The following is a 56835-nucleotide window of genomic DNA, read 5'->3' on the forward strand; positions in this document are numbered from 1 at the left end:
CACCGAACTCGTCGCCGGCTGTCCCTGGCTACCCACCGGCGCAGCGACCACCTGACCAGTCACCACCGGACAATGTCGATGCCGGTCGGATAACTGACTACTAATTGACAGGCAACTATTGCTTGGAATAATTGTCGGGGCCGGTGGGTCGGAAGTGCGAAACGACCGCCCGAGGCTGCCCACCATGCTCCTCCCGACCGCCCCCTGGAGGCCCGGTGTCGCCTGCGCAGCCCGCCGTGCCCGGGCCCACCGGCCGGTTCTCCCGCCGACAGGTGCTCGCCTGGTCCGTCCTGGCCGCCGCCGTACCGATCGGTGTCGCCGCCCGACCCCGTCCGGCCGGCGCCGAGTCGGCAGACGACGCCTACGCCCGGGCCTTCTCCGAGCTGCTCGCCGCCCATCCGGCGGTACGCCGGCACACCGTCGCCGGGCGGGAGTTCCTCTACCGGCCCCGGCAACTGCTGGTCGCCCCGGCCGACACCGCGCGGGTGATCACCAAACTGCGGTCGTACGGGCACGTCGTCAGCGAGGGCAACGGCTTCGGCGGGGTCCGCCGACTCGTCTTCGCCTACGAGACCGACATTCCCGCGGTGGTGGCCAGGCTGCGGGACCCGCAGCAGTGGAACGGCCAGCCGGTCCCGCTGGTGCAGCCGCACCACGTCGTGGTCGGCTTCGGCAACATCATGGGCAACCCGGGCAGCCCGCCCCGGGTCGCCTCCGCGCTGGCGCCACCGGACCCGGCCCGCGCCGGTGAGGGCGCCGGGGTCACCGTCGGGATCTGCGACACCGGCATCTGGCGGTCGGCCGGCGGCTTCCACCCGCAGTGGCTCGGTGGCTACTACCTGCCGCAGACCGACGACGAGGACCCGCTCTACACCGGGGCGGACATCCTGGCCCTCCAGGGCGGGCACGGCACGTTCGTCGCCGGGGTGGTCCGCCAGGCGGCTCCCGGGGTCCGCTTCGACCCGGAGCAGGCGCTCGACGCCAGCGGCATCGGCGACGAGGAGACGCTGGTCGGCGCGCTGGGCCGGCTCAGCTCGGGGACGTCCATCGTCAACCTCTCCCTGGGCTACTTCACCCAGGGCGACCAGCCGCCGCTGCCCCTGGTAAACGTCGTGACCGGGCTGCCGCCCCAGATGGCCGTGGTGGCCGCTGCCGGCAACGCCGGCACCAGCCGCCCGGCCTGGCCGGCCGCCCTGGACCGGGTGGTCGCCGTGGCCGCGCTGAGCCCCGGCTCCCCGGGCCCTGTCGCCGCCCCGTACAGCAGCTACGGCAGCTGGGTGGACGCCTGCGCGATCGGCGAGCGCACCAGCACGTACGTCCCGGGCCAACTGGTCCTCTCCGGTCAGCCGACCCGGGTCTTCCACGGCTTCGCCGCCTGGGCCGGCACCTCGTTCGCCACCGCCCACGTCTCCGGACGGCTCGCCGCCCTGATGACCGCCACCGGGGTGGACGCCGACACCGCCCGGCTCGCCCTGCTCGACGGTACCGCGTGGCACCCCGACTACGGCGTCCTCGTCGGGTGAACGCCCGGACCCTGCACCGGGTGGTGCACCGATGACCGACCCCGCCGTGGGCAGCCTGGTCGCCGCCGCCGCAGCTGGCGACGAAACGGCCTGGTCCGCACTGGTCCGCCGGTACACCCCGCTGGTGCTGGCGGTGATCCGCCGGTACGGGCTGGACCACACCGACGCGCTCGACGTCAACCAGACCGTCTGGTTGCGGCTGGTGGAGCAACTGCCCCGGTTGCGGGAGTCCGACGCCCTGGCCGCCTGGCTGGCCACCACGACCCGCCGCGAATGTTACCGACTGCTCCGCGTCGGCCGGCGTACCCAGCCCTTCGACCCGTACGACGAGTCGGTCGACGGGCACGTCGGGGTGCACCTGCTGGTGGACTCCGCGGCACCGGACGAGGACCTGCTGCGGGCGGAGCGGCAGCAGGCGCTGCGGGACGCCTTCGCGCAACTGCCGCCGCGCTGCCGCGAACTGCTGGCGCTGCTCGCCGCCGACCCGCCTGCCAGTTACCGGGAGGTGGGGGAACGGATGGGCATGCCGATCGGCAGCATCGGCCCCACGCAGGCCCGCTGTCTGCACAAACTGCGCAGATGTCCGGCGCTGGTCGCGTTCGGAGGCCGGGCGGCGGATACCGGGGCGAGCGGAGGTGAACGGGATGGAGCCGTGGCCGCCGGCCGCTGACGACGCCCTGCTGGCGGAGTTGGGTGCGGCACTACGGGATTCGGGTCCGGTCGGGGAGGAGTTCCTGACCGCGGCGCTGGCCGCGTTCAGTTGGCGCACCATCGACGCGGAACTGGCGATCGCCGAACTCACCTTCGACTCGGCGTGCGACGTGGAGCCGGCCGGTGCCGTCCGCTCCGGTGGTGGATCGCGCACCCTCTCCTTCCGTACCGGACCGGTGGTCGTCGAGATCGAGGTGACCGGAACCGGCATCGTCGGCCAGCTCTCCCCGGCCCGGGGTGGCCGGGTGGTGGCGCGCAGCGCCACCGGCCGCTACGAGGAGGCTCCGGTGGATCCAGTCGGCTTCTTCACGCTCGGCGTACCGCCGGCCGGCCCGGTCCAGCTCTGCGCGCGGACCACCGGGTACGCGGTGGCGACCGCCTGGGTCAGCCTCCGCTGACCCGGCCGGCCGGCACCGGCCGACGCCCTGCGGGTACGGCGAAACGGCCGTGGAGGCCGCGGGACGAGCCCGCGACCTCCACCCCCCACCGGTCCTGTCTGGTTACTGCCGACCCACCGTGATGTCGTACTGCACACCACCGAGGTCCGCGCGCTCCTCGCCGGTCACGTCCGGACCAACCTGGATCACGTCGATGCTGGCCCTCTCGGTGGTCAGTGCCGCCGCCGTGAAGTTCAGCCCGAACTCGATCCGCTCACCGCCGTTGAGCAGCAGGTTGTCGATGCTGGCCGTGGCCGGGTCGACGATCTCGATCTGGGTCTGGTTGACCCGCCGGATGCTCTTGCCGACCGCGCCGCCGGCCAGCCAGCGTTCGGTCAGGGTCGGGCCGAGGTCCACCACGAGCCGGCCACCGGCGTTCTGGAAACCGGTACCGGTCTGCCGGAACGTCAGGCTGCTGCGGGCCGCAGTGGTCAGCGGGTTGCCGATGGCGAACGGCCGCCAGACGATCGGGCCACCCACGAAGACATAGACCGAGTCGACGTTACGCCAGGCGATGTTGTTGTTGTAGCGGACGTTGGCGCTGATGCTCGGGCCCTCGAAGGTCATCGGATCGGTGGGGGAGACCCACCGGGCCAGCAGGCAGAAGTGACCCGGGCCGGGGACGCCGGTCCACGGGATGGTGACCGTGGTGACCCCGGCGAAGACCGGCACGCTGACCGCCCCGATCTGGGTCCAGGCGCCCGGCCAGTTGGCCCCGCCACCCGGAGTGGTGCGGTAGACCCGGAGGGTGCCGTTGTCGGTACCGGTGCCGTACGGGCCGGCGTTCCGGAGCTTGACGAAGAGGTAGTTCGTCACCCCGACCCGCGGGTTCTGGCTCACCGCGCACTCGACGGCGGTCGGGCAGACCTTGATGTCCGGGCTCGCCCAGAGCGGGTTGTAGCTGTGCGGCTGGTAGCCGAGGTCGGCGCTGACGTCCTTGATGTAGACGTCGGTGCGGGCGTTGACCCCGACCTCGGACCGGTCCTGCACCGGCGCGGCGCCGGCAGAGCTGACGGAGAGCAGCGCCGCCAGTGCCGTGCCGGTGAGCAGGGCCAGTGTGGAGCGGCGGGCGCGTCGCCCGGTGATACTCCGGAACACGTTTCCTCCCGTTGCTGGGGACTGCCGGCCCGGCTGTGGCGGGTGGGTCGGCGGGTGGATATCCCTACAGAGCGCGGGGTAGCGCGGGAAATACCGGCCGGTGCCTCGGGTGGTTGTCAGATGACGCCAGAAGGAATCAATCACCGTCAATTGCATTCGGGGGTTGGTCGGGTGCCCGGTCAGATCCAGCCCCGCCGGACCGCCCGTACGCCGGACGAGAGTCGCCGATGCCACACCCACCGTGCGTTGACAGCACGTGGACGCTACGGCAAGACTGGCCGGCACAACCGAATAGACGCGTGTGCGTGTGGGGGAAGTCCGGTCGAAGCCCGGCGCTGGCCCGCAACGGTAGGTCGTCGAGATGTCCGCATCCGACGACAAGCCCGAATACCCGCCGTACGCGTGACCCGCTCCCTCACCCGTCGTGGCCCACGGGTCGGAGTCCCGGCCGACCCGTGCGTACCTGCGCGGCCGGCCCGGTTCTGACGACCACCGGGCCGGAAAGGCGCTCCTGATGGTTGTCCGCCTGAGCCGGCACCGCCTGCTCACCCTGTTCTGCGGCGTCCTCGCCGCACTCACCCTGACCGGCCCCGCGGTGGCCGCCCCGGTCAACACCCCCAGCTCCACCACCGCCGACCGTCCGGCGGCCGCCGCCGGCTGGCTGGCCCGCCAACTCGTCGACGGGGAACGCTTCGAGGCCGTCTTCGACGGCGTCGCCTACCCGGATCAGGGGCTCACCCTGGACGCGGTCCTCGCGTTCGCCGCCGCCGGGGTGGCCGACGACTCCGGCGCCCGTGCCCTGGCCTGGGTCTCCCGGCCGGACGTCCGGGACGGCTACCTCGGTGACGGGGTGACCGAGGCGTACGCGGGCGCGACCGCGAAACTCGCCCTCGCCGTCCAGGTACGTGGCGCGGACCCGACAGCGGTCGGCGGCGTCGACCTGATCGCCCGGCTGCGCGGGCTCCAGGCCCCGTCCGGCCGGTTCACCGACCGCTCCGCGTGGGGCGACTACAGCAACACCTTCAGCCAGTCCTTCGCGCTGCTCACGCTGGCCCGTACCACGTCGGGCGTACCGGCGGACGCGGCCGGTTACCTGGCCGGCATCCGGTGCGCCGACGGTGGCTTCCCGGTGGTCCCCGAGCAGCCGGTCTGTGCCTCCGACGTGGACGCCACCGCGCTGGCGGTGCAGGCGCTGCGGGCCGCCGGCCGGTCGACCGAGGCCACCGCCGGACTGCGCTGGCTGGTCTCGGTGCAGGGCACCGACGGCGGGTTCCGCAACTCCGGCGGCGTGGCCAACGCCAACAGCACCGGGCTGGCGGCCCAGGCGCTCGCCGCAGGGGGCCGGACGCTGGCCTGGGCGCGGGCCCGGGGATTCCTGGCCGGACTCCAGGTCTGCTGCACCGGGGCGCCGGCTGACCGGGGCGCGGTCGACTACGACGGTGGCACCTTCGACCCGGCCACCGCCACCCGGGCCACCGCCCAGGCCGTCCTCGGTCTGGCCGGGGTCGGGTACGCGCAGCTGACCGCCGCCGGTGCTGCGTCGGGCGAACCCGAGCTGGTCTGCCCGTGACGGCCCGGGAAGCACAACCGACCCGCCAGCCGGCCGCAGCCCCCGTACCCCGGTCCCGAGGAGCCCTGATGTCCATCTCCGTCATCCGGCGGCTGGCCGCCCTGCTCGCCGCAGTCGTCGTCGCCGCCGGCCTGGTGGTCGTCGAACCGGCCCCGCCCGCCGCGCGGGCCGCCGCCTGCACCGGCACGTCCGGGGTCACCGTCGTGGTCGACTTCACCGCCCTCGGGGCCGGGGTGCAGGTCGCCTGCGCCCCGGGCGACCCGGCCACCGGGCTCGCCGCCCTGACCGGCGCCGGGTTCACCGTCACCGGTACCGCACGGTGGGGTCTGGCCTTCGTCTGCCGGATCAACGGGCTGCCCACCGCCGCCACCGAGGCGTGCATCAACACCCCGCCGGCCAGCGCCTACTGGTCCTACTGGCACGCGCCGGCCGGCGGCGCCTGGTCGTACAGCTCGGCGAGCGCCGGCAGCTACAACCCGGCACCCGGCACGGTGGAGGGCTGGGCGTTCGGCGCCGGCAGCCCGCCCAGCGTCCCAGCACCCTGACCAGGGCGTCCCGGTGGGTGGGGCCGACCCGCTCCGCCCACCGGGACGCGTCTGCCCGGCGTACCCGCCGGACCACACACCTGGAGCGCAAACACCCCGGGTGTGTGGTCCGGCGGTTCCTCGAACTCCTGCGAAAGGCACCCTCCATGCCCGACATCCGGCGGACCCGCCTCGCCGTCCGGGTCACGGTCGCGTCCGCGCTCACCGCGTTCGCCGTCACCGCACCCGGGACACCGTCCACCGCCGTCCCGGCCCCGGGCGACGCCACCCGGGCCGCGGCGACCTGGCTCGCCGCCGAGTTCGCCGACGGTGCGCTGCCCGGCCCGTTCGGCGGGCAGGACTGGGGACTGACCATCGACGGCCTGCTCGCGCTGACCGCCGCCGACGTGGCCGGGCAGACCCGGCAGGCCGCCGCCGCGCAGCTGGCCGCGCACGTGACCTCCTACACCACCTACGACGACTACGGCATCCCCGGCTTCACCGACGGTGGGGCGACCGCGAAGCTGCTCTTCGCCGCCGCCGCCGTGGCCGGTGCCGACCCCACCGACTTCGGCGGCCACGACCTGCACGCCAGGACGCTGGACCTGATCGCCGGGGCCGGTGACCAGGCCGGTCGGATCCTCAGCCGGACCACACCGGACACCGGCCCGGACGCCAGCAACACCTTCGACCAGTCGTTCGCCGTCCTCGGGCTGGCCCGTACCGGCCAGGTGCCGCAGACCGCGGTGGACTTCCTCATCCGGCAGCAGTGCGCGGTCGGCGGGTTCCGGCTCTATCCGGATGTGGCCGGAGCGCCCTCGCCGTCCTGCGACGCGCAGACCGACGCCCCGCTCGACGTCGACACCACCGCGATGGCGGTGCAGGCCCTGCTCGCCGCCGCCGATGACGGGTCCGTCGGGGCGGCCGACGCCGCCCGCCGGGGCGCCGACTGGCTGGCCGCCCAGCAGCACGCCGACGGCTCGTTCGGCGGCTCCGGGCCGACCAGCGGCGCCAACGCCAACAGCACCGGCCTGGCCGGCCAGGCGCTCGGCGCCGCCGGCCGTCGGACCCCGGCCGACCGGGCCGGCGGGGCCCTGGTGGCCCTCCAGTTGACCACCGCCGGTGGCGGTGCGGCCAGCGCCGACGCCGGTGCCGTCGCCTACTCCACCGAGGCGCTGACCGCCGCGCTCACCGACGGGATCAGCGACACCGGGCGCGACCAGTGGCGCCGGGCCACCAGCCAGGCTCTGCTCGGGCTGGCCGGAACACCACTGGGCCGGATCGGTCTCGACCCGCCGTCGTCCCCGGAACCCACCGGATCGCCCACCGGGTCGCCGTCGCCGTCCGGGTCGCCGTCCATCCCGCCGACGCCGTCACCCACTCCGTCGGCCACCGGATCGCCGTCCACCACCGCCGGACCCGGTACGCCCACCCCGTCGGCCGGCCCGACCGGTACGCCCACCCCGTCGGCCGGCCCGACGGCGGGCGGCTCCGGCCGGCTGCCCACCACCGGAGCGGCGATCACCGGGTACGCCCTGGTCGCTCTACTGCTGATCGGCGGCGGCGCGGTGCTGCTGGTGCTCAGCCGACGGCGGACCGGATGATCCGCCTTTCCCGGTCGCTGCTGGTGCTGGCGGTGCTGGGCGGTACCGTGCCGGCCCTACCCGTCCCGGCGTACGCCGCAACCGGGTCCGCCGGCTACTGCCCGGACGCCTCCGGGGTCACCGTCGTGGTCGACTTCACCACACTCGGCGGTGGGACCGTGATCCGGTGTGCCGCCGGTGACCAGTCCAGCGGCCTGGCGGCACTGCGGAACGCCGGCTTCTCCGTCACCGGGACCCTCCGCTGGGGGGAGAGCTTCGTCTGCCGCATCAACGGCCGGCCCGGCCCCGACAACGAGAAGTGCGTGGACACCCCGCCAGCCAGCGCCTACTGGTCCTACTGGCACGCCCCGAACGGCGGTAGCTGGACGTACAGCAGCCAGGGCGTGCTCAACCGCCGGCCACCGGCCGGCAGCTTCGAGGGCTGGGCGTTCTCCGCCAACCGCAGCACCGGTGACGCACCGCGCCCCGGGGTGGCGCCGAGACGGCCCGCCCCACCGCCCACCACCGCGCCGCCACCCGCCCGCCCGTCGGAGGCACCACGACCGACCCGCCCACCGCAGGCCCCGCCGGCCGTGCCGTCGCCGGACGGCGGGACCGGCCGGTCGCCGACCGGATCCGGCCCGCTCCCGTCAGCGGCCGGTACGTCCGCACCGGTGGTCACCCCGTCCGACGCCACCGGACCGGCGGCGCCGGTCACCCCGGTCGAGGAGCCGGTCCTGACCGACGTCGCCGCGCCGACCGCTGACGACGGACCCCCGACCGGTACCTGGATCGGGATCCTGCTGCTGGCCGGGCTGGTGGCCGGTGGGGCGCTGGTGGCGCGGCGCCGCCGGCGGGTCGACGCGGAACGCTGAGGTGGCCACCCCCATCCTCGCCCGGATACCCGGCGTGGCCCGGGCCTGGCTGCCCCGCGCGCTGCATCCGGGTGCCTGGTGGTGGTGGGCGCTGGGCCTGGCCACCGCCGCCAGCCGGACGGGCAATCCGCTGCTGATGGCCCTGCTGGTCGCCGCCGCCGCCCTGGTGGTGACCCGCCGCCGGGGGGACGCGCCGTGGGCCCTGGCGTTCCGGATGTACCTGCTGCTCGGCGCGGTGGTGGTGGCCACCCGGGTGGTGTTCCGGGTGGTCCTCGGCGGCGGTCAGGGCGAACACGTCCTGCTGCGCCTGCCGGAGATCCCGCTGCCGGCCTGGGCGGCGGGGATCCGCCTGTTCGGCCCGGTCGCCGTCGAGCAGGTGCTCGGCGGGCTCTACGACGGACTGCGGCTGGCCACCATGCTGGTCTGCCTCGGCGCCGCCAACGCCCTGGCCAACCCGAAGCGGCTGCTCAGGGCCGTACCCGGGGCGCTGTACGCGGTGGGTACCGCCGTGGTGGTGGCGCTCTCCGTCGCGCCGCAGCTGGTGGAGAGCGTGCACCGGGTCCGGCGGGCCCGGCGGCTACGCGGTGCGGGCGGACGCGGTATGCGGCTGCTGCGCGGGGTGGCCCTGCCGGTGCTCGCCGACGCCCTCGACCGGTCCCTCGCCCTCGCCGCAGCGATGGACTCGCGGGGTTACGGCCGGACCGCCGCCGTGCCGGCCGGACAGCGCGCGCTCACCGGTGGGCTGGTCCTCACCGGCCTGGTCGGGGTCTGCGCCGGCACGTACGGGCTGCTCGACGCCACCAGCCCCGGCTACCTCGGGCTGCCGATGCTGGTCACCGGGCTGGTCGCAGCCGTGGTCGGCATGCTGGTCGCCGGGCGTCGGGTCCGCCGCAGCCGGTACCGCCCGGACCGGTGGCGGCTGCCGGAACTGCTGGTGGCGGCGTGCGGGGTGCTGACCGCCGGGCTGACAGTCCTCGCCGTCGCCGTGGACCCGGCCCTGCTCCACCCGCCGGTCAGCCCACCCACCTGGCCCCGGCTGACCCCGCTGGCCGTCGCGGCGGTCGCCGTCGCCGTGGCACCGGCCTGGTTGACGCCACCACCACCGTCGCCGTCGCCGCCGGGGGCGCCACCCCGCCCACCCGTCCCCACCGGAGGTCCACCGTGATCGAGTTCAACCGGGTGAGCGTCCGGTACGCCGGGAGCACCGAACCGATGCTGCGCGACGTCACCCTCCGGATCGACGAGGGAGAGCTCTGCCTGGTGGTCGGGCGGACCGGGGCGGGAAAGTCCACTCTGCTGCGGGCGGTCAACGGGCTGGTACCGCACTTCACCGGGGGCACCCTGTCCGGCACGGTGACCGTCGCCGGCCGGGACACCCGGCACCACCCGCCGCGCGAGCTGGCAGACGTGGTCGGCGTGGTCGGGCAGGACCCGCTGGCCGGGTTCGCCACCGACACCGTGGAGGAGGAACTGGCGTACGGCATGGAGCAGCTCGCCCTGCCGGCCCCGGTGATGCGTAAACGGGTCGAGGAGACCCTCGACCTGCTCGGCATCGCCGAACTCCGGCACCGGCCACTGCGGACCCTCTCCGGCGGCCAGCAGCAGCGGGTCGCCATCGGCGCGGTCCTCACCTGCCAGCCCCGGGTGCTGGTGCTCGACGAACCGACCTCCGCACTCGACCCGACCGCCGCCGAGGACGTGCTGTCCGTGGTCACCCGGCTGGTGCACGACCTCGGGGTGACCGTGCTGGTCGCCGAGCACCGGATGGAGCGGGTCGTGCAGTACGCCGACCGGCTGATCCGGCTGGCCGGTGACGGCCGGATCGTCGACGGTACCCCGGCGGACGTGCTGGCCGGCATCGACATCGCCCCACCCCTGGTCGAGCTGGGTCGCCTTGCTGGTTGGTCCCCGCTGCCGTTGTCGGTACGCGACGCCCGCCGGCACGCCGGTGACCTGCGTGACCGCCTCGTCGGCGTACCGTCCCCGGTCCCGCCTCCGGCGCCGGTCGGACCGCCGGTGCTCACCGCGCGGGACGTCGTCGTCCGCTATCCGGGCACCGTCGCGGTCGCCGGGGTGGACCTCGACCTGCACCCCGGGGAGATCGTCGCGGTGATGGGCCGGAACGGCTCCGGCAAGTCCTCACTGCTCTGGGCGGTGCAGGGCAGCGGCCCCCGGCAGGGCGGGACGGTGACCGTGGCCGGCCCGGACGGTACCGTCGATCCGGGTTCCCTGCCACCGAAACGGGCCCGCCGGCTGGTCGGCCTGGTCCCGCAGACCCCGGGTGACCTGCTCTACCTGGAGACCGTGGCCGCCGAGTGCGCCCAGGCCGACCAGGAGTCCGGCGTCGCCCCCGGGACCTGCCGGCAACTGCTCGACGACCTCACCGGCGGACTTCCGGTCGACCGGCACCCCCGCGACCTGTCCGAGGGGCAACGGCTCGCCCTCGCGCTCGCCGTGCAGCTCGTCGCCACCCCGCCGGTGATCCTGCTCGACGAACCGACCCGTGGCCTGGACTACCACGCCAAGGAACAGTTCGCCGCCGTGGTGCGCGGGCTGGCCGCCGCCGGCCGGTGCGTGGTCCTGGCGACCCACGATGTCGAACTGGTCGCCACCGTCGCGCACCGGGTCGTCGTGCTGGCCGAGGGGGAGATCGTCGCGACCGGCCCGACCGCCGAGGTCATGCTCGCCTCACCGGCGTTTGCCCCGCAGGTGGCCAAGGTGCTCGCGCCACAGCCGTGGCTCACCGTCGAGCAGGTCCGCCGGGCGCTGGCGGTGACCGGGTGAGCGCGGTCCGGGTGGCGCCCCGTACCGCCCTGGTGCTGATCCTGGCGTCGCTGGCCGCCGTCGCGGCCTTCGCCTGGCCGCTGTTCGCCCCGGTCCGGCCGGAGGGTACGGCCCGCACCGGCGAGGCGCCGCTGATCTTCCTGGTGATGCTCCCGGTGCTGGTCGCCCTGGTACTGGCCGAGCTGACCTCCGGCGGCATCGACAGCAAGGCCCTGGCCATGCTCGGTGTCCTCGCGGCGGTCAACGCGGCGCTGCGTCCGCTGGGTGCCGGTACCGCCGGGATCGAGACCGTCTTCTTCCTGCTCGTCCTCGCCGGCCGGGTCTTCGGGCCGGGCTTCGGTTTCCTGCTCGGTTCGATATCGCTGTTCGCGTCCGCGTTGCTCACCGCCGGTGTCGGCCCCTGGCTGCCGTTCCAGATGCTCGCCGCGTCCTGGATCGGGCTCGGCGCCGGGCTGCTGCCGCGCCGGCTCCGGGGCCGGGCCGAGATTGCCGCGCTGGCCGGCTACGGCATGCTCGCCGCCTACGGCTACGGCCTGCTGATGAACCTGTGGTTCTGGCCGTTCAGCACCGGCGCGGACACCCAGCTCTCCTACCTGCCGGGCGCCCCGGTGTGGGAGAACCTGCACCGGTTCGCCGTCTTCACCGCCGTCACCTCCACCTTCGGCTGGGACACCGGCCGGGCGCTCACCACCGCCGTGGCGATCACCGTCGTCGGCCCCGCGGTGCTGGTCGCGCTGCGCCGGGCCGCCCGGCGGGCGGCCTTCGACGCGCCGGTGACCTTCGACGCAGACGGGGTGGGTGGGGTGGACGCCGTCAGGGGACCAGATGCGGACGGTCCGCGGCCAGCCCGAGGAGGTACAGGTTCCCCGCGCTCAACCGGTAGGTGACGGTCCGGTATCACCCGTTGGTCGACAGCCGCAGCAGACCTCTGACTCGCCGCCTGTCGAGCTGCACCGTCTGCGCCAGCACACGAGGGCCGACTGTCCCGCCGAACTGACACCGGACACCCGCTTCTGTCCTGATCGGCCTCGACCACGCTCGATGATCCACTCGATCTCCTGGTAGTCGCGGTGTCAGCCCCGATCCGATAGCCCGATTTCCTGAAAACGGGGGTGGATCGAGGGGTGTCCCTATCGGTGTCGTCAAGCGACGGCGGGTGCTTGGTGTGTGGGTCGGGGTTGGTCGGGGATCTTGTCGCGGAGCATGGCTCCTCCGCGCGTCGTCGGCCTGCGGATCAGGTTAGAGCGTCCGGCAACAGGACGGACCACGCTGCTGGTCGGACCCGGTCCGGTGACCGTCGCGCGGTCACCGGGCCGGGTCCACAGTGGTCGACGCGTCCCGGTGGGCGGCCCGCCCACCGGGACGACAGCGTCGGTCAGTCGGCGGTCGGGTCGTCCTGGTAGACCATGTTGGTGCCGTCGTTTCCGTTGACGACGTCGATGCCGGGGCCGCCGAAGAGCCGGTCGTCACCGTCGTTGCCGTTGACGACGTCGTTCCCGGCGCCGCCGCAGATCACGTCGTCGCCGTCGAGGCCGAGCAGGACGTCGTTCCCGCCGAGCCCGGTGATGACGTCGGCGCCGGCGGTACCGCGCAGCACGTCGTCGCCGTCCGTACCGACCACGGTGGCCACCCGGCCGTCGCAGCCGTGCACCACGGTGAAGCTGACCTCCCGGGTGAAATCGCCGTATCCGTACCGGACCCCGACCCGGTCACCCGGGCTGGTGCCCAGCGCACCGAGGTCCAGCACCCCGGTCAGGACGTCGGTGTTCTCCACCGCCTGGCGCACCGGCACGGTGCCCCGGTCGGCGCCGTTGACCACCAGCCGCAGCTCCGCGCTGTCCAGCGCGGCCGGGTCCAGGTTGAGCGGCGCCTCCAGCGTCAGCGACACCGTCGTCCCGGCCGGTACCCGGGTGGCCGGCTGCCCGTGCAGGTCCCGGACCCGCAGCGTGGTGTTGGCCACCGCCAGCCAGGCCAACGACTCGTTCCAGGCGGTGTTGAAGGTGACCCACCCCTCGGTCCACCCGACGTTGCCGAGCTGCGGGTTGTAGGGGTAGTGGTCGTTCTTCGGGCCGCCGTCGAGCACGCCACGGGCGCCCTGGAGTTTGCCGTTGCCGCCCTGGTACTCGGAGAACCAGCCCAGCTCGACCCCCTCGAACCCCCACTGCGCGGTCGCCGCCCGGTACGTGGCGTGCCGGCCGGTCGGGTTGCGGCCGAAGATGTTGTCCACGTGCGCGGTGGCGATCTGCCGCAGCCGGTCACTGGTCGGCCCGTTGCCGAGCAGCGTCGCGGCGGCCAGCGCCGGTGCGGCGAAGCCGGCCACGTTACCGGTCTCGTTGGGGTCCGCCGCCCCACCGCCGGTGAACGACGGGATCGTCCACCGGGTATCGGAGTACCGGCGGAAGTCCCACATGTTGTCCGAGCGGCCGATGGCGACCTCGGCCCACTCCTGCACGAACGGCCGGATACCGGCCGGCGCCTGGTCCGGGTACGCCAGGGCGAACCGGACCAGTCCGGTGACCAGGTGATACTCGCCCTGCCGCTGGCCCTTGGTGGTCTGCGGTGCAACCAGGTCGAGGTTGGCCACCAGCCAGGCGGCCTGGTCCCGGGCGGTGGCCAGGTAGCGGTCGGCGTCGGCGCGTCCCTCCCGCTTTGCCACCTCGTGCATCATCAGGTTCGGCCAGACCGAGTGACCGGGCGGGAACTCGCCCTTGCCGGTGCCGACCTGGGTGTAGACCTGGAACAGGTTCGCCGTGTGCGGGGTGTACTCGTGCCAGGCGAAGCGGTCCTTGGCGTCCTGTCCCCACAGCGGGAAGAGGTGGTCACGGACCCGCTCGTAGACCGACCGGGGAATGTGGTCGGACAGGTGCGGGTAGGCGTACAGGAAGGCGGCCAGTTGCTCCTTGAGGAAGGTGTGGTTCACCTGGCCGTCGAGGTAGATCTCCACCGCCCAGTGGATCAGCCGGACGATCTCCGGGGTGTCCGCCGGCAGGGTCACCGGCAGGCCCTCGTAGACGGCGGTCGGATCCTTGATCCGGTCGAACGCGGCCGGGTTGGACAGGTAGAGGTCGACCAGGCTGGACAGTTCGAAGGAGAACTGGTGTGAGTCCCGCCAGCCGACGCCGGCCCGGCAGTCCGGGTGCGACCCGCCGTGCGCCCGCTGGCTGAACCGGCCGTAGTAGCAGCGCACGTCGGTCATGAAGTTGATGGCGCGTTCGTACGACACCCGCTCGGTCCAGCTCGCGCCGATGCCGAACGGCACCGAGTCACCGGTACCGGCCGCCCCGGTGACCCGGATGCTGAACGGGCCGGTGTCGGTTGGTTTGAAGCCGGTGAAGTCGCCCGCCTGGCCGGTGACCGTACCGGTGAAGCGGGTCGCGCCGGACGCGTCGGTGATGACGAACGGGTCACCGTCGGCGGCCCGGGGTGCGGTGAACCGCTTCGGCCGGTCGACGTCGTAGCCGCTCTGGTTGACCAGTACCGGCTGGTCCACGTCGGGTGCCCCGGGCGGGGTCCACTGGCAGCCGCTCGGCTGGGTCGGATGGGTGGCCGGCACCTGGTCGAGTTCGTACGCGACGACCGAGGCGAACGACGCCTTGGCGTGGTAGACGCCGAGCGCGAGCGTGCCACCGGCGGCAGGTGCCGCCACGGCGGCCACCCGCTGGCCGTCGACCTCCACCACCGAGATGCTGTTGGCCCGCCGGATGACCAGTTCGTGCCACTCACCGGTCTTGACCGGTGCCGGCCCCTTGCAGACCGAGCCGGCGCCGTTCGGGCGGGAGATCTGGATGCTGCCGGGGCCGAGGATCTGCGCGGCCAGGTTCTGCTGGTTGGCCACCAGCGGGTCACCCTGGAAGTCGGTCAGCAGGTTGACGCTCGGGCTGGTCGAGGCGCTCTCGAAGCGTACCCGGGTGTGGAGTTCGTACCGGTCCGGCAGGTTGACCGCCGTGGCCGGCACGATGTACCGGCCGGATGTCTGGGTGCGGGTGTCGATGGTCAGGTAGTCGATCTCGGCGCTGCCCGGCTGCCACTCGGTGAGCGTGCCGGTGATTGCCCGCCAGTTGGTCGTGCCCGCGCTGAAGTCGTCGGCGAAGAGCTGTCGTCCCGGTACCGGCTGCTCGTTGGCCGCCGCGCCGGGCGGACCCAGGCTCGGCACCACGACACCCAGCAGCGCCGCGCCCAGCACACCGGCCGCGAGTCGCCGCAGGTTCGGTCCTCTCATCGTTTTCCTTCGGGGGTCTGGGGGTCAGGGAGTGGGGGGTCAGGGGAGTGGGGGAAGTGGGGAGCTACTTCTTGATCAGTGCCTGCATCGCGGTGGCGGCCCCGTCCAGCGCCGGCTTGGCCTTCTCCCGACCGGCCAGCACCGCCCCGATCGCATCGGTGAGCACCTTCTCCACCTGGGCGAAGTTCGGCAGTACCCAGAACGGGTCGGCGGAGGCGGTTTTGGTCACCTTCTCGGCGAAGTCCATCTGGTACGTGTCCGAGGTGAACCACGGCGACTGAAGCGCCTTCGTGGCCGCCGGTGGCAGGCTGGTCCCCTCGAAGAACGTCTTCAGGCTGTCCGGGTCGGCGGTGAGGTACTCGGCGAGCTGCCGTCCGGTCTCCGCGCCCTTGCCCTTGAACACCGCGACGCAGTGGCCGTGCGACATCGCCTGCGGCTTGTCCCCGGCGGTCAGCACCGGCCGGGAGACCGGGCGGGTGACCGCCGCGACCTCCTTGCCCTTCGGTGCCGCCAGCAGGAACTGCCGGGCCAGGGTGGCGTCGTCGTAGAGGGCGGCGTCGCCCCGGCCGAAGATGACCCGCGACTCGGTACGCGAGATGTCGCGCAGAATGAGGCCCTTGTCCAACAGGCCCTTGTACCACTCCAGGGCCCGGACCCCGCCCTCGTCGTTGACCTGTACCCGGCCGTCGGCGTACACCGCCGAGCCGAAGGTCCACATCCACGGGATGAGGTCCTTCAGCGCGGGGTCCTTGGTCGACCCGAGGTACGGCGCCTTGCCGGTGGCCTTCTTCAGTTCGGTGAGCAGCCCTTCGAACTCGGTGACCGTGGCCGGTACGTCCTTGGCGCCGATCCGGTCCAGCCAGGTCTGGTTGACGAACAGCCCGATCGCCCCGGAGTAGTGCGGCAGCGCGACCTGCTTGCCGTCCACCTGGCCGATCAGCAGCGTGGCCGGGGTGTAGTCGTTCTTCTTCGCCAGGTCGCCGAGGTCCTCCAGCACGCCGAGCGAGGCGAACGTGGTGAGCTGGTCGATCGGCATCTGGAGGGCGCCGAAGGTCTGCCCGTTACGCGCCGCGAGCAGCATCGGCTCCAGGAAGCCGGTCCACGGGTAGACCACCGGGGCGATCTTCACGTCCGGCCGCTTCGACTGGTACGCGGCGAGCAGCTTCTCCCAGGCCGGCTTGTTGGCCTCCTCCGACATCGACCAGTTGTAGAAGTTGATCTCTTTGGCGGCCTTGTCGCCGGCCACCGGGGCGGCGCCCTCGGAGGCGCAGGCGGTCAGGGCGGCGACACCGGCGCTGGCGCCGAACGCGCGCAGCAGGGTACGACGGCTGATGGTGGCGCTCATCGGTTTCTCCTGAACGGGGGAAGGGATGCGGGTTGTGGGGGAGTGGCGGTGGCCGGGATGCGGTGCGCCGCCCGGTCGGCGGGGATGTCGTGCGTCCCGGTCAGCCCTTGACCGCCCCGGCGGCCAGGCCGGTGACCAGGAACCGCTGGAGCAGGATGAAGACGATGATCACCGGCGCGGAGACGATCAGCGACGCGGCCATCAGGTCGGGCCAGTTCGACTGCGCCTCGGTGATGTAGGTGCGGACCAGGCCGGGGGGCAGGGTCTGGGTGTCCGGGCCGCCGAGGGTGAGGGCGAAGATGAAGTCGTTCCAACCCCGGATGAACGCGAACAGTCCGGCGGCGACCAGGCCGGGCCCGGTGATCGGTAGCACGACCCGGTGGATGATGGTCCACTCGCCGGCACCGTCCATCTTGGCCGCCTCGATCACGTCGTCGGGGATGGCGTCGAAGAAGCCCTTCAGCACGAAGACGCAGAGCGGCAGCGTGAAGGTGGAGAAGGACAGCACCAGCGCGGTGTAGGTGTAGAGCAGCCCCAGGTTCTGGAACAGCACGTAGAGCGCGATCAGCAGCAGCGACGACGGGAAGAGCTGCGAGACGAAGACCATCGTCATCAGTGAGCCGCGTCCCCGGTAGCGGAACTTGCTGAACGAGTACGCCATGTAGGTCGCGGCGGCCACCCCGAGCAGGGCGGTCACCCCGGCCACGATGAGCGAGTTGACCAGGTACCGGACCAGGGTCGCGTCGGCGAAGAAGGCGCCGAAGTGGGCCAGGGTCGGGCGGGCCGGGAAGAGCCGGAAGTCACCGCCGATCGCGTCCGCGTCCGGGGTGAACGCGGTGACGGTCATCCAGTAGATCGGGAACAGCCCGAAGCCCAGCAGCAGGACCAGCAGCGCCCAGCCGAGGATGCCGGGCCGTTCGGCGCCCACCCGGTCGGGTACCCGGCGGGGCCTGCGAGCGGGCCGGGTGGGTACGGGGGCGGTCGCCGGCGTGGATCGGGGGGTGTCGAGGAGGGTGCTCATGCGTTCTGGCCTTCCACGCGACGGTCGAGCCACCGGTACACGGTGAACAGGGCGGCGAGCAGGACGAGTCCGCAGAACCCGAGCGCGGCGGCCCGGCCCAGGTCGAAGCCGCGGAACGCCTCGTCGTAGATCCGGATGGCGAGGGTGGAGGTCGCCTTGCCCGGTCCGCCGCCGGTGAGGACGTAGATGATGTCGAAGTGCTGGAAGTTGTAGATGACCTCCAGCATCGCGACGACGAGCATGACCCCCCGGACCTGCGGGAGTTTGACCCGCCAGATCCGTTGCCAGCGGCTGGCGCCATCGATCTGGGCCGCCTCCAGCATCTCCACCGGCACGCTCTTGAGGGCCGCCAGGAGGGTGACCATGACCCAGGGGAACGTGGTCCAGGTCTTGGCGATGATCACCGTCAGCATCGCGGTGGAGACGTCCCCGGTCCAGGAGTGGTCCGCCGGCAGCCCCAGACTGCCGAGGATCTCGTTGAGCAGGCCGTAGTTGCTGTTGAAGATCCAGGACCAGAGGAACGAGACGACCACCCCGGGGATGACCCAGGGCAGCAGCATCAGCCCGCGCAGCGTGTTCCGGCCGGGGATGCGCATGTCGAGCAGCAGGGCGAGGGCGAGCCCGACCACGAACGGGGCGAGGGTGGCGCCGGCGGTGAAGACCAGGGTGGTCCAGACCGTGTCGACGAATCCGCCGTCGAGCACCGCCGCGTAGTTGGCCCAGCCGGCGAAGGTCCGTCCCGGGTAGACCAGGCTCTCGTTGGACAGGCTGGTCACGAACGACGCGACCAGCGGATACACCGACACCAGGCCGAGTAGGCCCAGGCCCGGCAACAGCAGCAGTACCGCAACGACCCCATTGGACAGGGCCCGCGGGGAGCGGGGGACGGGGGAAGCCACGGGTTGACTCCTCTTGGGTCCGGCTTGCACTAACCGAAGACTTGGAACCGCATCTTGCAATTCACTCTCGTACTGCGGAAGAGTAGGCGTGTCTGTTGCACACCGTCAACAGGCTGGAAACATCTATCCCGCGAGGCACCATGAAGATCAGCCACGTACGCACGTACGTAGTCCGGCAGGCCGCGGCGACCTATCTGGGGGACCGCCCCGAACGGGCCCTGTCCGGGTGGCCCGACTACCGGGTGCTCCCCCCGAGGAACACGCTCTACCCCCGTGACCTGGAGACCCTGATCGTCTCCGTGCACACCGACGAGGGCCTGGTCGGCTGGGGGGAGGCGCTGACCCCGGTCGGCACCGAGGCGGTCGCCACCCTCGTCAACCAACTGCTCACCCCGGCCCTGCTCGGCGAGGATCCGGCCGGCGTCGCGGTGCTCCAGCACCGGATGCGCCAGCTCATGCGGGTCCGCGGCCACCTCAGCGGGCACCAGGCCGACGCCGTGGCCGCCGTCGACACCGCACTGTGGGACCTGCGTGGCCGGGCCCTCGGCGTACCCGTCCACGAACTGCTCGGCGGTGCCTTCCGCACGGTCGTCCCGTCGTACCGCTCCGGGCTGCCGGGCGTCACCGACGCCGAACGCGCCTCGGCCGCCGCCCAGGCCGCCGCCGAGGAGGGCATGACCGCGGTCAAGCTGCACCTCGGCGCCGGGGTCGAGGCAGACCTGGCCACCTACGACGCGGTCGCCGCCGCCGTACCCGGGGTGCGGATCGCACTCGACGCGCACTGGGCGTACCGGCTCTTCGACGCCCGCCGGCTCGCGCACGGCCTGGACGAACGGGGCGCCTGGTTCCTGGAGGCCCCGCTCGCCCCGGAGGACGTGGAGGGCCACCGGGACCTGGCCCTCGCGGTCCGCACCCCGATCGCCGTGGGCGAGGCGCTGCGCAGCCGGTACGAGGCGGAGCACTGGTTGCGCCGCCGGGCCCTGCACATCTGCCAGCCCGACATCGGCCGTACCGGGATCACCGAGGGGATGGCGTTCGTGCAGCTCTGCGACGCCGCCCACGTACCGGTGGCACCGCATCACTCGGTCGCCGGCTCGATCGCGCTCGCCGCCGCGCTGCACGTCTGCGCCGCGACCCCCGAGCTGGTGGCCATGGAGTACCAGCCGAACCCGTTCCCGGTCGGTAACCAGCTGCTGCGCGAGCCGCTGCGGCACGGCCCGGCCGGCTTCACCGTGCCGGACGGCCCCGGCCTCGGCATCGACATCGACCCCGACAAGCTCGCGGAGGTGACCCGGTGACGTTCCCCGTGACCGGCCTCGTACCGATCCTCGCCACCCCGTTCGCCCCCGACGGCGCCCTGGCCGTCGCCGACCTGCACCGGCTGCTGGAGTTCCAGCTCGCCTGCGGGGTGGACGGCATCGCCCTGTTCGGCTTCGCCAGCGAGACGTTCGCGCTCTCCGCCCACGACCGGGAGCAGATCCTCGACGCCGTGGACACCGTCGTCGGCCGCGCCGTGCCGGTGGTGGTCGGGGTCAACGCCACCGGCCTGCCGGCCGCCGTGGAACAGGCCCAGCAGGCGGCCGAGCACGGGGCGGCCGGGTTGATGGTGCTGCCGCCGTACATGGTCAAGCCGTCCCCCGCGCAGCTGATCGACTTCTACGGTGGGCTCGCGGCGCAGGTGCCGGTACCGGTGATGGTGCAGGACGCGCCGAACATGACCGGGGTGCAGATGCCGGTGCCGCTGCTGGCCGAGCTGGCCGCACTGCCCGGGGTGGACGCGGTCAAGGTGGAGACACCGCCGACCGCCCCGAAGTGTGGCGCGGTCGGCCGGGCGGCCCCCGGGTTCGCCGTCTTCGGCGGGCAGAACGCGCTCTTCCTGCTGGAGGAGTACGCGCGCGGCGCGGTCGGCACCATGCCGGCCTGCGAGTTCGCCGACGCGCTGCGTCCGGTGCTCGACGACTGGGCCAAGGGGCTGCGCGACCAGGCGTACGACGGGTTCAACCGGTTGCTGCCGCTCATCCGGTACGGCCTCCAGCCGGGGCTGGCCTGGGCCATCCACAAGCACGTGCTGGTCCGCCGGGGGGTCATCGCCACCGCGACGGTGCGGGCCCCCGCCCAGCCGGTCGACGACGTGACCGTGGCCGAGCTGGACGCGATCCTGGCCGCGACCGGCCTGTGAAACGTCAGGTGCCCGGTGCCGGTGTGCGGCACCGGGCACCTGACGGTCAGACGAAGGTGGTCAGTGCGGCCGGACCGTGGTGACCGAGGCTGACACTCACCGCGTCGGCGGCCTCGATGGCGGCCGAGGCGAGCTGTGCCTCGCGGTGGGTCAGGTCGATCGCGGAGAGCGGCCCGGAGATGGACAGCGCCGCCACGACCTCCCCGGAGCCGCCCCGGATCGGGGCGGCGACACAGGCCCGGCCCAGCGCCAGTTCCTCCAGTTCGGTGGCGTACCCCCGGGCGGCGATCCGGTCCAACTCCGCGTCGAGGGCGGTCGGGTCGGTGATGGTCCGGTGGGTGAACGCGGGCAGTGGGCCCGGCAGCAGGGACCGGCGGGCGGCGGGATCCAGACCGGTGAGCAGGCTCTTACCCAGACCGGTGGCGTGTAGCGGGTTGCTCTGCCCGACCAGCGTGAACGACCGGGGGGAAAGCGGTCCCTCGAAGTTGGCCACGTAGAAGACCCGGTCGCCACGGCGGATCGCGACGTTGGCGCCGAGGCCGTGCTCGCGGGCCAGGTTCTGCACGATCTGCCGGGTGGCCCGGTGCACCGGCATCTGGTTCACCGCGATGCCGCCGAGGGTGATCGTCTTGGCGCCGAGCCGGTAGAGGTTGGACATCGGGTCCCGCTCCACGAACTCCAACGACTCCAAAGTTGCCAGCAACCGTGAGGTGGTCGACAGGCCCAGCCCGGTCGCCTTGGCCACGTCGGTGACCCGTAGCTCGGGGCGCCCGTGGGTGAAGGCGTCGAGCACCGCGGCGGCGCGAAGCACGCTCTGGTTGGAGGCGTTATCGGAAACCACGTGCACCCCTTGAAAGTGAGTTGCCAGCTATGACACTCTAGCCGCTGTTGCCGCCCACGTCACGGGCCGGCACATCGACCGTTGAGGAGCAGGATGCCCGATCACCGTGGCGCACTGGTCGTCGGTGCCTCGTCGCCGCTGGGCCGTGCCATCCAGGCCCAGCTCACCGACACCGGCCACACCGTCACCGGTGCCAGCCTGGCTTCCGTCGACGGTTACCACGACGTGGTCGGCGACTGCGCCACCCCGGACGGTGCACGGCAGGCGGTCGATACCGCGCTCACCACCGCCGGCCGGCTGGACGTGCTGATCCTGGCCGCTGCCGTGATGCCGGTCGCCCCGATCACCAGGACCACTGACGACGCGTGGCGGGCCGCCCTGGACGCCACCCTCGGCACCGCCTTCCAGGTCACCCGGGCCGCCCTGCCGCACCTGCGGCCCGGCGCCGCCATCGTCGCCGTCTCCAGCGTCAACGGCACCCTGGCCGCGCCGGGGGTGCCGGCGTACGCCGCCGCCAAGGCCGGACTGGAGGGGCTGGTCCGCCAGCTCGCCCTGGAGTACGGGCCGCGAGGGATACGGGTCAACGCGGTCGCCCCCGGCATGATCGCCCCGGCCACGGCGCCGGACGCCGCAGCCGGCTATCCGCTCGGCCGGATCGGCACCCCGGAGGAGATCGCCTCGGTGGTCTGCTTCCTCGCCTCGCCGGCCGCGTCGTTCGTCACCGGCACGGTCGTCCCCGTCGACGGGGGACTCTCCATCGCCTCGCCGGCCGCCTTCCTCCGCGCCGACCTGCGGCGGAGGTTCCTCGATGACTGACGCGTACTGCATCGGCGAAACCATGGCACTGGTCGCGCCGGTACCCCCGGCCCGCCTGCACCACGGTGGACCGGCGCAGCTCGACGTGGCCGGCGCGGAATCCAACGTGGCGATCGGCCTGGCCCAGCTCGGCGTGACCGTCGCCTGGCGGGGCCGGGTCGGCGACGACCCGCTCGGGCGGCTGGTGCTCGACCGCATCGCCGCCGCCGGGGTCGACGTCGGCGGCGCGGAGACCGACCCCGCCCATCCGACCGGGGTCTTCTTCAAGGATCCCGCACCGGACGGCACCACCGTGCACTACCTGCGCCGTGGCTCGGCCGGAGCCCGGCTGCACCGGGGAATGCTCCCACCGACCGCGCGGCTGGTCCACCTGACCGGGGTCACCCCGGCGCTCTCCCCGCAGGCCCGGGACCTGGTCCGGCACACGCTGGTCGACCGGCCGGTCCGGGGCGCGCTGGTCAGCTTCGACGTCAACCACCGCCCGGCACTCTGGTCCGGCCCGGACGAGGCGGCCACCGTCCTCGCCGAGCTGGCCGACCGGGCCGACATCGTCTTCGTCGGCCTCGACGAGGCCCAGCGGCTCTGGGGCTGCACCGACCCGGCCGAGGTGCGGGCCGTGCTGCCCGGCGCGGGCGCCGTGGTGGTCAAGGACGGCGCGATCGGCGCCACCGAGGGGGACACCTTCGTGCCGGCCGTCCCGGTGCGGGTGGTCGAACCGGTCGGTGCCGGGGACGCGTTCGCCGCCGGCTACCTCGCCGCGCTGCTGCGCGGGGCGGACGTGCCGGCCCGGCTGGGGCTCGGTCACCGGGTCGCCGCCGCCGTGCTCGGTACCGTCGGCGACACCGTCCGGCTCCCCGTCGACCTTCAGGAGATCCGACCGTGAAGACCCTCGACGAACTCTTCGGCAGCACGCGGGTGATGGCCATCCTCCGGGGCTACGACCCGGACCGCACCGTCGCCCTGGCCACCGCGGCCTGGGACCTCGGGGTCACCGCCCTCGAGGTACCGATCGGTGAACCGGGACAGTTGCCCGCCCTCACGGCTGCGGTGGCGGCCGGTGCCCGCCGCGGCCTGGCGGTGGGGGCCGGCACCGTGGTGACCCCGGAACAGGTCACCGCGGCGGCGGCCGCCGGAGCGGCGTACACCGTGGCGCCCGGCTTCGACCCGGAGGTGCTGGCCGCCAGCCTGCACGCCGGGCTGCCGCACCTGCCCGGAGTAGCCACCCCGACGGAGGCCCAGCGGGCGCTCCGCGCCGGTTGCCACTGGGCGAAGGCGTTCCCCGCCTCGGCGCTCGGCCCGGAGTGGATCGCGGGGGTCCTCGGCCCCTTTCCCCGGCTGCGCATCGTCGCCACCGGCGGGGTGCGACCGGGCGACGCCCCGGGCTATCTGGCGGCCGGGGCGGCGATGGTGGCGCTCGGCGCGGCGCTGGCCGACCCGGCGGCGCTGCCGGCCCTGCGCCCGCTGCTGCCGTCGACCTGACCGGCCGCGTCGTCGCGGGTACCGCCTACCCATCCTCGTGCCGCGCGGCACCATCGCGCCACTTACCTCGGTGGCCGGCGCACCTGCGTGGCGCCGGCAGCCAGCTAGGCCCCGGCCGACCAGCCGGCCATCACCGCAGCGGCGGTCGGCCGCGCCACGGGTGGGCCGCCGGCCCGCCGACCCCGGCATCGACCGCGAAGATCCGGCCGGCGTCCGGCTGCGCGGCCCGCTGGGCGGCGTCGAGACCGTGGTACGCGGTGGTGACCAGCAGCGTGGAGCCGGCGAACGCCACCGCGGTGGGGCGGGCCACCGGCAGTCGCACCTCGGCGAGCAGTCGGCCGTCCGGCGCGTACCGGTGCACCGCCCAGCCGTCCCAGACCGCCACCCAGATGCCGCCCTCGTCGTCGACCGCCAGCCCGTCCGGGTTGCCGCCGGCCACCCGGGTCACCGTCCGGCGCCGGCCCAGGCTGCCGTCGGGGTGCACGTCGAACGACTCCAGGCTGCGGGCCGGCAGGGTGTCGATGTAGTACATGGTCGTGCCGTCGGCGGTGAAGCCGATGCCGTTGGAGACGGTCACCCCGGTCAGGGCCACGTGTACCGACCCGTCGGTGTCCAGCCGGTGGAGCCGGGCCACCGGTTGACGGAGCCGGCTCTGCGAGCCGCAGTGGAACCGTCCGGCGGGGTCGCAGGCGCCGTCGTTCATCTGGCCGTGGTCGGCGGCCAGGCCGGCGTGCAGCACCGTGCGCGTGCCGTCCTCGGCGAGGTGCACGAAGCCGTCGGTGACGGCCACCAGCCAGCCCGCACCGGGCGCGGCGAGCGGGGCGACGGCACCGACCGGCTCACCGAGGTCGTACCTGCCGACCGGTACCAGCGTGCCGCCGGACAGGCGGCTGCGGTGCAGGGTGTGACCGGCGATGTCCACGAAGATCAGCTCGCCGGTCCGGGGGTCGAGTCGCGGCCCTTCACCCTGCTGATAGGCGTGCAGAGAGACGGCATCGGCAGTCAACATGTGCAAGAGCATTGCATGAACGTCGGTGTCGGGGAAGCGCACGTGGCAGTTGACCCGGGGTCGTCGGGCCGGTACGCCGAAGGGCCGCCCCGCACGGTCTCCCGGCCGGACGGCCCCTCGGCGTACCGGTGCGTCGTTACAGCAGCGACACGTGCACGTGGTCGGTATGGTCCGACGGCCCGCTGTAGGACTTCCAGCCGGTCGCCGGGAACCAGATCTGCTTGTACCAGATCACGTAGTAGATACCGAGCCGGTCGGCGTTCCGGACCAGGAACGCCGTCAGGTCGTTGCCGTACTTCTTCGTGTCGTTGTTGTACGCCGACCGGAAGCCACTGTTCATCAGCGACCAGTCGCAGGCCCGGCCCTTGGGGTGCTCCCAGGGGCCGCCGGGCCGGTAGCAACCGACGAAGCGGTTGAAGCCGGCCCGCTTGACCTCCTTGTACATGTGCAGGGTGCGTGGGGTGACACAGCCGCCGGTGGTCGGGTCGTTCTCGCTGCACGACTCCGGCCGCCAGTCACCGTCCGCGTCCCGGCCGGGGGCCATCCGGGCGACCGGCGAGGTGGCGACCACCATGCCTCCGGTCAGCCCCGGACCGCCCAGCAGCGCCAGCGCCTTCTCCGCGTCACGCTTCTGCTTGGCGATGATGTTCCGCTGCTTCTGCTGCTCGCGGACCTCGGCGTCCAGGGCCAACTTCGCCTGCTCGGCGTCGTTCTTGGCCTGCTGGACCTTGGCCAGCTTCTGCGCGTTCACCATGTTCAGTTCGTCGAGCGCGGCGGCGCGCTCAACGAACGAGTCCGGCGAACCGCTGTCCAGGAGGAAGGCCATCGCGCCGATCCGGCCGGACCGGTACGACTGTGCGGCGATCTGCCCGACCTGGGGGGCGAGCGCGTCCAGTTCGGCCTGGGCGCGCCGGACCTCCCAAGCGAGCGCCTTCTGGCGTTCCTCGGACTTCTTCAACCTCGCCGTAGCCTGCGCATAGCTGCGGTTGGTTGATTCCAGCACGTCGCTGAGCAGAGGTGTGTCGTCCTCGTGCCCCGACGGTTTCGGCGCCGAGGGCGCGGCTGTCGCCGGCAGGGGCCCGGAGACGATGGCCAGGGCGGCGAATACGGCCACCACAGGTCTTAACCAGCGGCGCAGGGGTGCCGTCACATCATTCCCTTCCGTTGACCGCCGACCGGGTTAGCTGACGGGTTCGGAGCGGAAGTGGCCCCGACCGCTGACGCGGATTCACCCCAGGTACCTGGTTCCCCGGCTCGTCCTTCGACGATTGGGCGGTGGCACCGCAGACGCCGCTCGCGCCTTCGGCGGTGACCGGCAGCGAGGTTACCCGAGACCCGACCCGGTGATCCACGCGGGAAGCCCCTTAAAACCGTTATTTCGCACAAGGTGTCCGAGGGTAGTGGCACGGTCTACAGAACCATCAGCCGATGGTCACGCTGCGGAAATGGAGAGTGTCGTCTGCGTGTTCATTCCGGCGCCGTCCAGTCGGCGGTGTCCCGGTCCGTGGTGGAGCGGCCAGCGGTACGCGGCTGGCTCAGGGCCTCCAACGCCTCGTCACGCTCGGTAGTGGATCGGGGCGCGGGGAGGCTGCCGCCGTCGGTCTCGGCGGTGGACGCGGCCCGCCGGCCCGCCGTGCTGACCAGCGCCGCCAGGCCGGTGGTCAGCGGTACCGCAGCGATCAGCCCGAGCGTCGCCACGCCGCTGCGGACGATCTCCTGGGCCAGGAACTCACTGGTCAGGATCTGCCCGACCGGACGCGAATCGGCGACGAGCAGGAGCAGCAGCGGCAGCGACGCGCCCGCATAGGCCAGCACGATGGTGTTGACCGTGGAGGCGATGTGCGCCCGGCCGACCCGGGTCGCCGCCCGGTAGAGCTGGAGCCGGGAGAGTCCCGGGTTGGCGTGGGCCAGTTCGGTCACCGTCGCCGCCTGGGTGACGGTGACATCGTCGAGCACCCCGAGCGAACCGATGATGATCCCGGCCAGCAGGATGCCGCGCAGGTCGATGTCGGCCTGGAGCATCGACAGCGTGGTGGCGTCCTCGCTGCCGTACCCGGTCAGATGGGTCGCGGCGGTGGCGACGGCGCCGAGCACGCCGGTGAGTACCAGGCTGCCCAGCGTCCCGAGCACCGCGACCGAGGTCTGGGCGGTGACCCCGTGGGTCAGGTAGAGCACCACGAACATGATCAGTGCCGCGCCCACGACCGCGACCAGCAGCGGGGACCGGCCGGCGCTGATCCCCGGCAGCACGAAGGTCAGCAGGATGGCGAAGCTGGCACCCAGTCCGGCCAGTGCGGCCAGACCCCGCCAGCGCCCGAACGCCACGATGGCGGCGGCGAACACCGCGGCCAGCCAGAGCAGCGGCTCGCCACGCTGGTGCTCGGCGATGTTGTAGCTGGTCGCCTCCGGATCGGCCGGATCAATCAACTCCACCAGGATGATCTCGTCGCCGACGGCGACGGACGGTGCTCCCGGACCGGCCGGTACCGGTGCCTCGACCTCGTGGCCCGCGTCCGGTCCGTCCCCGACCCGGACCGTGACCGTGCCGCAGGGCCCCTGCGGACCCGGCGGGGCCCCCTCCGGGGTGGCCTCGGGCGGCGGGCACGGTTCGGTCACCACCCGGGTGACCGTGCCGTGGTGGCGTGGCACGTCGTCAACGCCGTCCAGGGTCGGGGTGTCCCGCGGCCAGAGCACCCCGGCGGCGACCACCGTGGCCACGAAGAGCGGCACCACGGTCGCGAGCAGGATCCGGCGCACCCGGGGTGGGGTGGGTCGAGCGGCACGGGTGTGGTCGGCGCCCATCGGTCTCCAGTGGTTCAGTCGGGTACGGGTCGGCCTGCCGGCCCACCCTTGTCGGTGCTCCACTTGAGCAGGTCCGATCGTCTCACGGGTCTCGCTACTGCTCGTAGTGGGTCCGGACGGGCCGGCACCGGCTGGTTCCCCGGTCGGCTGGCGAGGGGCGACGGGTGGTCCGCCGTCAGCCGCCACTCGGTTACCGAGCGTAATTGAGGGGGGTGTTGGCCGTGCGATCTCGGCGGTCTTCGTGGCGCGGGCGTATCCGTACCGCAATGTCTGTTCGGGAAATTTATTGTCGTCTTTCTGACACGCGGGGTCGGCGCCGGATATGGACGACAATTGTCGGGTGGAGAACGGGCGGAATCACCGGGACGGTTGGGGAATCGGGCGCACCCTACGGCCACCGATGCCGGGTGCCGTGCTGACCACCGTGGTCATCTTCGGAATTCTGGCGGTCCTTTTCATCCTGGCCGCGTTCCTGCACATGCTGGTCGAGGATGGCACACTGGCCGCCGGGATCTTCTTCGTGACATTGGCGCTGGCCTGTGCCGCCGTCGCCGCCGGACTGGTACAGCGTCGGCCCTGGTCCGGCCATCTCGTTCTCGTGCTCTCCGGACTGCTCTTCGCGGCCTCCCTCGGTGTGTTCGGCGCGATCACCATTGTCGGCGTCGGCCTGGTGGTCTGGGTTCTCTGGGCACTGAACCGACGGGAGTCCCGGGAATGGCTGGCCGTCCGCGCCCGTCGGCGCTGACCACGCTCCGGGATCTTCGGGCCGTTGATCCGATGACCGGTTGCCGGGGCGCACGGGAGGCGGGTCTACCCTCCGGTGCGCCCCGGCCCTTCGTCAACCGGCCCGCGCGACGACCTCCTCCGGGGTGAGTGGCGCCTTCGGGTGGTGGGTCAGGCAGAGTGGGACGTCGACCTTGACGAACCGGAAGCCCTCCCCGGCGGCGTAGAACTGACCGCTGCGCATCAGCCCGATGTCGGGCAGTCGGCCGCCCTTGGCCTGGGCCAGTTCGCGGGCCGCCTCGATCTGGGCCGGCGCGTTCAGCAACCCGAAGAACTGCGTGGTCGCGTTGCCGGAGATCTGGTTGTGCAGTCCCTTCGGTGCCTGGGTGGCGAAGACCAGCCCCAGACCGTACTTCCTGGCCTGCGCGGCGAGTGCGATCGAACTGGCCGTGCACGGGGTGTTCCCGGTCGACGGAGCGAGCGTCTGCGCCTCGTCCATCACGAACAACCCGCCGAGCGGGCGGTCGCCGGCCGGGTGTCGCTTGATCCAGGCGAAGAGCGCCATCTGCAACTGGTTGACGAAGCTCTGCCGCTGCTCGTCGGAGTTGAGCCCGACGAAGTTGATCACTGAGACCCGGGCCCGTCGGCCCGGCGCCGGGGTCAGCAGCACACCCGGATCGGCCGGGGTGCCCGCCCCACCGAAGAGGGGATCGGTGACCATGGCCGCCTTGAGCGTCTCGGCCACCTCGTGGGCCAGCCGGTCGGCCCGGGCCATCCGGCTGACCCCGTCGGGCAGGGCGTCGAGGAACTCCACGAAGCCCGGCAGACCGGTGAGACCGCTCCTGGCGTACGCCATGAGTGCCTCGGTGAGCACCGCTTTGCCCTGATGGGCGAGTTTGGTCGACCGGTCCACCCCGGCGCGGGGCGCGAGCGCCTCCACCGCCGAGCGGATGGCCTGGTCGAACTCGTCGGGTGAGTCACGGACCGGGGCGAAGTCCGGCAGCGGCTGGAAACTGAGCGGCCGACCGGCCGTCACGCGCGGGGTCCAGACCACCACCTCGGTGTGGTCGAGGTAGTCCCGGGCCCGGGCATCGTCCCCGGGCCACCAGCCCTCCGGCGGCTCCGGCCACGGGTCACCCAACCGGGCCAGATCGTTGTTGGGATCCAGCACGATCGAGGAGACACCCTGTCGGGCACACTCCTCGACCAGGCGACGGATCAGCACCGTCTTACCGGAACCGGATCCGGCGAAGATGACGCTGTGCCGGCGCAGCGACTCCAGGTCGATCTCGAACGGCTGCCCGTCGTCGGTGGCCCGGCCGAGCCGGATCCGCGCCCCGTACCCGGTCCGGTCGTCGTCCGCCGGGCCGCAGGGGTGCGGAGCGGCGACGCCGTACCCGCCGGGGCCGATCACCCCGTACCCGCCGGGGCCGGCCACCTTCGCGGCCGGTCCGCCGACCGTCGCCGCCCTGGCGTCCGGTGGGCCGGCCGGTGCCGCAGCCGCCATCCCGGTCGGCCGATCCAGCACCGCCCGGAAGAGGGCGGTGTCGCTCGCCGGACGGCGGCTCACCAGCCACTCCTCGAACCGGGCGTCGGATGTCGTGGCCATCTCCGCCAGGGCGGCGAAGACCCGCAGGTCGCGTTCCGCGACGGCGTGCACGACACCACCGGCGGCTTCGAACGCGGCGAGTACCTCGCCGGTACGTCGACCGGTCGGCCAGGGGCCGTTTCGCAGCAGCACCAGCCGTCGCTGCGGCACCTCCCGGTCCAGCCCGGCCATCATGCACGCCGCCCGGACCCGGCTGATCACCGCGATGGCGTTGCTGCTGGCGACGGCCCGGAAACACCAGTGGGCCTCGTTCTCGGTGGCCTCGTCCAGCACCTCGACGAGCCGGGCGTGCAGCGCGGGCCGCCGGCCCGGCAACGGGTCGTGCCGGTATGCCGCCCCGGTCGGGGCCTGCTCACCGATCCAGGCGGCGAGGCCCGCTCCGAGCAGCGCCGGTACCCGTTCGTCCTCGGTCTGCGGGTCGAGCGCGTCGAGGATCTGCGCCGAGTCGACCAGTTCGGCGAAGCGACGGTCCAACGACCCCAGATCCGCCGTCCCGGTGACCGGGGTGCGTACGGTACCGGCCGGTGTCGCACCTCCGCCGTCGATCAGGCGGTCCAGCTCGGTCACCTCGTCCCGGTCCCGGCAGGACAGGACATGCCGGTCCACCCGCCGCAGCAGCGCACGCGGGGTCAGGCTCGGCGCGTCGACGAACGCCCCGGCAGTGATCGGCCAGGTCGGATAGGGCGGTACGAAGTGCTGTCCGGCGAACGCCAGCGCGAACCGCTTCTCGACGATCGCCCGGCCGATCTCCGCACTGGGGATCCGGTCCGGCAGTACCGCCTCCCGGAACCGGTCGGCGACCGGCGTCGGCGCGCTCCTGGTCAGCAGAACCCAGGTGTCGGGTAGGCAGGACACCACGGTCAGCGTGCGCCGGGTGATGTCCCGCAGGGTCAGCAGTCCGTCGGCCACCGGCCCCACGATCTTCGCCTGGCCGTCCTCCAACGCGGCGTGCGGGTCGAACAGGGACGTGCTGGTCTGCGCGAACAGCGTGTCGAGCTGGTCGACCGCGATCACGGTCGGATCCAGCGTGAGCGCCATCAGTCGGGAGATGTCCTGCACGATCTGCTGCGGGCTGCGGATCGCCGGGGTCAGACCCCAGGCTGCCCTGCCGGCCGGATCACCCACCTCGGAGATGAGGTGGGCGTACCCGACATCCTGTGCTGCGAAGTCCTGCGCGTTGTGCAGTACCAGCGCCCGCGCCGTGTCCTGCGCGTCCCGACCCACCTCCCGGTGGTGCGTCCGCAGCGCCCGGATGAAGGTGTCCAGCTCCTCGCGGGCCAGCGGCCGGGTACCGGCGACCGCGTCGCGCACCTCGGCCGGAATGCCCAGTTGGGAGGTGAGCCGGCGCAGGTACGTCTTGAGCTGGGTGCCCCAACCGATCGCGTCCCGGCCCATCCCCTCCACCAGGGAGAGTGCCACGCTCTCCCAGAAGGTCCGTCCGCTGATCATGCCGACCAGGAAGAAGTACCCGCCGTCGCGCTGGATCCGGTCCCGCACCGCACCGAGCAGGTGGGTCTTGCCCGAGCCGGCCCGGCCCTGCATGGCCACGCCGAGTGGGGAGATGTCGTCGGCGGTACGCGCCCGGCCCACCCCGCTGAGGATCTCCCGGACCACCCGCTCGTGCAGCTCCGGTACGTCGTAGGGGGAGGGGCGCCACACGTCGTCCGGGGTGGCCGCCGGGTTGAAGCTGAGGGCCTCCAGCGCCGCGCGCTCGTCGGGAGCGATCACGCCGGCCCGATCGACAGGGTGTGGTTGTCCTCGTCACCGATCCGCACCGCCGCAGCCCGGTCCCGGGCGGTCAGCGCCTTGGTGTTCGCCACCGGGATGATCCGGACACCGGGCTGCCCGACCAGCGTCCGCAGCGCCTCGTCCACCGCGCCACGGTCCTGACCAGCCAGCCGTTCCCGCAGGTCGGCGAGGCCGACCCAGGCCCCCGGCGATCCCGCGAGATCCTGGTACGCGGCCCGGACCAGACCGACCAGATCCACGGTGGCTGCCGCTGCGGTCGTGGGCGTCTGCGTGAAGAAGTCAGCCGGGCTGACCCGCAGCCGGTCCAGTGCCCGGTGCGTGTTCCGCAGCACGGCGAAGAGCGACCGGGTGGCGGCCCCGCCTGCTTTGGGCGGCGGCACCGTGTGCAGCTGCCGCAGGACCCGCCAACCCCGGTCGGTCAACTCGTGGGTGAACGGCCGGTGCGACCGGTCGGTCGTGACCAGGCCCTCGTCGACCAGCTTCCTGTTGTCCTTACCGGTCAGCGTGAAACCGGCGAGTTCCTTCAGCTCACTGTTGGTCAGCTCACGCGCCTCCACCATCAGCACCACCAGGGCGTTGATCTGATTCGGCGTCAGGCTCGGAACGTCCACAACGGTCGACATCATGCTCCATTCCACTGGCTGCGGTCCGCTGCCCGCCGTCGGACCAGCAATTGTCGGATCTGCCGCACCACGGTGTGGATGTCGGACAGCACCTGCTCATTGGTGAACCGCAGCACGTCGTACCCGAGAAGTTGCAGTTGGACGTCGCGCTGCCGATCGTCGGCAAACTTTATGGGCCCGCGGTGCTCGGGTCCATCCACCTCCACGACAAGACCCTCGACCGCCCAGCAGAGATCCAGCCGGTACGGCCGACCGAGAATGTGCCACTCGTGGATCTGGTTCCACCGCCGACCGCGCGCCCACCCGTGCCGGGCCAACGCCCGTTCCAGGGCCTGCTCGGCCGCACTGTCGGCGCGGGGCAGGCCGGCCAGGGTCGGACAACTGAGTACCGGTGTGGGAGCGGCCGGACGCTCCGGTACCACGATCGGCCCGCGTCCTTCGGCCGCTGACCCGTCGCCCGGCCCCACGCCGGCCAGCGCCGTCTCCGTCGCGAGCCGGGTCAGGCCGGACGGCAGGTGGAGCCGGACCTCACGTACCCGGTCCACTGTGCGCAGCGGGGCGCCGGTGAGCCACACCGTGAACCGGCCGTGCTGCACCAACCACTCGGCGGTGGCGGTGAGTGCCCGTTCGTCGGCTGCCGTGCGGTCGTCGGGCACCTGGACCAGGAGGACCGTGGACGACCGCCGGTACGCCTCGGCGATGACCCGGGCCAGCCCCGTCGCCCGGACCTCAGCCGGGAACCGTGACACGTCGGCATCGCCGCCCGCACCGTGCAGGCCGCGCTCGGCCAGCTCGGTGAGGAACGGACCGAAGTGCGACGATCGGGCGGCTGCCCGGGCGGCCAGGGTCCGGACCGCGTCGACGCCCAGCCGGTCCGGGGCGCCGAGCCGGTCCGCACCCGGCAACCAGCGTGGGAACAGTGCGACCGCAGCCCGGTCCAGCTCGGTGAGGAGAATCGTCATCTGGTCGGCGGCGCAGACCTTGACCGGTGGGCGGAAACGGACAATGGCCGGCGCGCCGTCGGGTAGGGGATCCAGCGCGATTTCCAGCAGTTCCGGCGGTACGCCGACGAGATGACTGACCTGACCCAGCGGCGGCACCATCCACCAGGCTCGCGTTTTCGGCTGCCGCATTCCCGGAACGATACCGACGATGTCATTCGTCGAGTCGGGGGCCGTCGCGGAAAACCGGGATGGGAATGGTCGCCGGGGTTACCGCGTGGACAGTGGCAGCCAGGCCAGCACGTCGCGGACGGTGCGGTCCCAGTAGGCCCAGTCGTGGTCGCCCGGACCGAATCCGACGGTCACCGGGAGGCCACGCTCCCGGGCCGCGGTGCTGAACCGCACGTTGTCGTCGTAGAGGAAGTCCTCGGTGCCGCAGGCCAGGTACAGCGGCGGGATCCGGGCCGGATCGGCGGTGTCGAGCAGGTGCAGCACGTCGTCGTCGCTGCCGCCGACCGGCCGGTCACCGAAGACGGTGTGCCAGACCCGGGCGTCCAGGGGGCGGTCCGAATCCGGGCCCCGGCCCGCGACGTCCAGCACCCCGGAGAGGCTGGCCGCCGCCGCGAACCGGTCCGGGTGGCGCAGTGCCCACTTGACCGCCCCGTACCCGCCCATGGAGAGGCCGGCGACGAAGGTGTCCGAGGGGCGGTCCGACAGGCGGAAGAAACTCCGGCAGAGCTGCGGTAGTTCCTCGCTGAGGAAGGTCCAGTACCGGTTGCCGTGTTCCTCGTCGGTGTAGAAGCTGCGGCCGACCTGCGGCATCACCACCGCCAGCCCCAACGGTGCGACGTACCGCTCGATGGAGGTGCGACGCAGCCAGATGGTGTGGTCGTCGCTGAGGCCGTGCAGCAGGTAGAGGACGGGTGGGTCGCCGGCCGGGGAGGTACCGGCCAGGCCGATCTGGGACGAGGTCTGCTGGGGCAGGAGCACGGTCATCGAGGTGCTCAGGCCGAGCGACTCGGCGAAGAAGTCGCAGTGGATCAGTGCCATGGAATCCGACCCTAGTGGTGGGGTGGACGGTATCGGCGCGGCTCCGCCGTGCCGACCCGCCGTCGGTGCCCCGGAGGGTGGCACGGGACGCCACCCTCCGGGGCCGGTGGTCAGCGGCTGAGCCGGTACAGCTCGGAGCCCCGGGCGTAGTACATGTCACCCTGGGCGTCCATGGTCCAGATGTCGTTGATCCCGGTGACCAGCTTCTCCACGGTCAGGGTCGCCGGGTCGACGCAGGCGATGGTGTTGCGGAAGTTGCCGCAGAGATCGCCGTCCGGGGCGAAGGCCAGGTGGTCACTGCGCCAGACGTGGGTCCCCTGCCAGTCGAACGGCTCGATCTCCACCGAGCGCAGCACCGTCCGGGTCGCCGGGTCGAACTCGAAGAGGGTACCGCTGGTCGCACCCCAGACCTTGCCGTCCGGCGCGGCGATCAGCTGGGTGACCGCCTTCGCGCCCGGCAGGACCGGTCCCTCCCAGACCTTGGTGGCGGTGGCCGGGTCCCAGAGGAACAGCCGCGCCTCGGTCTCGGTCGGGGTGCTGCCCAGCCCGCCCCAGATGCCGGTACCGCCGAGGATCAGGCCGCCCATGGTGGTCAGTGCGGTGACGCTCTGGTTCGGCACCACGTTGCGGTGCACCTCGCGGGCGCCGGTGGCCGGGTCGATCAGGGCCAGCGCCCCGCCGAGCTGGCCGTACTGGGGGATGGTGCCGAAGGCGACCCGGTTGCCGACGCCGGTGATGGCGAACGGCCGGTCCTGCTGCTCGGCCGTCAGCGAGCCGATCCGGCGCGGGTTGCTGCCGGCCGCGATCGGCCGGGTCGGGTCGATCTCGAAGAGGGTGGCACCCGGGTAGACACCCGCGTAGAGCTTGCCCTGGTAGGCGTAGATCCCCTCGGCCTGGCCGAGCGCGCCCGCGTTCTCCGCGAAGGTGCCGGTGGCCGGGTCGAAGGCGGTGATCCCGCCACTGGGGTAGGCGCTCGACCAGATTCGGCCGTCCGGGCCGGCGGTCACGGTCTGCAACTGCACCGGGCGGCCGGTTATGCCGGGCCGGGCGGTCTTCGTCGCCCCGGTCCTCGGGTTGTAGTAGGACAGCTTGCCGCCCAGGTCGATGGTGACCAGGGTCCGGCCGGGCCAGTCACGCCCGCCGAGGTGCGTCCAGCCGAAGTCACGCGAGGTGCCGAAGCTGGTGAAACTGGTCGGGGTGACCGTCCGGCTGTCCAGGTTGTACGCCATCAGCTGACCGGTGCCGGAGGAGAAGTAGACGTTGCCGTTCTCGTCCGGCGGGGAGAAGTCCAGTCCCCGGCCGGTACCCAGCTCACCGGTCCAGGCGCCGGTCTTCAGGTCGTACACCAGCACCTGGTTGCTGTTGGCCAGCCGGACGAACATCTGCTGCCGGTGCACGTCGAGGTCGTAGACGAACTGCTCGGCACGGTACTTCTCCGGCAGCGGAATCTCCCGCCGGGCGCCGCTGGTGATGTCGATCTCCACGACCCGGGCCACCGTGCCGAGACCCGCGTAGAGCTTGCCGGCCGAGATGCCGAGGCTGCGCACGTACTGCTCGCCGGGCCAGACCTGGCCGTAGTCGCGTACCTGGTCCGTGCCGTGGTCGTAGGAGTAGACCTTGCCGTTGGGGAAGGTACCGACGAAGACCCGCTGGCCGTCGGTGGTCAGTCGCCAGGCGGTGGTCTCCCCGGGCACGGGGGTGCCGAGGTCCTCCACGCCCTGCGCACCCGGCCGGTAGCGGAAGAGCTTGCCGTCCACGCCGAGGTAGACCGTGCCGTCGTCGGTGACGGTGCCGCCCCACGCCCCGGCCGCGCCGGGCAGTTCCATGGTGCGGACCACCGTCGCGGTCCGGGTGTCGACGACGCTCAGGGCGCCGGGTGTACCCCGGGCGACCGCGTACGCGTAGTCACCGTCGGGGGTGGAACCGAAGGTCGCTCCGTAGATGCTGAGACTGTGGTGCGGCACGCCGAGGAGCGTTTCGGTGGCCGTGGTGGTGGCCTGTCCCGGAACGGCCACCGCGAAGGCGGCCGTGGTGGTGAGCAGGGTCAGCGTCGCGGCCAGAGCGGTGCGCCGGGCGAGTGGGGCAAGAGGCACAGCGTATCCCTTCTAGAGATTACGGTCACAACCGTAAGTGCCTCGATCATGAAGGGTCAAGGAAAGCTGGTAAGCGACTGTTGATTCGGCCAGGTCCGTTACTATCCTGTTCGGTGCCCGCAGCGGAGCGTCCACGACACGAGGTGGGGTGGTCGGCAAGCGCCGTCCACCCCACCTCGACGGGGTACGTCTCAGAGGTTGCCGGTGTGCACCAACCGGTTCGGCGTACCGGCCAGGTCGCCCTGGACGACCCCGGTGGTGGCGTTGCCCACCAGCCAGCTGTGCAGGGTGGCCTGCGGCACGTCCCCGTTCGTGCTCTTGTAGAGCGCCGCGATGCCGGCGACGTGCGGGGTGGCCATCGACGTGCCGTTGAAGACCGCCGTGGTGTTGTTCGGCTGGGTCGACAGGATCGACGAGCCCGGGGCGTACAGGTCCACACAGGCGCCGGTGGAGGAGTAGCTGGCCCGGGCGTCGGTGCTGGTGGAGGCGGCGACCGCGACAGCGGCGGTGACCGCCCTCGGCAGCCGGTCGCACGAGTCGGCGCCGGTGTTGCCGGCGGAGGTGGCCAGGAAGACCCCGGAGTCCATCATGGCGCTGATCGCGTCGGCCAGGGTGACCGAGTAGGTCCAGTTCCACGAGGTGTTCGCCACGGCCGGCTTGACCGCGTTGGCGGTCACCCAGTCGATGGCGCTGATCGTGGCGGAGGTCTTCCCCGACCCCTGGCAGTTGAGCATCTTGACCGCGTGCAGGCGGACGCCCTTGGCGACCCCGTACGTCCGGGAGCCGATCGTGCCGGCCACGTGGGTGCCGTGCCCGTCGCAGTCGGTGTTGCGCCGGTCGATGGCGTTGAAGTCGAAGCTGGCCCGGCCCTCGAAGTCCGGGTGGGTCACGTCGATGCCGGTGTCGATCACGTACGCGTGTACCCCGGCGCCGGTCGCGGTCGTGGTGTAGCTGGCGGACAGCGGCAGGTTGCGCTGGTCGATGCGGTCCAGCCCCCAGGACGGCGGGTTGGTCTGGGTACCCTCCGGGACGTCGTCCAGCCATGCGTCCTGCTCGACCGAGAGCACCGCCGGGTTGCGGCGCAGCGCCTGCACCTGCCCGTCGGTCAGTTCGGCGGCGAATCCGTTGACCGCCGTGGAGTAGACGAACTCGGGGGTGACCAGCAGCGCCCGGGCGAGGCCGCGCGGGTCGGCCTCCGGGCGGAGCCGGACGATGTAGGCGCCCGGCACCGGGCGTACGCCCTGCCCGGCGCGGGCCGCGACCATCGGTGCGAGCGCCCCGTCCGAGGGGGCCGCGACCGCCGGTACGGCGAACAGGGTCGAGCTGGCCGCGACCAGCGAGGCCAGCAGAATACGTGACTTCACCACTTCCTCCTCACCGACTGTCATCGAAAAGGGAGCGATGACATGCGTGGTGAGGGGCACGCTAGGGCGGCCGTCGCCGCGCCGTCAACGTTCTGGGCCGGATCTGTCAGCGCGGTGGCCGGCGATGGACCGGCACCGGGCCCGCCACCAGCGAGGACGGTGACGGGCCCGGCCGGGCGATGCTGTCGGGTGCCGACCGGCACCGGGTACACAGTGCGGGGTCGGTGGGGTACGGCGGACGACCCGGAAGAGATGTGAACCGGCGGGCGGCAGGGCATTCGATCATCGTCGGACATTAATGTCGTACCCGGGGTTCAGCATGACGGTATGGCTGCCCCCGCTCTCACCGACCACCGCGACCAGCCGCGCACCCTGCCGATGCGCGAGGTCCGCACCCGACTCACCCAACTTCTCGCCATGGCCGAGTTGACCGACACGGTCACCGTCGTCACCCGCGACGGCGATCCCCGCCCGGTCGCCGCGATCGTCCCGGCCCCGGCCGCCCGCACCATGGCCCAGACCCGGGCCGACGCCGAGCGGCTCCGCGCGGTCTCCGCCGGGTGGGCCCGTCGGCTCGACGAGCTGCACCAGCGGAGCGCCCGCCGGCACGCGGCCGAGTTGCGGGCGGCCACCGACGCCCTCGCCGAGGTCTGGGCCGAGCTCGACCGGAGGATCCCGCCGGGCAGCGACCCGGCGCTCGCCCGGCTGCGCGCCGCCCACACCGACCTGCTGCGCGGGAACGGTCCGTCCACCCCCGACCACTAGGTATTCCCCGACGGAATCGGCACGCCCCCCACGGAACGCATTCCGGTGCCACAATTCTGCGGTGCTGCGTGCATTCCGCAATTCCAGGATCGCTGATCCTGATTCACTTCCCTCACCGGCTGGTTCCCGCCGACGGAATTCTGCCGTGCAATTCTTCGAATCGGTGGAGACGCTGCTCTCGGGTCCGGTCACCGACGGGCCGACAACCACCCCGCACAACGACACCGGTGCGCTGGGCTGGGGGCTCTCCTGGCGGATGCACGCCTATCTGCTGATGGCCGAGGCGACCGGTGACCCGGGCTTCGCCCGCCGGCTGGCGCGGATGGCCGACGGCGTCATCGCCGCCCGGGACCACCTCCGGGGCGTCCGCGAGCACCGGGGCCTCAGCCTGCCGGTGTGGAGTTCGGCCGGCCCGTACACCGTGGCCACCGCGATCATCCCCGACGGCACGGGCGTCGACGCCCTGCACGTCCACCTCTGCCCGCCGCACACCGCCGACGCGGTGGTCGAGGTGACCCCGGCCGGCGACAGCCGGTTCGACCTCACCGTCAACCGGGCCGGTGGCCGCCCGCCGATCCTGCTGGCGCAGCTCAGCCTGGACCCGGACGACCCCCGGCGGGCCGACCGCGTCGCCTACCTCCAGCACCGGCCGGCGACGCCGGTGACCGTGGACCTGCCCGTCGCGTCCGGCCCGCCCGCCGGTGACCGCCGACCCCGTCCCGGCCGCTACCCGTGCCGGCCGGCCCGGGTCGCCCTGGCCGCGCAGACCGGAATGATCACCTACCCACTCGCCGGCCTGGCCCGGCTGGCCCGGGAACGACCGGACGCCGTACCGGACGACGTCGCCGGCCGCGTCGACGACTACCTGGCCGTGGTGCACGAGGCCCTCGCCGTACACGACCACCAGTGGCGGGTCTCCGCCGAGGGCGACGCCCACTACACCTGGCTGCCCGACGAGCCGGTGTCGTTCGCCGGCGCCGAGTTACCCACCAACGAGTTCCTCGCGGTCGGCCGGACGCTGATCCAGCTCGCCGCGGTCACCGGCGACCGCTGCTACGTCGACCGTGCGACGGCCCTGGCCCACACCCTGCGCCGGCAGTTCCAGCCGCAGGGCGACGCGCTGGTCTGGCCCTACTGGCCGTCGTTCGGTCGGGTCCACCAGGGCTGGACGCGGACCGGCGACCCGGCCGGTGACGGCTCCCGCTACCGGCCGGAGTTCCACGCCGTGCCCAAGGCCGAGGACGTCACCCACGCCCTGATCGACATCGACTTCGCGGTGCTGTACCGGTCGACGCCGCAGTTGCCCGAGGTCTTCACCGACGCCGATCTGCGGGCGCTGGGGCGCACCTTCACCCGGCACGTCCACTTCCGCCGACTCGGCCTGCGGCCCACCGTCCGGCACGATGTCAGCGGTCACGGCCGGGCGGGTACGCCCCGGCACGAGGCACACGTCGCGGGCTGGTTGCCGCTGCGCCGGTGGGAGCCCACGGTTAACCGGGGGGTCGGCGCCGTCCACCGGTACCGGCGGTCGGTACCGGCGATGGGGGTCGACGCGTACTGCGCCGCGCTGCTCGCCCGCTGGAGCTGAGCCGGGCCGTGGTCTACCCGGCCTGCGGGTCGGTAACCGTCGGGTCCGCCGGCAGCCCGGCACCCCACGCACCGGCCACAACGGGGTACGGCCGCTCGACCGGGAGCAGGTCGGTGGCGGCCACCAGGTCACCGGCCACGACCAGCCGGTGGATCTCCCGGCACCGGTCGGTGACGTCGGTGATCGTGACGGCCCACTCGTCGACGTACCGGTGCACCGCCGGACCAGAGAGCCCGACCTGGATGGCCCGGTGCGGCAGCGGTCGCAGGTGCAGGTCCCGCTCCGGATCCCACTGCACGCGCACCGGCGCGCGCAGACCCGCCCGCCACTGCGCCCGGTCGGCGTGGACCGCCGGCTCATAGCTGCTCAGGGCACCGTTGGCCAGCGCCCACTCGAACCCCGCGCGTCGGATCCGGACCGCCAGTACCCGTTCCTGGCCGGGCTTGCCGGCCCAGCCGCTGCGGTACATCATCCAGCGAAACGACGGCTTGATCCAGGTCATCCGGTCCCGTTTGAACCCGGCACCGAACCGCCCGTCGCGCACCGCCGCCTCGGCGATCACAGGGCTGTACGCCTGGTACACGGTGATGCTGTCCGCGTCGAAGCTGGCGCGGATCTGCCGGTGCGGAACGACTGTCACCGCCAGGACGGTAGCGGCGGGGCCTGCCGGTCGGCGAGCGATTTCACGGCCGGTCTCCCGTCCTTCCCGGTTCTGTCGGCCCGCCTCCGTACCATCCCCGGCATGCCGACTCTGGAGATCACTTTGAACGCCCGCCTGCGCCCGCTCGACCGTGGCGAGGTCTACGAGGACCCGCTGCAGGAGGTGCTGGAGGCCCGGGCGCCGGGCAGCGAGATCGTCGGCGGCGGCACGATGATGAGCCCCGACGGTGAGCCGCTGTCCTGCGACGTGGCCATCGACCTCGCCGGTGACTCCGAGGCCGGGCTGGCTCTGGTCGTCGACGTGTTGCAGCAGCTCGGCGCGCCCCGGGGCTCGACCGCTCGGCTCGGCGACAACGGGCCGGTGGTCTTCGGGCTCAGCGAGGGTGTCGGGCTCTACCTCAACGGCACCGACCTGCCCGAGCAGGTGTACGCCGAGTCCGACATCAACGAGCTGATCGGGCAGCTCATCGCACGGCTGGGGGAGCGCGGTGGGATGCACTCCTACTGGCAGGGCCCCCGGGAGACCGCGCTCTACTTCTACGGGCCCTCGGCCCGGGAGATGGCGGAGCTGATGCGGGAGGTGCTGGACACCCACCCGTTGGCGCAGCGCAGCCGGCTGGTCAGCCTGACCGACCCGGACGCCGCCCTTTGAGACGCCGACCCAGCTCGCGGGCGATCTCCCGGTTGGCGTCCCGCTCGGCCAGGGCCTGCCGCTTGTCGTAGGACTTCCGGCCCCGGGCGAGACCCAGTTCGACCTTCGCCCAGCCGTCGGCGAAATACAGCGACAGCGGCACCAGGGTCAACCCACCCTCGCGGAGCCGGTCCAGGATCCGGTCGATCTCCACCCGGTTGAGCAGCAGCTTGCGGGTCCGGCGCGGCTGGTGGTTGGTCCAGCTTCCGAAGCCGTACTCGGCGATGTGCAGCCCATGCAGCATCAGTTCGCGGTCGTGTTCCTGGGCGAACGCGTCGACCAGGGACACCCGGCCGGCGCGCAGCGACTTGACCTCGGTGCCGACCAGCACCAGGCCCGCCTCGTACGTCTTGAGGATCGTGTAGTCGTGCTGCGCCCTCCGGTTGGAGGCGACGAGCTGACGACCGGTCTGCCTGGCCGCGACGACCTCCCGAACTCGTGGTCCTGCCGGCCCACCCTACCCGGGATGGATCAGTCCCGGTCGGGGGTGAACCGGCAGCAGGTTCGTGGATGCCCGGCCGACGGTCGAGATCCCGGACTTCACCGTCGCCCGGTGCGGGTACGACACCGCGGTAATCCACACCCCGATCCGGCGGGCACAGCGGGCGCTCGACCAGGGTGGAAACCTCGCCCGGCAACTGGCCAGCTGGCCGGAGGACCGGCCGGACACCGGAACGTGACCGCCCCGGCGGACCCGGCCGGTGGTGGTCAGCCCGGTCCCTGGCCCTGCCAGTCGGCCCCGGCGCCGGCGGCGGCCGGTGGGTCCGGGGCGGTGCCGGGGGCCGGACCGGGCGCCGGATTTTGGGGCGGATCCTGCGGTGGCGCCACCGTCGCCTGGTATGACCGCCAGGTCAACCAGAGGGCGACCATACCGGCCACCGCCGCCGCCACGCTGGCGAGCTGGTCCGCCAGCGACGGGCCCAGCGCCATCACCAGGATCATCAGGACGAGGGTGGCGAGCAGGCCGAGCGCCACGGTACGGGCCCGGGTCTTGGCGGGACTGTCGCTCCAACTGTGCAGCAGCGTGCCGATGGTGAGTTCCACCAGGATGATGCCGGCCATCACGAAGACCGGCATCTGCCACGGATCGATTCTCATCGTGCTGTCCTTCCCCGTGTCCGTCCCCGGTCAGGAGAGCGTCCTGCGGATCTCCACCGCGAACTCCGGCGTCAGCTCCCTGCCGTCGTGCAGCAACGCGTTGGCGTGATCGCGGACGAGTTTGGCGAACGCCCGGTAGTTGGGGTGGACCGGCCGGGACCGGGACCCCTCCACCGCCTCCCGGACCCTGATCAGGTGCGGGATCACCGCCCGCAGGTTCGCGTCGCCGTACGCGCTGATCCGGGTCGGGGTCAGGCCGTGCGCGGCGAGGATCTTCTGGGCCGGGTCGTCGGTGAGGAACTCCACGAACTCCCGGGCCCGGTCGGCGTGCGGTGACCGGGCGACGATGGCCAGACTCTGACCGCCGAGGATGCCGACCGGCAGTGGTTCGACCTGGATCCGACCGTTCCGCACGTCGGGGTCGCCGGCCTGTTGCAACTCGCGGTACTTCACCGGCCAGTTCCGCATGTACCGCAGCCGGTTGTCGACGAAGCTGTTGAGGCTGTCCGTCTCGTCGCCGGAGAGCCGTACCCGTCGGTCGGCGATCGCGGCCCGCAGCGGCGCCAAGGCGAGCTGCCAGCGTTCCAGGTCGTCGGAGACCGTGCCGTCGCGGTCGATGAGGTCCGGGGCGCGGGACAACGCGTGTTCCAGCACGTTGACCACGAACGCCTCGTCGTAGGTGGACGCGTTGGGCTGCAACTGGGCCACGAACTGCTGCGAGCCGTCGGCGATCTCCTCGTCGAGGGTCCGGGCCAGTCCGTGGCTGGCGGTGTCGCGCTCGTCGGCGCGGCGCCGGAAGAGCATGCCCACGTCGGTGTTGAACGGCGCGGCCCAGTACAGGTCGGGATCGTTGGCCACCTGGCTGACCCGGCGGGCGGGCTCGATGAACTGGAGGCTGTCGGCCAGCGGGATCGGGGTGATGAGGTGCTGCCGGGCGAACTCCGGTACGTCGATGATGTCGAGGTTGACGATGTCCGCCTCGCCGGCCCGGGCCTTGCTGAGCATGCTCGTCCGTTCGTCACCGGAACCGCTGGTGATCGGGTTGACCAGGCGGATGGTCGTCCTCGGGTGGGCCCGGTTCCACAGGTCGATCAGCAGGTCCCGGGCGCCGGTCGGATCCGCGCCGCTGATCATCCGCAGCTCGACCGAGGGAAGCGACCGCCCGCCCGGCAGCAGGTAGACCGCCCCGGCGGAGAGCGTCCCGCAGGCCAGTACCCCACTCAGAAAGGAGCGTCGGGAATAGTGATCCGCCATCGAGCGTGATCTCCTTCGACCTGGTTCGATCCCGGACGGGACGGCTGACAGGCTGGTCCAGGATACGACGCGTAGCCATGGAATTAGCAGAATGTTCACCGTGATCCGCTGGTGAGATGCGTGGTGTCGTGGTATGTGATCCGTCGCCCCCGGTGGTTCTGCCCGTGCCGCACCAGGTCAGCGCCGCCGTCGACTGCCGCCGTCGACTGCCGCCGTCGACTGCCGGTGTCGCTCCGGCCGGTGCGGGACGGCAGCGGTACGGATAATCGGCTGGCCCGGTGTACCGGGGGCTGTCTAGCCTGCGGGACATGCGACGTCCAGACAACCCCTCCCGGTGGGTCGCCCGGTGAGCGGCCGGCTCCGGGAGATCGCCCGGCAGACGGTGGCCATCGTCGGGGCCGGGCGCTATCCCGACAGCAGTGGTGCCGAGGTGGTGATCGGTCCGGCGGTGCGCGCGGCGGTCGACGGTACCCGGCACTACCCGCCGGACGCGGTGTTGCCGGCCGGTGGCGCGGTTACCGGCCCGGCCCGGATCGACGTGACGTACGAGTCGACGTTGATGGCGGCGCGCCGGCTGGGGCCGGGGGACGGCGTGTCTGGTGTTCGCGTCGGCGAAGAACCCGGGCGGCGGGTTCCTGGGCGGCGCGAAGGCCCAGGAGGAGAGCATCGCCCGGTCCTCCGCGCTCTACCCGTGTCTGCTGGCCGCGCCGGACTTCTACGCGTTCCACCGGGCCCAGGGGGACCTGCGCTACAGCGACCGGGTCATCATCAGCCCGGATGTCCCGGTCATCCGTGACGACCAGGGCCGGCTGCTCGATGAGCCGTACCGGACGACGTTCCTGACCACAGCCGCCCCGAACCTCGGCGCGATCCGGCGTAACCAGCCCGAGCACGTCGACGACGTACCGGCGGCGCTGGTCCGACGGGCGCGGCGGGTGCTGGCGGTGGCCGCCGTGCACGGCTGCCGCCAACTCGTGCTCGGGGCGTGGGGCTGCGGGGTGTTCCGCAACGATCCGGCGACGGTGGCGGAAGCGTTCGCCGACGCATTGGCTGCCGTCGACCGGTTCGACCGGGTGGTCATCGCCATCCGGGACGGGCTACCAGGCACCCCGGTGTACGCCGCGTTCCTGGCCCGCTTCGCCGGATCGACGACGCCGACCGGCTGACCCTCCAAAGAGGGACCGACTCCGACCGTCCCGGCCGGACACCGGCGCAGGCGTACCGCACCATCGAACCACTGACCGGCCGCTTCCGTCCGCCGCCGGCGCCCGGCCGCCGGTGACCCGCCGGCCGGGCAGGGAGGCTGACGCGTCCCCAATCCGTGTACCGCGCCGATCTCCGGGACCGTCGGCGCGGTACACGGATTGACGTACATGAGATTCTAACTGTTAAGTATCCGAACCGTTCCCGGGAGGTCGCCGTGCGACGATCCGTACTGCTGGTCACGGTCCTGCTCACGCTCGTCGCGACCGCCCCACCGGCCGGCGCAGGCGCCGTCCCCGCCCCGGTCGGCGGGACGGGAACGGTCACCGCCCCGACCGCGCCCGGCACCCGGGCGGCGACCCCGGTGCAGATCTACGGCGCATGGCACTGCGGCAACGACTTCTGCACCTGGGGTACGGTCCGCACCGTCGCCGAGTTCGACAGCCAGAACCACTGGCTGATCGACCGGGGTGACGGCCGGCCCTCGGTGAACCTCGTCGTGCTCAGCTTCGTCAACCCGCTCGCGCTGCTGCGCGGGACCACCGACGCGACAACCCTGGACGGGGTACCCCGGGGAATGACCCCGGAGATCGTCGACTACTTCACCTCCCGGGGCATCCGGGTGATGCTCTCCATCGGCGGGATCACCTACACCGACGACTGGGACGCCGCCCTCGCCGAGAACCCGACCCTGTTCGGGCAGCGGGCCGCCGCCGTGGCCAGCCGGCTCGGCGTCGGTATCGAGATCGACTACGAGCAGAACACCGACCCGAACCTGCCCGCGCTCCAGCAGTTCATCGACGCCTACCGGGCCGTCCACCCGTACGACGCGACCGGCGCCCGGCCCGCGGCGCGGCTCACCATCGATGTCGCCGCCGGCGACCGCTGGCTCATCGCGCTGAACCGCAAGGCGACCGCCGACTGGCTGCGTACCGACACCCCGGTGCTGGACTACGCCAACGCGATGGTGACCGCCCGGCCCGCCTCGGCCACCAGTTCCCAGGAGAACTGGCAGGAGCACGTCGACGGCAAGCCGCAGTACAGCCCGCCGGTCCCGCCCCTGGCTCCGGCCAAGTTCACCGGAGGCGTCTACATCGCCTACGGCGGTCGGGCGTTGCCGGAGTGCGTCGACTACGCCTCGTCCGTCCAGCGGGCCGCCGCACCCTATGTGCAGACCGTCGCGCCCAACGGCGCCGGGACCACCGCCGGCATGCTCGGGTTCATGTTCTGGGCCGCCGAACGCCCCTCCACCCGGGGTATCGGCACCGTGCCGCCGTACACCTGCGAGGGTGGTACCGGCGCGGGAGCCGCCGCGTTGGACATCCCGGTGCCCATGCCGCCGCTGCGACAGGGCTGACCCGGACGGGCCGTCCGCCGTGGTCGGGTCAGTGGTAAGACGGCCCGGCGTGGGTGGCGTTCGTCCTCGTGCTCCACGACTGCTCCGTCCCGGCGTGCCTGCTGGTCAGGTGCCGGGTCGAGCGGACCCGCACAGGCTAGCCGGCGGCCGTGCCGGTGGGGCGGAAACGGTGCCCGTGGCATCACCGGCTGTGCAGGCCGAACTCCCGACGTCGGGGGTTGACCGGTCCGTCCGCCGGTGGCTCACCGCTGACCTCGCGCGGTGCCACCGGCGACGGGTTGAGATGCTCGCGGACGGTCTGCTCGGTGACCACGACCTTTGTCACGTCATGCCGGCTGGGGATGTCGTACATGATCGGCCAGAGGACCTTCTCCATCACCGCCCGCAGGCCCCGGGCGCCGGTGCCGAGCAGGATGGCCTTGTCGACGATGGCCTCCAGGGCGGGCCGGGTGAACTCCAGTTCGACGTGGTCCATGTCGAACAGCTTCTGGTACTGCTTGACCAGTGCGTTGCGCGGTTCGGTGAGCGTCTTGAGCAGCGCCTCCCGGTCCAGGCTGGACACCCGCGCGATGACCGGGAGCCGGCCGATGAACTCCGGGATCAGGCCGAACTTGATGAGATCCTCCGGCATCACCCGGGCGAACATCTCCGCGTGGCCGACCGCCGCCGTGCTGACGATCTCCGCACCGAAACCGACCGCGCGTCGGCCGGTCCGCTTGCTGACGATCGTCTCCAGCCCGGCGAAGGCACCGGCCACGATGAACAGCACGTTCGTCGTGTCGATCTGGATGAACTCCTGCTGGGGGTGTTTCCGCCCGCCCTGCGGCGGCACCGAGGCGACCGTACCCTCCAGGATCTTGAGCAGCGCCTGCTGCACGCCCTCGCCGGAGACGTCCCGCGTGATCGACTGGCTCTCGCTCTTGCGGGCGATCTTGTCGATCTCGTCGATGTAGATGATACCGCTCTCGGCCCGCTTCACGTCGTAGTCGGCCGCCTGGATGAGCTTGAGCAGGATGTTCTCCACGTCCTCGCCGACGTACCCGGCCTCGGTGAGCGCGGTCGCGTCGGCGATCGCGAACGGTACGTTGAGCAGCCGGGCCAGGGTCTGGGCGAGGTAGGTCTTGCCGCACCCGGTCGGGCCGAGCAGCAGGATGTTGGACTTGGTGACCTCGACTGATTCGTTCCGGGTCTCCCGGTCTCCACCATGGATCCGCTTGTAGTGGTTGTAGACCGCCACGGCCAGCGACCGCTTGGCCCCCTCCTGCCCGATCACGTACTGGTCGAGGAAGCGGTGGATCTCCGCCGGCTTCGGCAACTCGTCGAGGTGCGTCTCGTCGGCGACGGTCAGCTCCTCCTCGATCAGCTCGTTGCACAGCTCGACGCACTCGTTGCAGATGTAGACCCCGGAGGGGCCGGCGATGAGTTTGCGTACCTGCTTCTGACTCTTGCCGCAGAACGAGCACTTCAGCAGGTCGCCGCCGTCGCCTATGCGTGCCATTGCCGTCGACCCGTCCCCTCCGTTGCGCCGCGGTGTGCCCCGTGACCGTCGTGGGCGCACCAGCCCGACTGTCCAGTGCGACCTGCGCACAGTAGTCGATCACCTGACGCTGGTGTCATACACGACAGCGTCACGGTCGGATAACTCTCGGTCAAGCGGTCGGTGTGGCCGTCCGGCGCGCCGTGCCTGATCGATCACAATCTGGATGATGTTATCATCCAGATGTTCAAGGCATCTGGATGGCCAGGTGTCGAGTGGTGGTAGGAGGGCGGATGGCCCGGCTCAGCAGGGCGGAGGCTCAGGAGCGCACCCGGGGCAAGATCCTGGCCGCCGCGCGCGTCGAGTTCACCGAACGCGGTTACCGGGCGGCCAGGATCGACGACATCGCGGCCCGGGCCGAGCTGACCCGCGGAGCCGTCTACTCCAACTTTCCCGGCAAACGGGCGCTCTACTTCGCGGTGCTGGCCGACCTCGCGGCGCAGGTGACGGTCCCGGCCCACGCCCGGCCCGGCGGTACCCCCAAGGCGGCCCTCGGCGCGTTCGCCCGCTCCTGGGTCACCCGGCTCCCACTCACCGACCACGACGTCGACCATGGGCCTGACCACCTCGGTCTGGGCCTGACCGCCGAGATCTTCGCCGACGAGCGGCTCCGCCGACCGTTCCGGCAACTGCTCAAACTGGACGCGCTACTGCTGGCGCTCGCGCTGGAGCAGCTCGCCCCGCCGGTGTCCGCCGCGCCGGTGCCGGTCGCCCGGCTGGTACGGCTGGCCGAGACCGTCCTCACCACCCTGCACGGAGCCAGTCAACTGGCCGCCACCGCGCCCGGCTTCGTCGAGCCCTTCGACGTGGTAAGCGCCTGCGAACAACTGGCCGGCCTCACCTTCAGCGACTGGTGGGCGCCGCCGCCGGTCGGCGCGACGAGCCGCCCGGTCGACGAGCCGTGGGCTCCACCGGCCGCCACCGATCCGGTCCGCGCCGAGCCGGTCCCCCTCCGGGAGGACGGTGTCGTGGTGTTTCTCGGGCTCGACCGGCTCGCCGCCGTGGAGGACGCGGTCCGGGCCGCCCCTGCCGGCACCCCGGTCAGCGCGGTGCTGGTCACGGGCGCGCCGGGCGAACTGGCGCCCCTGGCCCGGCTGGTCCTCCTCGACCTCGGCAACCACCTGCGCCAGTCGTTCCCCGGACCGGCCTGGCCACGGCTGCGTGTGGTCTGTGACGCCTCGGGTGACATCGCAACCGCCGCCGGAGTGCCGGTGGACGACGCCACGGAGACGGCGCTCCGCATCGACCGGGGTCGGGTCATCCGTCGGGCGGACGGCCCCGGCGCCGGGTACGCGCTGGCCCGGTCCGGCCAGCCGGCCCGGTCGTCCCGGTAGGGGAGGGCGGCGGGGATGTACGAGCCGGTCGCCGACGCGTGGTTGCGGTACCTGACGCTGGTGGATGCGACCGTGCCGGCGGATCCGGGCCGCTCGGTACGGGCTGCCGAGATCCACACCCGGTTCGGCCAGCTGGACCTGATCCTGAGCGGCATCACCACGCACCTGCCCGCCGGATCGCCCTACGGCGACGAGGCGGAACACCGGCGTGATCTTGCGACCTGGGACTGGGTCGCGATCCTGACCGACTCGTTCTACTTCTTCGGTTGGCGGTTGGTCGACCTGCTCAACGGGGCGGGCGGCGACCCCTTCCCCCGGCTGGCGCCGGTCCGGCCGGCCGGGCTGCTCGCGGTCCGGCACCGGTCGCTCGACCACCCCGAGTGGCAGAGCGGGTACTTCCGGCACGCCGGGGAACTCCGGGACGAGGCGGGCGTGAAGATCGAGCAGGCGATCGTGGCCCTGACGGCGGAGTAGGGGGCGGATCGCACCTCAGCGGCGGAGGAGACCGGGGGTGCCCCCCGGGCCGGGCGCTGGACCTGGCCGCCGCTTCGGGACGGCCCGGCGGCCGGTCACCCACCCGGTCAGCGTTGGCAGTTGTAGACGAAGCTCGTCGCCCCCTGCACCGGGGACGGGGTGGTGATGTTGATGGTGGCGGTCTCCCGGGTGGTACCCACCCCGCTGAACGACCACTTCAGGTGCAGGTTGACCGTCCGTTGACCTCGACCGACCTGCTCGGTGAGCAGGTTGCTCGGCGTGGCGCCGGTACGCAGCCACTGGTAGGTGATGGTGCCGGCCCGGCCGTTGGTCCGTACGGTCGCCACCACGTCGACCGTGATGTCACACCGGTTACCCGGTGGCTGCGGCACCGCGACGCTGACCGAGGTGACCTCCAGTGGGCTGAGCCGCTGCCACAGGTAGAGCCCGACCGCGGCGAGCAGGGCCAGGGTGAGCAGCGCCGACAGTACCGAGCTGACCACCCGCCACGCGGACCGGCGCGGGCGGGCCGGCTGGGGCGGTTGCGGACGCCAGGCCGGGGCGGTGGGCGGTGGCGGGACGCCCGGCCCGAAGCGGATCTCGCCTCCGGTCGGCGGTCCGGCCGGGCCGGTCGGCTCGTACCGGCCGGTGGGCCTCGCCCCGGCCGTCGCGGTGGGTACCCCGGCAGCCGTCGGGGCAGCCGGCGACGTCGCCGCCAGCAGGTCCGTCGGTTGCCCGTACTGCGCCGGTACGGATGATGGTGCGGGCTGCCCGATGACCGCAGTCGGGTCCGGGGTGGAGAGCCGTTGGGTCGGCTCGGCCGGTGGGGTGATCAGGTGGGTGGGTACGGCCTGGGTGGCGTCGGCCGGCGGGGTCGACAGTCGCTGGGTCGGCTCGGCCGGCGAGGTGATGCGCTGGGTCGGCTCGGCCGGCGGGGTCGACAGTCGCTGGGTCGGCTCGGCCGGTGCGGTGAGGTACGCCGTCGGCTCGGACCCGGCCGGTGCGGCGAGGTACGCCGCGACCGCGGCCACCAGAGGGGCCCGGTCGCGGAAGCCCGGCGGAAGCAGGGACGACTCGTCGCGCAGGGTGCGTACCGCAGCGGTCAGGTCGTGTTCGCCCTGCGCGGCGCAGCGCAGCAGCAGGTCGACGGCCGCCCCCGGCCGGCCCCACTGCCCGGTCAGCCAGCGGACCAGGTCCGCCCAGGCGCGCCGGTCCGTGGCCGGATCCCCCGGTACGCCGTGCAGCGCTGGCAGGAGCGCGGTTTCCACGAGGGTCACCGCACCGATGGCGGTGACCGTGACGGTCTGCCCGTGTACCGCGCCGTGACCGAGCCCGGCGGCGTGCAGCACGGCCAGTGACTGGGCGGTCTCGGCGGCGACGGCGGCCACGGCCCCGATGTCCATCGCGCCACCGGCGCCCTGGGCCAGGTCGATCAGGGTGGGCCGGGCCGGTCGGGGTGCCACCAGCCACAGGGCACCGTCGTGCCGGATCGGGTCGCCGGTGGCCGGCAGCCCGCTGTGGTGCAGGGCCGCCACGGCGTGGTTGGCGGTGGCGATCCGCTGGCTGGTACCCGGATCGGTGCCGGTCGGATGCAGGCGCAGCACACCCCGTTCGGCGCCGTCCGGTGCCACTGCCGGCCACCAGGTACCGCAGACACCGGCGCGGGCCGGGCCGGAGGGCCGGAGACCGGCCGGGAGAATCGTCTGGCTCATCCGCTGCCTAGCCGGGGGTGCAGTAGTTGTTGAGGGTCACGTAGATCACGGTGCCCGCGCCGACGTTACCGGCGGCGTCGAGTGCCTCCACCCGGACCGGGATCCGGGTGATGACCTTGGGGTACGGGAGGTTGCCCAGCACGCCATGGAAGACGCCACTGCGGCTGGGGAACATCGACACCGTGTTGGTCGCCCCGTTGAGCGTGTAGGTGAACCGGACCCGCAGCTTCTCCACCGGGGTCCGGTCGTCCTCCGCCGTCGCCGAGATCGTGCTGGACCGGGCCCCGTACGGGCAGGTGCCGGGCTCGATCACGGTCGGGCTCGCGGCGGACCTGCCGATCTTGGGTGGGCTGACGTCCGGGGGCGGCGGTGGGCTGGTGCTCGGCGACGGGCTGGGACTGCGGGTCGGTGTCCGGCTCGGCGTGGGGGTACGGCCCGGGGTGGTGGGGGTGTCCCCAACCGACGCGGTCGGTGCTGGCGGTGTCGCGGTCGGCACCGAGGTGGGCGTGGGCGGCAACGGTGGCGTCGGGTCGGCCGTCGTCGGGTCCACGGGCGCCGACGGGGTGTCCGTCACGACCGGTGCGTCCGTGTCCTTGGACGACTCGACCGGGTCCCCCTCCAGGGAGGCGTAGCTGAGCCCGAAGCCACCGGCCACCAGCAGCGCCACCAGGCCCCCGCCGACCAGTGCCTTCTGCGCCCCGCCCAGCCGCCGGCCACGCGGGGCGCCGAGGCCGGCCGTACCGGCACCCGGCCCGCCGAATCCGGAACTCTCGGTCAGCACGGTCTCGGCGACCGCGGTGCCACCGCCGGCCGGGTCGTTGAACGGGAAGAGCAGGGCCAGCAGCGCGGCCCGTTCGGCGAGCCGGCGCCGGCCGCGTTCCTCCCACTCCGGCCCGTACGCGGCGACCGCGGTCGCCTCCAGGATGTCCAGGAACGCCGCCGCCGGCTGCGGGCGTTCCTCGGGCCGTTTCGCCATCCCGCTGCGCAGCAGGTCGTGTACCGGCGGCGGTGCGGGGTCGGTCGGGATCGGCGCACTCGCGTGCTGGTCGCGCAGGACGATGATGCCCTGACCCTCGAAGGGCGGTCGACCGGTCAGACACTCGTAGAAGACCGCGGTCGCCGCGTAGATGTCGGAGGCGGGGGTGGCCGCCTGTCCGGTCCACTGCTCGGGAGCCATGTACCGGGGCGTACCGGTGACCGATGACCCGGCCTCCCGACCCACCGGCATGGCGATGCCGAAGTCCGCCAGCTTGCTGGTGCCCTCGGCGGTGACGAGCACGTTCTCCGGCTTGTAGTCCCGGTGCACCACGCCCCGGGAGTGCGCCGCGTGCAGACCCAGCAGCGAACCCTTGAGAACGTAGAGCGCGGACTCCGGGTCGGTCGGCCCGTTGGCCCGCAGCATCTGCCGTAGCGACACGCCGTTGACCAGTTCCATCACGATCGCCGCGCCCTGCGCCGACTCGACGTACTCGTAGAGCCGGGCCACGTTCGGGTCGTCGATCGTCGCGAGCAGTTCGGCCTCGCCCCGGAAGGCGTTGCGGAACGAGGCGTCCGCGCCGACGTCCCCGACCAGGTACTTGATCGCGGTCGGCGTACCGGTCGCGTCGTGTGTCGCGAGGACCACCCGTCCCGACGCGCCCGAACCGAGTTCGCGCAGATGGGTGTAGCCGGAGACCTGCCACCCGTTGACCGTCACTGCCCTGCCTCCACTGATCCGCCCCGCCCGGCCCGGACGGGGTCGACGGTGACGCTGGTCCCCGACACCAGCGGGCGCCGGGTCGGCAGCGGGGTGGCTGCGGTACCGGCGGCGTTGAGCGTACGCATCACCGGAGCCGGCGCGAATCGGCCGGTGCGTCCGGTAGTGGTGGGCGGATCGGTTACTGGCACAGGGCAACTGTTAGCAGAGCCGGACAACGCTCCTTCGGGAGTCGGTTCGGTCCGTGCCCGTCGATCCGGTCGACGGGCAGGGAACAGTGGAAACGGTTACGGTCATGGCCGTAAAAGGGGTGGTGTCGCCGTTCCGTCGCGGGTCAACCGGTCACCGTTGTGGCCCCGGTCCGCTGGTCGGGCAGTACCGGAGGCCGCAGCCGGACGGGTGCGCCCCCCGACAGTCGGCTGCGCTCGGCGGCGAAGACCATCCGGTGGCTGTCCAGGGACTCCCGGGGGCCGGACCGGACCAGTGACCGGTCTCCGGTGGCGACCGCCTCGACGAACGCGGCCATCAGCCCGTGATCGCCACCGCCGTGTCCGGAACCGGCGTCCGCGCCACTGGTCGCGATCTCCACCGTGGTGGTGCGGCCGGTGACGAAGTCGGTGTGGATCACCCGTTCGCCGTCGCCTTCCAGGTAGCCCCGGGTGCCCATGATCCGGGTCCGCCGGTGCCCGCCCGGGGTGAAGGCGCTCATGGTGAGCGTGGCCGTCGCGCCCTGGGAGAAGGAGACCGTGACGGTCTGGTGGTCCACCACGTCGTTGTCGCTGGCGTAGACGCAGCGCCCGTACGGCCCGTGGGTCAGCGCCTCCCGTACCCCCTGCTCGGTGAGGTCCCGGGTGAGCACCGACAGCGGCCAGACGTGCCGGCCCGGGTCGGCGAGGCAGTCGGCGTAGAACCGGGTCGCCGAGTACGGGCAGGTCGACTCGACCCGGCAGTCCACGCACCGGTCCGCGGCGTCGGCCGGCCGGTTGCCGGGGTGGAAGTGGTTCAGCCGGCCCACGCTGCTGACCTGTGTGGGCGTGTCCGCCACCAGGTACTGGAGCCAGTCCAGGTCGTGGCAGCACTTGGCCAGCAGGCTGGACGAGGACTCGTCCGCGCGCCGCCAGTTGCCGCGCACGTAGGAGTGCGCAAAGTGCCACCAGCCGACCGGCTCCAGGTGCTCCACGCCGATGATCTCGCCGACCGCCCCGGCGGTCACCAGCTGCCGGACCGTATCCGTGTACGGGGTGTAGCGCAGGACGTGGCAGACCGCGAGCAGCACGCCGGTGCGCTCGGCCACCTCGACCACCGCCTCGCAGGCGGCCTCGTCCGGGGCCATCGGTTTCTCCAGCAGCACGTGGTAGCCGAGCGCGGCGAGGCGGGCCACCGGCTCGGCGTGTTCGCGGTCCGGCGTGGCGATGACCACGGCGTCGGCCAGCCGTGGCTGCGTGGCTAGGGCCTGCCAGGACGGGTACCGGTCGGCGGCGGGCACCCCGTGCCGGTCGGCGAGCGCCTCGCGGTAGTCGGATCGGGGGTCGGCGACAGCGACGACGCGGGCGCGGTCCGGGAAGTGTTCGGCGTATCCGGCGTAGGTGCCGCCCCGGCTGCCCGCGCCGACGATGGCGAGCGAGACTGTCATCCGATTCCTCCGAGATTCGGTGGGGTCCCAGCCGGCTGTCCAGCCGGAGGAGCAGGAACGATGCGACCTTGAGATGATTCGGCCTCTAGTATCGGCCCGGACCGTAAGTTAGCCTACTGCGAACCAAGCTCCCTGGAAGGATGCGAGATGCGTGTTCAGAAGAGCCTGTCGGCCATTGCGGTGGCGCTCGTCGCCGCGCTCGCGGCCGGTGGCTGTGGCGGGTCCGACTCCGGCGGGTCGGACAAGAAATCGGTGACCATGTGGATCTACCCGGTCATCGCCGACGAGGCCAAGCACCGGGCGTACTGGGACGAGACGATTACCGCGTTCAAGGCCAAGCACCCCGACACCGAGGTCAAGGTCGAGATCTTCCCCTGGGCGAACCGGGACCAGGCACTGGCCACCGCGATCGCCGGTAACAAGGGCCCGGACGTGGTCTACCTGATCCCGGACCAGCTGCCCAAGTACGCCCGCAACATCGAGCCGGTCGACGCGTACCTCGACGACGCGGCCAAGAGCGACTACCACGAGAACGTGATCAAGTCGGTCAGCATCGACGGCAAGATGATGGGCGCCCCGGTGCTCACCAGCTCCCAGCCGCTGACCTGTAACAAGAAGGTCTTCGAGGCCGTCGGCCAGCAGACCTACCCGAGCAGCTGGAACGACCTGCTGGCCATGGCGCCGGCGTTCAAGGCCAAGGGCTTCGACATCACCTCCTACCCCGGTGACATCAAGAACACCCTGAACCTGACCTTCTACCCGCTGCTCTGGCAGGCCGGCGGCGACGTGTTCAGCGCCGACGGCAAGTCGGTCGCCTTCGACGGCGACGCCGGCCGCAAGGCGCTCGGCCTGGTCAAGCAGCTCGTCGACGGCGGGTACACCGAGAAGAGCCTGATCACCACCCAGCCGCCGGTGGAGCAGACCCGCCTGGCGCAGAACAAGGTCGGCTGCGTGTGGCACTCGCCGACGTCGGAGCTGGAGAAGTTCTGGGGCAAGGAGAACATCAAGGTCCTCCCGCCGCTCACCGAGACCAAGTCGGTCGCGTACGGCACCGTCGGCTCGCTGTCGATGCTCAAGGGCGCGCAGGACAAGAAGGCCGCCGGTGAGTGGATCGCCTTCGTCTCCGGCGCCGAGCAGGCCAAGAAGTACGACCTGTCGTCCAACTTCTTCTCCGCGAAGAAGTCGGCCGGTGCGCTCTACACCAGCGACCCGGTGCTCGGGGAGATGGAGAAGTTCGTGAGCACCACCACCCCCGGACCACTGCACGAGAAGGCCCGCGACGTCCAGGGCGTGCTCGCCCCGGAGATCCAGGCCGCCCTGCTCGGCAAGAAGTCCGTCGACCAGGCGCTGAGCGACGCGGCCAAGGCCGCCAACCAGCTGCTCGGCTAGTACTGACCCGGTTCGCGGTGGGCGGCGCCGCCCACCGCGAACCGTCAAGGGAGGATTCGAGATGGTTGCACTCCCGGCGGGTCGTGGCCGGCGCCCGCGCCGGCCGTCGGCCCGCGAGGCCGGTACGGCGTTGCTGTTCGTACTGCCGTTCCTGCTGCTGTTCATCGTGTTCCGGTTCGGCCCCGCGATCGCCGGGGCGGTGCTCGGGTTCACCGACTACACCATCGGCGGTGAGGCCGGATTCGTCGGCCTGGACAACTTCCGTCGCCTGGTGGAGGACTCGACCTTCTGGTCCGCGCTGCGGGTGACGGTGATCTTCACCGCGCTCTCCGTACCGCTGTCCATGATCGCCTCGCTGGCCATGGCGGTGCTGACCCGGCGGATGTTCCGTGGGGTCAAGCTCTTCCGGTCCATCTTCTTCCTGCCGGTGGTGACCAGCCTGGTGCTGGCCGGCGTGGTCTTCACCTGGGTGTTCTCCGAGGGTGGGCCGTGGTCGCAGGCGATGGGTGCGCTCGGCCTGCCGGCCGGTTCCTGGCTCGCCGACAGCGTCCTGGTCATCCCCGCGCTGGTGCTCGTC

49 protein-coding genes, 2 pseudogenes and 2 riboswitches (1 of these 53 only partly in view) are annotated in these 56835 nt (G+C 72.3%); of the genes and pseudogenes, 27 read left to right on the top strand and 24 right to left on the bottom strand.

Annotated features, from left to right (window positions below):
- Positions 1-215: 215 nt before the first annotated feature.
- The 3 genes from V6U90_RS20130 to V6U90_RS20140 are packed head-to-tail and all read left to right on the top strand — an operon-like array spanning position 216 to position 2632.
- Positions 216-1523, top strand: a complete 1308-nt coding sequence (locus V6U90_RS20130; RefSeq protein WP_334438726.1) for a S8 family peptidase — start codon at positions 216-218, stop codon at positions 1521-1523.
- Between the two features lie 31 nt (positions 1524-1554).
- Complete coding sequence (locus V6U90_RS20135) at positions 1555-2193, top strand: RNA polymerase sigma factor (RefSeq protein ID WP_334438729.1); 639 nt, start codon at positions 1555-1557, stop codon at positions 2191-2193.
- Positions 2168-2632 carry a hypothetical protein gene (locus V6U90_RS20140; protein WP_334438732.1) on the top strand — a complete coding sequence of 155 codons (465 nt, stop codon included), beginning with the start codon at positions 2168-2170 and terminating at the stop codon, positions 2630-2632. Before V6U90_RS20135 ends, V6U90_RS20140 begins: the two co-directional genes overlap by 26 nt.
- A 102-nt stretch (positions 2633-2734) precedes the next feature.
- Here the strand turns inward: V6U90_RS20140 and V6U90_RS20145 are convergent, their stop codons facing one another.
- Positions 2735-3769 (bottom strand): hypothetical protein, encoded by a 1035-nt coding sequence (locus V6U90_RS20145; RefSeq protein WP_334438734.1) that lies wholly within the window; start codon positions 3767-3769, stop codon positions 2735-2737.
- A 287-nt stretch (positions 3770-4056) separates the two neighbouring features.
- Positions 4057-4182: riboswitch (cobalamin riboswitch) on the top strand.
- Positions 4183-4283: 101 nt separating this feature from the next.
- Here V6U90_RS20145 and V6U90_RS20150 point away from each other — a divergent pair.
- From V6U90_RS20150 to V6U90_RS20180, 7 genes are all read left to right on the top strand, one after another.
- Positions 4284-5339 carry a peptidase gene (locus V6U90_RS20150; RefSeq protein ID WP_334438737.1) on the top strand — a complete coding sequence of 352 codons (1056 nt, stop codon included), beginning with the start codon at positions 4284-4286 and terminating at the stop codon, positions 5337-5339.
- 68 nt (positions 5340-5407) lie between these two features.
- Complete coding sequence (locus V6U90_RS20155; protein WP_334438740.1) at positions 5408-5884, top strand: hypothetical protein; 477 nt, start codon at positions 5408-5410, stop codon at positions 5882-5884.
- 146 nt (positions 5885-6030) lie between these two features.
- Positions 6031-7467 carry a prenyltransferase/squalene oxidase repeat-containing protein gene (locus V6U90_RS20160; protein ID WP_334438742.1) on the top strand — a complete coding sequence of 479 codons (1437 nt, stop codon included), beginning with the start codon at positions 6031-6033 and terminating at the stop codon, positions 7465-7467.
- Positions 7464-8321, top strand: a complete 858-nt coding sequence (locus V6U90_RS20165; protein WP_334438744.1) for a hypothetical protein — start codon at positions 7464-7466, stop codon at positions 8319-8321. Before V6U90_RS20160 ends, V6U90_RS20165 begins: the two co-directional genes overlap by 4 nt.
- A 1-nt stretch (position 8322) precedes the next feature.
- The gene (locus V6U90_RS20170) at positions 8323-9486 is read left to right on the top strand and encodes an energy-coupling factor transporter transmembrane protein EcfT (protein WP_334438746.1); all 1164 of its coding nucleotides are present in this window, start codon (positions 8323-8325) and stop codon (positions 9484-9486) included.
- Positions 9483-11105 carry an ABC transporter ATP-binding protein gene (locus V6U90_RS20175; protein ID WP_334438749.1) on the top strand — a complete coding sequence of 541 codons (1623 nt, stop codon included), beginning with the start codon at positions 9483-9485 and terminating at the stop codon, positions 11103-11105. The genes V6U90_RS20170 and V6U90_RS20175 overlap by 4 nt, the downstream gene beginning before the upstream one ends.
- On the top strand, positions 11102-11992 hold the full coding sequence (locus tag V6U90_RS20180) for an ECF transporter S component (RefSeq protein ID WP_334438752.1): 891 nt from the start codon (positions 11102-11104) through the stop codon (positions 11990-11992). The genes V6U90_RS20175 and V6U90_RS20180 overlap by 4 nt, the downstream gene beginning before the upstream one ends.
- A gap of 488 nt (positions 11993-12480) precedes the next feature.
- Here V6U90_RS20180 and V6U90_RS20185 read toward each other — a convergent pair whose 3' ends face one another.
- The 4 genes from V6U90_RS20185 to V6U90_RS20200 form a co-directional block, all read right to left on the bottom strand.
- Positions 12481-15324 carry a hypothetical protein gene (locus V6U90_RS20185; protein WP_334438755.1) on the bottom strand — a complete coding sequence of 948 codons (2844 nt, stop codon included), beginning with the start codon at positions 15322-15324 and terminating at the stop codon, positions 12481-12483.
- Between the two features lie 64 nt (positions 15325-15388).
- Positions 15389-16669: an ABC transporter substrate-binding protein gene (locus V6U90_RS20190; protein ID WP_334438758.1), complete on the bottom strand. Its 1281-nt coding sequence runs from the start codon at positions 16667-16669 to the stop codon at positions 15389-15391.
- 100 nt (positions 16670-16769) lie between these two features.
- Positions 16770-17690 carry a carbohydrate ABC transporter permease gene (locus V6U90_RS20195; RefSeq protein WP_334438761.1) on the bottom strand — a complete coding sequence of 307 codons (921 nt, stop codon included), beginning with the start codon at positions 17688-17690 and terminating at the stop codon, positions 16770-16772.
- The gene (locus V6U90_RS20200) at positions 17687-18589 is read right to left on the bottom strand and encodes a carbohydrate ABC transporter permease (protein ID WP_334438763.1); all 903 of its coding nucleotides are present in this window, start codon (positions 18587-18589) and stop codon (positions 17687-17689) included. Before V6U90_RS20200 ends, V6U90_RS20195 begins: the two co-directional genes overlap by 4 nt.
- A gap of 140 nt (positions 18590-18729) precedes the next feature.
- Here V6U90_RS20200 and V6U90_RS20205 point away from each other — a divergent pair, with 140 nt between their 5' ends.
- Positions 18730-19887 carry a mandelate racemase/muconate lactonizing enzyme family protein gene (locus tag V6U90_RS20205; protein ID WP_334438766.1) on the top strand — a complete coding sequence of 386 codons (1158 nt, stop codon included), beginning with the start codon at positions 18730-18732 and terminating at the stop codon, positions 19885-19887.
- A complete protein-coding gene (locus V6U90_RS20210) occupies positions 19884-20768 on the top strand; it encodes a dihydrodipicolinate synthase family protein (RefSeq protein WP_334438768.1) in 885 nt (294 codons plus the stop codon). The genes V6U90_RS20205 and V6U90_RS20210 overlap by 4 nt, the downstream gene beginning before the upstream one ends.
- A 46-nt stretch (positions 20769-20814) precedes the next feature.
- On the opposite strand, the gene V6U90_RS20215 is transcribed toward V6U90_RS20210, so the two are convergent.
- Positions 20815-21609: an IclR family transcriptional regulator gene (locus tag V6U90_RS20215; RefSeq protein WP_334438771.1), complete on the bottom strand. Its 795-nt coding sequence runs from the start codon at positions 21607-21609 to the stop codon at positions 20815-20817.
- Between the two features lie 93 nt (positions 21610-21702).
- On the opposite strand from V6U90_RS20215, the gene V6U90_RS20220 reads away from it, so the two are divergent.
- Genes V6U90_RS20220 through V6U90_RS20230 form a run of 3 tightly spaced genes read left to right on the top strand, consistent with a single transcriptional unit; the run spans position 21703 to position 23904 of the window.
- On the top strand, positions 21703-22425 hold the full coding sequence (locus V6U90_RS20220; protein WP_334438774.1) for an SDR family NAD(P)-dependent oxidoreductase: 723 nt from the start codon (positions 21703-21705) through the stop codon (positions 22423-22425).
- Positions 22418-23308 carry a sugar kinase gene (locus tag V6U90_RS20225; protein WP_334438776.1) on the top strand — a complete coding sequence of 297 codons (891 nt, stop codon included), beginning with the start codon at positions 22418-22420 and terminating at the stop codon, positions 23306-23308. Before V6U90_RS20220 ends, V6U90_RS20225 begins: the two co-directional genes overlap by 8 nt.
- Entirely contained in the window at positions 23305-23904 is a 600-nt protein-coding gene (locus tag V6U90_RS20230; RefSeq protein WP_334438779.1) for a bifunctional 4-hydroxy-2-oxoglutarate aldolase/2-dehydro-3-deoxy-phosphogluconate aldolase, read from the top strand. Before V6U90_RS20225 ends, V6U90_RS20230 begins: the two co-directional genes overlap by 4 nt.
- Before the next feature lie 130 nt (positions 23905-24034).
- Here the strand turns inward: V6U90_RS20230 and V6U90_RS20235 are convergent, their stop codons facing one another.
- The 3 genes from V6U90_RS20235 to V6U90_RS20245 all read right to left on the bottom strand — a co-directional run bounded on the left by V6U90_RS20235 (position 24035) and on the right by V6U90_RS20245 (position 27715).
- Complete coding sequence (locus V6U90_RS20235; RefSeq protein ID WP_334438782.1) at positions 24035-24913, bottom strand: SMP-30/gluconolactonase/LRE family protein; 879 nt, start codon at positions 24911-24913, stop codon at positions 24035-24037.
- A gap of 136 nt (positions 24914-25049) precedes the next feature.
- Complete coding sequence (locus V6U90_RS20240; protein WP_334438785.1) at positions 25050-26063, bottom strand: coiled-coil domain-containing protein; 1014 nt, start codon at positions 26061-26063, stop codon at positions 25050-25052.
- A gap of 4 nt (positions 26064-26067) precedes the next feature.
- Positions 26068-26198: riboswitch (cyclic di-AMP (ydaO/yuaA leader) on the bottom strand.
- 182 nt (positions 26199-26380) lie between these two features.
- A complete protein-coding gene (locus tag V6U90_RS20245; protein ID WP_334438788.1) occupies positions 26381-27715 on the bottom strand; it encodes a YibE/F family protein in 1335 nt (444 codons plus the stop codon).
- 400 nt (positions 27716-28115) lie between these two features.
- Between V6U90_RS20245 and V6U90_RS20250 the strand changes: the two genes are divergently transcribed.
- Entirely contained in the window at positions 28116-28460 is a 345-nt protein-coding gene (locus tag V6U90_RS20250) for a hypothetical protein (protein ID WP_334438791.1), read from the top strand.
- 93 nt (positions 28461-28553) lie between these two features.
- Here the strand turns inward: V6U90_RS20250 and V6U90_RS20255 are convergent, their stop codons facing one another.
- The 6 genes from V6U90_RS20255 to V6U90_RS20280 form a co-directional block, all read right to left on the bottom strand.
- A complete protein-coding gene (locus V6U90_RS20255; protein ID WP_334438794.1) occupies positions 28554-31775 on the bottom strand; it encodes an ATP-binding protein in 3222 nt (1073 codons plus the stop codon).
- On the bottom strand, positions 31772-32419 hold the full coding sequence (locus tag V6U90_RS20260) for a hypothetical protein (RefSeq protein WP_334438797.1): 648 nt from the start codon (positions 32417-32419) through the stop codon (positions 31772-31774). Before V6U90_RS20260 ends, V6U90_RS20255 begins: the two co-directional genes overlap by 4 nt.
- Positions 32419-33552, bottom strand: coding sequence for an endonuclease domain-containing protein (locus V6U90_RS20265; RefSeq protein ID WP_334438800.1), 1134 nt, complete (start codon positions 33550-33552; stop codon positions 32419-32421). Before V6U90_RS20265 ends, V6U90_RS20260 begins: the two co-directional genes overlap by 1 nt.
- 78 nt (positions 33553-33630) lie before the next feature.
- Positions 33631-34410, bottom strand: a complete 780-nt coding sequence (locus V6U90_RS20270) for an alpha/beta hydrolase (RefSeq protein WP_334438803.1) — start codon at positions 34408-34410, stop codon at positions 33631-33633.
- 110 nt (positions 34411-34520) lie between these two features.
- Positions 34521-36503 (bottom strand): hypothetical protein, encoded by a 1983-nt coding sequence (locus tag V6U90_RS20275; protein WP_334438806.1) that lies wholly within the window; start codon positions 36501-36503, stop codon positions 34521-34523.
- A 191-nt stretch (positions 36504-36694) separates the two neighbouring features.
- Positions 36695-37867, bottom strand: a complete 1173-nt coding sequence (locus tag V6U90_RS20280) for a S8 family peptidase (protein ID WP_334438808.1) — start codon at positions 37865-37867, stop codon at positions 36695-36697.
- Between the two features lie 327 nt (positions 37868-38194).
- Here V6U90_RS20280 and V6U90_RS20285 point away from each other — a divergent pair, with 327 nt between their 5' ends.
- Positions 38195-38632 carry a type II toxin-antitoxin system Phd/YefM family antitoxin gene (locus V6U90_RS20285; protein WP_334438810.1) on the top strand — a complete coding sequence of 146 codons (438 nt, stop codon included), beginning with the start codon at positions 38195-38197 and terminating at the stop codon, positions 38630-38632.
- 145 nt (positions 38633-38777) lie between these two features.
- Positions 38778-40220, top strand: coding sequence for a hypothetical protein (locus tag V6U90_RS20290; protein ID WP_334438813.1), 1443 nt, complete (start codon positions 38778-38780; stop codon positions 40218-40220).
- A 13-nt stretch (positions 40221-40233) separates the two neighbouring features.
- Here V6U90_RS20290 and V6U90_RS20295 read toward each other — a convergent pair whose 3' ends face one another.
- Positions 40234-40866, bottom strand: a complete 633-nt coding sequence (locus V6U90_RS20295; RefSeq protein ID WP_442933630.1) for a DUF4291 domain-containing protein — start codon at positions 40864-40866, stop codon at positions 40234-40236.
- Between the two features lie 96 nt (positions 40867-40962).
- On the opposite strand from V6U90_RS20295, the gene V6U90_RS20300 reads away from it, so the two are divergent.
- Entirely contained in the window at positions 40963-41532 is a 570-nt protein-coding gene (locus V6U90_RS20300; RefSeq protein ID WP_334438817.1) for a hypothetical protein, read from the top strand.
- Here the strand turns inward: V6U90_RS20300 and smpB are convergent.
- A pseudogene (smpB, locus tag V6U90_RS20305) lies at positions 41501-41986 on the bottom strand (SsrA-binding protein SmpB); the annotation flags it as partial. The gene V6U90_RS20300 and the pseudogene smpB sit on opposite strands and share 32 nt — an antisense overlap.
- A 91-nt stretch (positions 41987-42077) precedes the next feature.
- On the opposite strand from smpB, the gene V6U90_RS20310 reads away from it, so the two are divergent.
- Positions 42078-42251, top strand: a complete 174-nt coding sequence (locus tag V6U90_RS20310) for a hypothetical protein (protein WP_334438819.1) — start codon at positions 42078-42080, stop codon at positions 42249-42251.
- Positions 42252-42279: 28 nt separating this feature from the next.
- Here the strand turns inward: V6U90_RS20310 and V6U90_RS20315 are convergent, their stop codons facing one another.
- Positions 42280-42669: a hypothetical protein gene (locus V6U90_RS20315; RefSeq protein ID WP_334438822.1), complete on the bottom strand. Its 390-nt coding sequence runs from the start codon at positions 42667-42669 to the stop codon at positions 42280-42282.
- A 30-nt stretch (positions 42670-42699) separates the two neighbouring features.
- The gene (locus V6U90_RS20320) at positions 42700-43923 is read right to left on the bottom strand and encodes an extracellular solute-binding protein (protein ID WP_334438825.1); all 1224 of its coding nucleotides are present in this window, start codon (positions 43921-43923) and stop codon (positions 42700-42702) included.
- A gap of 430 nt (positions 43924-44353) precedes the next feature.
- Here V6U90_RS20320 and V6U90_RS20325 point away from each other — a divergent pair.
- The 3 genes and pseudogenes from V6U90_RS20325 to V6U90_RS20335 all read left to right on the top strand — a co-directional run.
- Positions 44354-44440: pseudogene (locus tag V6U90_RS20325) on the top strand (TIGR02452 family protein); the annotation flags it as partial.
- Positions 44441-44522: 82 nt separating this feature from the next.
- Positions 44523-45089, top strand: coding sequence for a TIGR02452 family protein (locus V6U90_RS20330; protein WP_334438827.1), 567 nt, complete (start codon positions 44523-44525; stop codon positions 45087-45089).
- Positions 45090-45343: 254 nt separating this feature from the next.
- Positions 45344-46483: a hypothetical protein gene (locus V6U90_RS20335; RefSeq protein WP_334438830.1), complete on the top strand. Its 1140-nt coding sequence runs from the start codon at positions 45344-45346 to the stop codon at positions 46481-46483.
- 181 nt (positions 46484-46664) lie between these two features.
- Here the strand turns inward: V6U90_RS20335 and clpX are convergent, their stop codons facing one another.
- On the bottom strand, positions 46665-47981 hold the full coding sequence (clpX, locus tag V6U90_RS20340; RefSeq protein ID WP_334438833.1) for an ATP-dependent Clp protease ATP-binding subunit ClpX: 1317 nt from the start codon (positions 47979-47981) through the stop codon (positions 46665-46667).
- A 272-nt stretch (positions 47982-48253) separates the two neighbouring features.
- On the opposite strand from clpX, the gene V6U90_RS20345 reads away from it, so the two are divergent.
- Positions 48254-49354 (top strand): TetR/AcrR family transcriptional regulator, encoded by a 1101-nt coding sequence (locus V6U90_RS20345; protein WP_334438835.1) that lies wholly within the window; start codon positions 48254-48256, stop codon positions 49352-49354.
- Between the two features lie 15 nt (positions 49355-49369).
- Positions 49370-49828: a hypothetical protein gene (locus tag V6U90_RS20350; protein ID WP_334438838.1), complete on the top strand. Its 459-nt coding sequence runs from the start codon at positions 49370-49372 to the stop codon at positions 49826-49828.
- 107 nt (positions 49829-49935) lie between these two features.
- On the opposite strand, the gene V6U90_RS20355 is transcribed toward V6U90_RS20350, so the two are convergent.
- The 4 genes from V6U90_RS20355 to V6U90_RS20370 form a co-directional block, all read right to left on the bottom strand.
- Positions 49936-51540 (bottom strand): hypothetical protein, encoded by a 1605-nt coding sequence (locus V6U90_RS20355; RefSeq protein ID WP_334438841.1) that lies wholly within the window; start codon positions 51538-51540, stop codon positions 49936-49938.
- A 7-nt stretch (positions 51541-51547) separates the two neighbouring features.
- The gene (locus V6U90_RS20360) at positions 51548-53236 is read right to left on the bottom strand and encodes a serine/threonine-protein kinase (RefSeq protein ID WP_334438845.1); all 1689 of its coding nucleotides are present in this window, start codon (positions 53234-53236) and stop codon (positions 51548-51550) included.
- A complete protein-coding gene (locus V6U90_RS20365) occupies positions 53233-53364 on the bottom strand; it encodes a hypothetical protein (RefSeq protein ID WP_334438848.1) in 132 nt (43 codons plus the stop codon). The genes V6U90_RS20360 and V6U90_RS20365 overlap by 4 nt, the downstream gene beginning before the upstream one ends.
- A 206-nt stretch (positions 53365-53570) precedes the next feature.
- Entirely contained in the window at positions 53571-54869 is a 1299-nt protein-coding gene (locus tag V6U90_RS20370) for a Gfo/Idh/MocA family protein (RefSeq protein WP_334438850.1), read from the bottom strand.
- Between the two features lie 147 nt (positions 54870-55016).
- Here V6U90_RS20370 and V6U90_RS20375 point away from each other — a divergent pair, with 147 nt between their 5' ends.
- Positions 55017-56258 carry an ABC transporter substrate-binding protein gene (locus V6U90_RS20375; RefSeq protein ID WP_334438852.1) on the top strand — a complete coding sequence of 414 codons (1242 nt, stop codon included), beginning with the start codon at positions 55017-55019 and terminating at the stop codon, positions 56256-56258.
- Positions 56259-56319: 61 nt separating this feature from the next.
- Positions 56320-56835 carry the 5' portion of a carbohydrate ABC transporter permease gene (locus V6U90_RS20380; protein WP_334438855.1) on the top strand. It continues 384 nt past the right edge of the window, so the window shows 516 of its 900 coding nt (coding positions 1-516); the start codon lies at positions 56320-56322; its stop codon lies beyond the right edge, outside the window.

This window comes from Micromonospora sp. CPCC 206060 (assembly GCF_036906895.1).
GTDB lineage: Bacteria > Actinomycetota > Actinomycetes > Mycobacteriales > Micromonosporaceae > Micromonospora.

Bases quoted from the DNA above. Each gene is read 5' to 3' on its own strand.
- clpX (WP_334438833.1), bottom strand. From the start codon at position 47,981: ATGGCACGCATAGGCGACGGCGGCGACCTGCTGAAGTGCTCGTTCTGC.
- V6U90_RS20135 (WP_334438729.1), top strand. From the start codon at position 1,555: ATGACCGACCCCGCCGTGGGCAGCCTGGTCGCCGCCGCCGCAGCTGGC.
- V6U90_RS20375 (WP_334438852.1), top strand. From the start codon at position 55,017: ATGCGTGTTCAGAAGAGCCTGTCGGCCATTGCGGTGGCGCTCGTCGCC.
- V6U90_RS20285 (WP_334438810.1), top strand. From the start codon at position 38,195: ATGGCTGCCCCCGCTCTCACCGACCACCGCGACCAGCCGCGCACCCTG.
- V6U90_RS20315 (WP_334438822.1), bottom strand. From the start codon at position 42,669: ATGAGAATCGATCCGTGGCAGATGCCGGTCTTCGTGATGGCCGGCATC.
- V6U90_RS20220 (WP_334438774.1), top strand. From the start codon at position 21,703: ATGCCCGATCACCGTGGCGCACTGGTCGTCGGTGCCTCGTCGCCGCTG.
- V6U90_RS20195 (WP_334438761.1), bottom strand. From the start codon at position 17,690: ATGAGCACCCTCCTCGACACCCCCCGATCCACGCCGGCGACCGCCCCC.
- V6U90_RS20365 (WP_334438848.1), bottom strand. From the start codon at position 53,364: ATGCGTACGCTCAACGCCGCCGGTACCGCAGCCACCCCGCTGCCGACC.
- V6U90_RS20190 (WP_334438758.1), bottom strand. From the start codon at position 16,669: ATGAGCGCCACCATCAGCCGTCGTACCCTGCTGCGCGCGTTCGGCGCC.
- V6U90_RS20205 (WP_334438766.1), top strand. From the start codon at position 18,730: ATGAAGATCAGCCACGTACGCACGTACGTAGTCCGGCAGGCCGCGGCG.
- V6U90_RS20245 (WP_334438788.1), bottom strand. From the start codon at position 27,715: ATGGGCGCCGACCACACCCGTGCCGCTCGACCCACCCCACCCCGGGTG.
- V6U90_RS20265 (WP_334438800.1), bottom strand. From the start codon at position 33,552: ATGCGGCAGCCGAAAACGCGAGCCTGGTGGATGGTGCCGCCGCTGGGT.
- V6U90_RS20250 (WP_334438791.1), top strand. From the start codon at position 28,116: ATGCCGGGTGCCGTGCTGACCACCGTGGTCATCTTCGGAATTCTGGCG.
- V6U90_RS20150 (WP_334438737.1), top strand. From the start codon at position 4,284: ATGGTTGTCCGCCTGAGCCGGCACCGCCTGCTCACCCTGTTCTGCGGC.
- V6U90_RS20235 (WP_334438782.1), bottom strand. From the start codon at position 24,913: ATGTTGACTGCCGATGCCGTCTCTCTGCACGCCTATCAGCAGGGTGAA.
- V6U90_RS20160 (WP_334438742.1), top strand. From the start codon at position 6,031: ATGCCCGACATCCGGCGGACCCGCCTCGCCGTCCGGGTCACGGTCGCG.
- V6U90_RS20270 (WP_334438803.1), bottom strand. From the start codon at position 34,410: ATGGCACTGATCCACTGCGACTTCTTCGCCGAGTCGCTCGGCCTGAGC.
- V6U90_RS20225 (WP_334438776.1), top strand. From the start codon at position 22,418: ATGACTGACGCGTACTGCATCGGCGAAACCATGGCACTGGTCGCGCCG.
- V6U90_RS20185 (WP_334438755.1), bottom strand. From the start codon at position 15,324: ATGAGAGGACCGAACCTGCGGCGACTCGCGGCCGGTGTGCTGGGCGCG.
- V6U90_RS20320 (WP_334438825.1), bottom strand. From the start codon at position 43,923: ATGGCGGATCACTATTCCCGACGCTCCTTTCTGAGTGGGGTACTGGCC.
- V6U90_RS20370 (WP_334438850.1), bottom strand. From the start codon at position 54,869: ATGACAGTCTCGCTCGCCATCGTCGGCGCGGGCAGCCGGGGCGGCACC.
- V6U90_RS20345 (WP_334438835.1), top strand. From the start codon at position 48,254: ATGGCCCGGCTCAGCAGGGCGGAGGCTCAGGAGCGCACCCGGGGCAAG.
- V6U90_RS20140 (WP_334438732.1), top strand. From the start codon at position 2,168: ATGGAGCCGTGGCCGCCGGCCGCTGACGACGCCCTGCTGGCGGAGTTG.
- V6U90_RS20355 (WP_334438841.1), bottom strand. From the start codon at position 51,540: ATGAGCCAGACGATTCTCCCGGCCGGTCTCCGGCCCTCCGGCCCGGCC.
- V6U90_RS20155 (WP_334438740.1), top strand. From the start codon at position 5,408: ATGTCCATCTCCGTCATCCGGCGGCTGGCCGCCCTGCTCGCCGCAGTC.
- V6U90_RS20300 (WP_334438817.1), top strand. From the start codon at position 40,963: ATGCCGACTCTGGAGATCACTTTGAACGCCCGCCTGCGCCCGCTCGAC.
- V6U90_RS20165 (WP_334438744.1), top strand. From the start codon at position 7,464: ATGATCCGCCTTTCCCGGTCGCTGCTGGTGCTGGCGGTGCTGGGCGGT.
- V6U90_RS20260 (WP_334438797.1), bottom strand. From the start codon at position 32,419: ATGTCGACCGTTGTGGACGTTCCGAGCCTGACGCCGAATCAGATCAAC.
- V6U90_RS20350 (WP_334438838.1), top strand. From the start codon at position 49,370: ATGTACGAGCCGGTCGCCGACGCGTGGTTGCGGTACCTGACGCTGGTG.